Source organism: Rhodococcus daqingensis, assembly GCF_042665615.1.
Lineage (GTDB): Bacteria > Actinomycetota > Actinomycetes > Mycobacteriales > Mycobacteriaceae > Rhodococcus_G > Rhodococcus_G daqingensis.
On the sequence record NZ_JBHTCS010000014.1, the window covers coordinates 169,491 to 225,729 of the forward strand.

Sequence of the window (56,239 nt, forward strand, 5' to 3'; positions counted from 1 at the left end):
GATCACGCCGTGTTGGCGGCAAAAGCGGAGGGCGGCAATGCCATCGCGACGTTCAACGAGGACATGCGGGCGGAGTTCGAGAACCGCACCGTCATCGAGCTGAGTCTCCGGACGTCGATCAATGACGACTCCCTGTACCTGGTGTACCAACCGGAGGTCGACATGCGCAACGGCAAGGTGCTCGCGGTCGAAGCGCTGGTGCGATGGGACCACCCGGCACTCGGACTGTTGCTGCCGGCCTCGTTCATCGAGGTCGCGGAGTCGACGAATCTCGCTTCCGAGCTCGGCACCTGGGTGTTTCGAACCGCCTGCCGACAGTTTGCGCGGTGGCGAACCGAGATCGCCGACCTCGACCTGTGCTTGAGGGTCAATGTGTCCCCGGCACAACTGGTTGGCCTCGACTTCCTCGAAGGGACCGCTCAGGTCCTGGAGGAGTACCAGATCGCAGGCCAGAGCGTGTGCCTGGAGATCACCGAGAACGCGGTTGTGAGCGATCTCGATCGAACCCGGGTGACGCTGCGGGCGCTGTCCGACTTGGGGGTCCGGGTCGCGATCGACGACTTCGGCACCGGCTTCAGTGCGCTGGCGCAACTCAAGCAGCTCAAGGTCGATGTCCTCAAGATCGATCAGGAGTTCATCCGCGATCTCGGCCACAGTCGGGGCGATCTCGCGATCGTCAAATCGATTGTCAGCCTGGCGAAGTCGTTCGACCTCGACCTGGTGGCCGAGGGTGTGGAAACGGTGTCCGCCGCGCGAACCCTCCTGGAGCTCGGATGCTACCGAGCTCAGGGGTTCCTGTTCAGCCATCCGCTGCCGGCCGACCAGGCGGGTGACCTGCTCCGTGTGGGGGCGATCCAGCCGTGGTTGGCAGCGGTCACCGGCCCGGGGCAGAAATAGACCCGACACCCCCGATTTTGGTAGAAAAAAGGAACAGGTTCACCATTGCGAACGATAACGGACCTGCAGTATGTTTTTGAGGTCAGGTCAGCCAGTTGGGGAGTGAACGGCCTGACTCTCGAGTTTGGACCTGCCCATGTGCGACTGCGAAAGTGCCGTAGAAAGAGAGTTCGGATCTGCCCCGCCGGCGCAATCGGCGAACGTCCTGTGCGCCGAGTGCGCCCGAAGATCCAGACAGGCGGGCCAAGGCGGCCCTCTGATCGCAGCCCCGGTCCCGGTCCGCCCGGATTGGGAGCGCCGTTACGGCCGCGCTGCCCTGGCCTCCGACTGTCTGAGCCTTCTGGCTGCGGATGCGGTGGTCACGCTGATCTATCACAACGACTCGGTGCTGGCGTCGCCGTCCAATGTCGCTGTTGCACTGGTTGTTCCGCTGACGGCACTGATCGCGTTGGCGATGACACACGCGTGGGACCCGCGGGTGCTCGGCTCCGGGGCGGAGGAGTTCAGGCGGATCGGCTCCGCGTACGTGGTCGTGATCGCCGCGCTGTCGCTGGTCGGCTATGCGATGGGGACGGCGGCGGGCCAGTCATGGGTGTTCGGGGTGCTGCCCCTCGCCGCGGTCCTGTCCCTGTTCGGGCGGTATGTCCTGCGGATGTGGTTGCACAGCGGCAGGCGATCCGGCGCGTTCTTGCGCTCGGTGCTGGTCGCCGGGGACATCGACTCGGTTCAAGAACTCATCAAGCGGACCCGTCGAGCCGCCTACGCGGGCTGGGAGATCGAGGCCGTGTGCCTTGCCGATGTCGATCGCGCCACGTGTTTCCCGCTCGCGATCGAGGACGTGCCCGTCGTCGGAACCGACCGCGACATCGTCGGCCTGGTGGCCCTACACGGGTATGAGGCCGTGGCGATACTTCCGTCCACCGGTTGGTCGCCGATGCGTACCCAGCGGCTCGCCTGGGACCTGGAGGGGACGGGAGCGGATCTGCTCATTGCGCCTGCCCTGATGGACATCGTCGGGCCGCGGCTACACATTCGCCCTGTCTCCGGGATGCCGTTGTTGCAGTTGAGCGCGCCGAACTTCACCCGGCCCGCGTGGTTCGTCAAGACAGTGATGGACCGGGTGCTCGCGCTGGGGCTGCTGATCGTGATCGCCCCGGCGTTGGTCGCCATCGGGTGCGCGATCCGCCTGACGAGTCCGGGTCCTGCACTGTTCAAACAGACCCGCGTCGGCCGGGGAGGCACGCAGTTCGAGATGTTCAAGTTCCGCAGCATGGTGCGTGACGCCGAAGACAGGCTCGCCGACCTGGCCGAGGCCAACGAGGGTGCCGGTGTGCTGTTCAAGATCCGTGAGGACCCGAGGGTCACCCGGGTTGGTCACGTCATTCGGAGATACTCGCTCGACGAGCTGCCCCAACTGCTCAACGTGGTGGCGGGGCAGATGTCGCTGGTCGGACCCCGGCCACCACTCGTCTCCGAGTTCGAGAGATACGACGACGGCGGTGTTCGGCGCCGCATGTTCGTCAAACCCGGCCTGACCGGCCTGTGGCAGATCAACGGCCGCAGTGACCTGTCCTGGGAAGAGTCGGTGCGGATGGACCTGCGCTATGTCGAGAACTGGTCGATCGCACTGGACGTCATGATCCTGTGGAAGACGGCGGGGGCGGTACTGCGGCCGGATGGTGCTTACTGACGCCGTATGGCCAGGGCTGAGCGAGGACGCGCCCGCCGATCTGGATGATGGACGGGGTGAATCGAATCCGAAGCGCGTTCCTGGTCCCGGCGGCCGTGGCTGTGGCGTGCGCTGCCCTGGTGGCGGCGTGCAGCGGAGAGCCCCGGATCGCCATCCCCCAGGGCATCCCGCCGGGTCCCGGTTCGGCCGTGCCGCCGATCGACATCGAGGCGCTCGGCCGGAGCGCCGATCAGCTGCGGGACTGGGCCGCCGGCCAGTCTGACACCCTCGGTATCTCGGTCACCGCGCTCGAGGCCTACGGCTACGCGGCCGCGGTGATGACACAGTCCCGGCCCGAGTGCGGCATCGGATGGACGACGGTGGCGGGCATCGCGAGCGTCGAGAGCAGGCACGGCACCTACCGCGGTTCTTCCGTCGCGCCGACCGGCGACGTCAGCCCGCAGATCCGGGGGATACCGCTCGACGGGGGACCAGGGGTCGCCGAGATCGCGGACACCGATGGCGGCGAGATGGACGGCGACCCGGTGCACGACCGCGCGATGGGCCCGCTGCAGTTCATTCCCGAGACCTGGAAGCGGTGGGGCGTCGACGCAAACGGCGACGGAATCGCGGACCCCGACAACATCGACGATGCCGCGCTGACCGCGGCGCGGTATCTCTGCGCCCGCGGGGGCGACCTGTCGACCGCGGAGGGCTGGCAGCGGGCTCTGATGGCCTACAACCTGTCCGGCGAGTACCTCATGGACGTCCGCGACCGTGCGGCCGCCTACTCGGTGGGGACCCGGCCGTGACATGTGGCCGGGTCCGCTGTGACATGTGGCCGGGTCCGGCCGTGACCGCGCGGCGCGACGACATGGCCGGTTGCTGCCGTTAGGCTCAGACCTGGCACTATGTAGCGAAATTGTCTACTGGAAACGCCGCCAGAAGGAGAACCATCCGTGGCCATCATTGAGCAGGTCGGAGCTCGCGAGATCCTCGATTCCCGGGGAAACCCCACGGTGGAGGTCGAGGTGCTGCTCGACGACGGCAGCTTCGCGCGTGCCGCGGTGCCCTCGGGCGCCTCCACCGGCGAGCACGAGGCTGTGGAGCTGCGTGACGGCGGCGAGCGCTACGGCGGCAAGGGTGTCGAGAAGGCCGTCGAGGCCGTGCTCGGCGAGATCGCCCCGGCCATCATCGGCATCGACGCGACCGAGCAGCGCGTGGTCGACCAGGCCCTGCTGGACCTCGACGGCACCCCGGACAAGTCCCGCCTCGGCGCCAACGCGCTGCTGGGCGCGTCGCTGGCCGTCGCCCGCGCGGGCGCCGAGTCCTCCGGCCTCGAGCTGTTCCGCTACGTCGGCGGCCCGAACGCGCACGTCCTGCCCGTCCCGATGATGAACATCCTCAACGGTGGCGCGCACGCGGACACCGGCGTCGACGTCCAGGAGTTCATGGTCGCGCCCATCGGCGCCGCCACCTTCAAGGAGTCGCTGCGCTGGGGCACCGAGGTGTACCACTCGCTCAAGTCCGTGCTCAAGGCCAAGGGCCTGTCCACCGGCCTCGGTGACGAGGGCGGCTTCGCCCCCGACGTCGCGGGCACCAAGGAAGCGCTCGACCTGATCAGCGAGGCCATCGCGAAGACCGGCCTGAAGCTGGGCACCGACGTGGCCCTGGCGCTGGACGTCGCGGCGACCGAGTTCTACACCGACGGCACCGGCTACAAGTTCGAGGGCAAGAACCGCACCGCCGCCGAGATGGGTGCGTTCTACGCCGAGCTGCTGACCGCGTACCCGCTGGTGTCCATCGAGGACCCGCTCGACGAGGACGACTGGGAGGGCTGGGTCGCCCTCACCGATCAGATCGGTGACAAGCTGCAGCTCGTCGGCGACGACCTGTTCGTCACCAACCCGGACCGCCTCGAGGAGGGCATCGTCAAGGGCGCCGCGAACGCGCTGCTGGTGAAGGTGAACCAGATCGGCACGCTGACCGAGACCCTGGACGCCGTCGACCTCGCGCACCGCAACGGCTACAAGACGATGATGAGCCACCGCTCGGGCGAGACCGAGGACACCACCATCGCCGACCTCGCGGTCGCCGTCGGCAGCGGCCAGATCAAGACCGGCGCCCCCGCCCGCAGCGAGCGCGTCGCGAAGTACAACCAGCTCCTGCGCATCGAGGAGGCCCTCGGCGACGCGGCCCGGTACGCGGGCGAGCTCGCGTTCCCGCGCTTCTCCTTCGACAGCTCGGCGAGCTGAGAGCGGAAGCGGTACTGAGCCTGTGAGCCAACGCGGTAGGTCACGTCCGGGCGGCAGCCCGGCCGGTCGGGACCCCCGTCGCACCCGCGACGGGTCGGCCGCGCGACGTCCGTCGCGAGGCCGCACGACCGGACCTACGGCGTCGGCTCCCGGCAGCCCGGGACCCGTGGCGGGCGCGAAGCCCGCACCGGAGTTCGAGGCCGAGTCGGCCAGCGAGAAGCCTGTCGGCACACGGGGTTCGCGGGCCGGCTCCACCGGCGAGGAGAAGCCCGAACGGACCATCCTCGGGCTCTCCACCGGCAAGGCGGTGATGCTGGCGGTGGTGGTCTGCGCGCTCGCACTCACCCTGGCGGTCCCGCTGCGCAACTACCTCACCCAGCGCAGCGAGGCGGATCGCGTCGCCGCGCAGCAGGAGGAGCTCGAGAACGATCTCGAGCGGTTGACCCGTCAGAAGCAGCAGAACGACGATCCCGCGTACATCGCAGCCGAGGCCCGCGAGCGATTGCAGTACGTCAAGCCCGGCGAGACACCGTTCCAGGTGCAGCTGCCGGGCGAGGTGGCGACCAGGCCCGAGGAGGCCAGCGAGCGCAAGCGCACCGCGGACCCCTGGTATACCGACCTGTGGCGGCCCATCGTGGAACCGCAGCCGCAGCCGAGCGCCACACCGGCGCCCGCGCCGCCCGCCCCGGGTCCGCCGCCGCCCGCGCCCGATTCGACCGGTGCGGGATCGATGACCATTCCTCACGATCAAGGAGGGCCCGTCGGGTGACCGATCCGGCTGACAGCACTTCCCGCCCCGCGGTGTCCCAGGACGACCTGGCCGCGGTGGCCGCCCAACTCGGCCGCGATCCGCGCGGCGTGCTCGCCATCGCCTACCGGGCCCCGGACGGAACGCCCGGCGTGGTCAAGACCGCGCCCCGGCTGCCGGACGGCACGCCGTTCCCCACGCTGTACTACCTGACCGATCCCCGCCTCACCGCCGAGGCGAGTCGGCAGGAGTCGGCCGGGGTGATGCGCGAGATGACCGAGCGCCTGGATCGCGATCCGGAACTGGCGCAGGCATACCGCCGCGCGCATGAGTCGTACCTCGCCGAGCGGAACGAGATCGATTCTCTCGGAACGGATTTCACCGGCGGCGGCATGCCCGACCGGGTCAAGTGCCTGCACGTGCTGATGGCGCATTCGCTGGCGAAGGGGCCGGGCGTCAACCCGCTCGGCGACGAGTCCGTCGCGTTGGCAGCTCAGGGCAAGCTGCGCGGCACCGCGATCCCGGCCGACTGGCCGGAGTACGAGGGTCCCGCGCCGAGCGAGGACGAGGCGTGAGGCGGGTCGCCGCGATCGACTGCGGGACCAATTCGATCCGGCTGCTGATCGCCGACGCCGACGAGGCAGGCCGGCTGCACGACGTGCGCCGCGAGATGCGGGTCAACCGGCTGGGGCAGGGCGTCGACGCGACTGGTGCGTTCGCGCCCGAGGCGATCGAGCGCACCCGCGAAAGCCTGCAGGAGTATGCGGACATGATCCGCGAGACCGGTGCGAGCGCCGTGCGGATGGTCGCGACGTCGGCCACCCGGGATGCGAGCAACCGCGAGGACTTCTTCGGGATGACCCGGGAGGTGCTCGGCGCGGTGATCCCCGGGGCTGAGGCCGAGGTGATCACCGGGGACGAGGAGGCACGGCTGTCCTTCGCGGGCGCCGTCGGCGAACTCGATCCGGCCGCAGGGCCGTTCGTGGTGGTCGACCTCGGTGGCGGGTCCACCGAGGTGGTGCTCGGCGACGGCGACGGCGTGCACGCGGCGCACTCGACCGACATCGGTTGTGTGCGGATCACCGAGCGGTGCCTGCACGACGACCCACCGACGGCCGAGCAGGTCGCGCAGGCGCGCGAGGTGGCGCTCGCGAAGCTGACCGAGGCCTTCGACCGGGTGCCGGTCGAGCAGGCGCGCACCTGGGTGGGTGTCGCGGGGACGATGACCACGCTGGCCGCCGTCGCGCTGGAGCTGAAGGCGTACGACCCAGAGAAGGTGCATCTGTCGCGGATGTCGTTGCCGCGGCTGCACGAGGTGAACGAGCAGCTCACCCACATGACCCACGATCAGCGCGAGGCCCTGGGCCCGATCCACCCCGGCCGGGTGGACGTGATCGGTGGGGGAGCGATCGTCGCCGACGTGCTCGCCGTGGAGCTGGCGCGCCGGGCGGGTATCTCCGAGTTGGTGGTCAGCGAGCACGACATCCTCGACGGAATCGCACTCTCGATCCTGTAGCGCGGCCATTGCCTACGGGGCCGCGCAGCCTGTCGGGCCCCGGCCCCTTTACCCCAGTGTGGGGTTCTGGTGAAGAAGATCTTGATAAAGATTTCATTACAGTGTCCGAATTTGATGCAGTTTTGTTACCTTCGTCACGGGGGTCCGAGGGCACGCGTTACCGGAGCGGCCCAGCCAACGAAAAGAAGGTAGTGCTGTGGGAAATCACCACGGGACGGGCAATCGTTCGAACTTCATCATTGATTCACACCCCATGCATGGCCGGCACCGCTCGCCGGTTGGTAGCGGCCCCGTTGCAGGCGCCCCTCACGGCCGCCACCGCGCGCCAGCCGGTACGGGTCCGGTCAAGGTCGTCACGGTTGCCGCGGCGACCGGCGCGATCCTGGTCGGAGGCACCCAGCTCGGTGCGGCTACCGCGACGGCGGTTCCGATTCACCTCCCCGGATTGCCGCCGCTGGAGATTCCCGATGTGCTGTTGCCTGCGGGCGTCCAGCTCCCCGCGGTCAACCAGGCGCCCGCCGTCGTCCCCGTACCCCCGGCCTTCCAGGCGCCGCCGGCCGATGTGGTGCCACAGGTCGCCCCGGTGCCGAACCCGCTTGGTTCGCTCCAGTCGAACAATCCGATCCCGGCCCGAACCGTGCAGCCGGTATCGGGCACGCTGACGTCTCATTTCGGGCCGCGCTGGGGGACGCAGCACGGTGGTCTCGACATCGCGGCGCCGATCGGTACCCCGATTCAGGCAGCCACCGACGGCACCGTCATTTCCGCGGGTCCGGCCTCCGGATTCGGGCTGTGGGTGCGCGTACAGGATGACGATGGAACGACCACGGTGTACGGCCACATCAACGAGTTCCTGGTCGACGTCGGCCAGCAGGTGGCGGCCGGTCAGCAGATCGCAACCGTCGGGAATCGTGGTCAGTCGACCGGACCACACCTGCACTTCGAGGTGACGGATCCCAGCGGGCAGAAGATCGACCCCGCCCAGTGGCTCCAGGAGCGTGGAGTTTCGCCGACCTGGAACGGCGATTCTCATTAGCCTCGGTCCTTCGCGGGGCTGAGCTGCCGGCCGGGCTGGTGCACGCGGATTGCGCCGATCGGCGGGGTGGGCACGCTAGCATCCAGGTGTCCAGTTCGGCCGTCTCCTGTCGGACCGGTGGCGGCCGGTCCGGGTATCGGCGGTCGCGCCCCCATAGCCCAATTGGCAGAGGCAGCGGACTTAAAATCCGCCGAGTGTCGGTTCGAGTCCGACTGGGGGCACTGGCCAGGGGTGGGCAGGTTGGGGGAGTGGCCCACCCGGGGGCTTGCTACGCGCCCAACTCCTCGGCCGCGACGGCCAGAATGTCGTCCGCTGAACCGATGGCCACGAAATGTCCGGCGCCCTCGACCGAATGCCATACCGCGCCAGGCATACGGTCGGCCACCGCCTTGTTGATGGAATCCGCTACCAGCCGATCATCCGTCCCCTGCCACATGTGTACCGGGCGTTCGATCGTTGCGACGTCGAAAGCCCAACTCCGATAGAGGAGTTCACTGTCGCGAACGAGCCCGTCGGAACCATGCGCGAAGCATTCGGCGGACGCATCGCGGAAGGCGGTTTCGACATCCGCTTGAGTCAGGATCTGTCGGTCGTAGTCGTTGACGGTCCTCGACAACTGCTTGACGAAGGTCCCGCGGAAGTGTGTGGCAACCACGCCGAGGGTCGCGTACATCAGTCGGAAGCCGGGCGTGCACCGGAGTGCGAGGGTTCCGCCGAGTGCGTCGGCCTTCGAAAGCTGATCCGCTGCCCAGTTGTCCCCGAACGCTCCGTAGCTTCCACCCGCGATAGAGCTGACGTGGCGCAGTCGAGCGGGATCGACATAGGCCGCGGCCGCCAGCGCCCACGGCCCCCCTTCCGACCAGCCTGTGACGCCGAATTCGTGGTAGCCCAACTCGTCGGCGATGGTCACCAGGTCGTCTGCCCAGCCCGAGTAGCTGCGTGTTCGTTGGGGATCGGACTGTCCGATGCCGGGCCGATCGACGCAGATGAGCCGTAACCGATTCCTCGTAGCGGCGCCCGCGAACAGGCGTGCCTCGAGTCGACTGCTGGGTCCACCGTGATTGTGGATGACCAGGGGCCCGCGCGGATCTCCGACCTCGGCATAGGCGAGATTGCGACCGTCGTGAGTTGCGATCATCGTCGGTGATCAGCTTTCGGCTCATCCAGTGTTCTGTCCACGGTAGTACAAGCCTCGGGGATTCGAGGGCGATGCCGGTGCGGTGCGACAGAGCTCGCGCGACCCGAGCATGGGTGCCGAAGACTCGTGATCGACTGCCCGGACGCCGTGGTGGTCGGTGGCCCGCGCCGACGTGCACATAGCACCGACTCGGCCCCGTTTCGGCCGATTGACCAGCGCGATACAAGTGACGTCCGTCACACCTTGCCGCCGCCCGTTCGCGCCTCTGGCGCGCCGAACCTCGGGGGGTGTCGGCGTGGGTCGGGCGCAAAACCGGGCGGTTTGTTATCTCGTCGTGACTCAATCGGTCTCACGCCGGTTTCTGTGCCTGACCACCTGTTTACGGCCGATGGCTCCGGGGTGGCCCCTCGGCTTGCCGCAGGTCGGACGGCATGCCGGGGCCGGCGATCCCCGTGGCCGTTGGGGCGTGCGGGCCGGCGTCCGCGCCATCAAGATCATATTTAGATAAAGATTCGATCACGGTGGACGTGTCGATATCGTTTCGTTACCTTCGTTGTGGGGGTCCGAGGTTGCACGGCCCAAAAGGTGCGACCAGAAGCCAACGAAGATGAGGTTAAGACTGTGGGAAATCTCCGCAGGACGTTCAATCGTTCCAACTCGATCACCACCGCGCGTCGCCTGAAGGGTGCCACCGTCGCCGTCGCGACCGGCGCGATCCTGGTCGGGGGCATGCAGCTCGGATCCGCCACCGCGTCCGCCGCACCGATCGACCAGCCGGCCTTCGCCGCCGCACCCTTCCACCTCCCGCAGGAACTGCTCCCCCAGGGCGTTCCCGCGCCCGCCCCGATGCCCGACGTCACCGCGGCGCAGCAGTGGGTCAACGACCAGATTCGTGCGCTCAACCCCGGCGGCTCGGTCGCTCCGCTCAAGGCACGCGCCGTCCAGCCGGTCAACGGCACGCTGACGTCCAGCTACGGCCCGCGTTGGGGTACGCAGCACGGCGGCATCGACATCGGGGCCAGCATCGGCACCCCGGTTCTGTCGGCGGCAGACGGCACGATCATCTCCGCCGGTCCGGCCTCCGGGTTCGGGCTGTGGGTGCGCGTGAAGCACACCGACGGATCCATGTCCGTCTACGGCCACATCAACGAGCACCTCGTCAATGTCGGCCAGCCGGTCGCGGCCGGTCAGCAGATCGCGACCGTCGGCAACCGTGGTCAGTCCACCGGGCCGCACCTGCACTTCGAGGTGTATGACCCGGCCGGCAACCAGGTCGACCCGAACGTGTGGCTGCGGGATAACGGCGTTGGCGTGACCTGGGGCAGCGCCGCCTAGGCACTTGACGATCCACCGAGGTCAGATCCGCTGAGATCGACTTTCATGCGCGCGGGGCGCGGGCACGCTGTCGGACGACAGTGCTGCCCGCGCCCCGCGCGTTGGTCTGTCACAGGCCGGCGGCGGCCTCGAGTGCGTCCAACTCGGTGTCGAGGTGACCCAGGATCGCCTCGAGGTCCGGCAGCGCCCGCCGGCAGCCGGTCAGCCCGAACGCGATTGCGTCGTCGGAGCTGGTGCAGGTGATGTTCAGGGCCTGCCCGTCCTGCGGGAACGCGATCGGGTACAGCCCGTCGAGCCGGGCCCCATTCCAGTACAGCGGCGTGCGGGGGCCTGCGACATTGGAGATCACCACGTTGAACGGCGGGCGGACCGCCCCGCTGCTACCCGCGACCACGTGCAGCGCCGCCGGGACCATGCCGGCCGCGCTCATCGCGAGGATCTGCGAAGGACGCTTGCCGATCAGCGACTCCTTGCCCTCGAGCATCGACGTGCGCACGGTCTCGAGCCGTTGCGCCGGATCGGCGGAGTGGGTCGCGAGATTGCACATCAGCACGCCGAACGAGTTGCCTGCCTGGCTCTCGTCGGGGCCGCCGCGCAGCGACACCGGCACGGCGGCGATCAGTGGGACCTCGGGCAGGGCGTCCTGCGACTGCAGGAACGTGCGCAGGCCGCCGGAGCACATCGCGAGCACCACGTCGTTGACGGTGGCGTCGGCCGCCTTGGCGATCAGGCGGAGCCGCTCGATCGGCCAGGATCGCGCGGCGTAGCGCCGCGCCCCGGCGATGGGCACGTTCAGGATCGTGTTCGGGGCCGCGAAAGACAACGAGCCGCCCTGTTCGCGCAGGGCGCGGGCCACGGTGCCCGCCAGCGCCGAGCCCAGCCCGGCCGCCTCGCCCAGCAATGCCGCTGCCCCGCGGACCGCGGCGGCGGGCACTCCGAGGACGCCGCCGCTGTCGCCGGTCTCGGCGGCCGGCTCCTCCGGTGCGGGGCGCTCCGGCTCCGGGGCCGCCACGTCCCAGACGGCGGGCATCGCCCGGTCCGTAGGGTCCTCGCTCAGCGACCGGGCCAGCAATCGCATCGCCGAAACCCCGTCGGCGAACGCGTGGTGGAACTTCGTGTACACCGCGAATCGGCCGTCGTTTAGGCCCTCGATCAGGTGCATCTCCCACAGCGGACGGTGACGGTCCAGGGGTGCCGCGTGCAGTTGTGAGCACAGGTCGAGCAGTTCGCGCATGCCGCCGGGTTGCGGCAGGGCGTCGTGGCGCACGTGATATCCGAGGTCGAATCCGCGGTCCTCCTCCCATTCCCACTGTCCGAGCGAAGACCACGAGCGCGTCGCCCGCTGACGGAACCGTTGTGCCGCAGTGTCATTGGCCAGAGCCTCATCGAAAAGCGCCCGCACGTGGGCAGCGTCGGCGCCTTCCGGTGGCTCGAACAACTGCAGTCCACCGACGTGCATGGGGTGCTCGCGCGATTCCGCCAGCAGCCACATCGAGTCGGCAGGGGACATGGGCAGCGGCATGATTGATGCTCCTGTTCTCGACCGCTGCCCCGGCCGGATCGACACTGTTGAGCATTTTTTCTACCCGCTCGAGTGGCGGTCCGCTACTTGTCAAGTGTCCAATGCCGCGAGGCCGTTCGAGTGGTCACTCGTCCATGACGCGGCCCGGACCTGGGACACTTGACCGGTGTCGATCCCCGAAGAAGTCCTCTCCCGACTACGTCGGTTCCCCGACGTCGAGGCGCCGAACCTGTTCGCCGTCGACGGCGCGGACCGGCTGATCCTGGACGAGGCGGGTCCCGCGCTGCTCGACGCGGCGGACGGGACGGTCGCGGTGATCGGCGACCGCTACGGCGCCCTCACTCTCGGGGCTGCGGCGGGATTCGACGTCACCGGCATCCGGGTCCACCAGGATCCGATCACCGGCGAACTGGCGTTGTCGCACAACGCCTCACGGGTCGGGCTGCGCGAGGTCTACCGATCCTGCGGGCTCGGCGTGGACCTGCTCGCCGGCGCGCGGGTGGTACTGGTCCAGCTGCCCCGCAGCCTGTCCGCGCTCGCCGAGATCGCGGAGGCCGTCGCCCGGTACGCCGATCCCGAGGTGGTGATCTATGCGGGCGGCCGCGACAAGCACATCGCCCCCGCCATGAACGAGGTGCTCGCCCGCAGCTTCGGCGACGTCCACGCCACCCGCGGCAGGCAGAAGTCGAGGGTGCTCGTCGCGCGCGGCAGGCTGGATCCACCCGCCGAGCCGACCTACCCGCTGCGCGAGCACCTGGGCGAGCTCGACATGGAGGTGGTCGCGCATGGGGCCGCCTTCGCGGGCACCAAGCTCGACATCGGGACTCGATTCCTGCTCGACTACCTGCCCCGGATGAACCCGGGCGCCCGTTCGGCTGTCGACCTCGGTTGCGGCACAGGGATTCTCGCCGTCGCGTTGGCCCGATCCCGGGCCGACCTGCGGGTGGTCGCGACCGATCAGTCCGCGGCGGCAGTCGCGTCGACGGCGGCCACGGCGCAGGCGAACGGGGTCGGCGACCGGGTGATTGCCTTGCGCGACGACGTCATGTCCACGCTCGCCGACGCCACCGCCGACCTGATCGTCTGCAACCCGCCGTTTCACGTGGGTGCCGCCGTCCACACCGGGGCGGCGCTGTCGATGTTCCGCGCCGCGGGCCGGGTGCTCCGCGAGGGGGGCGAGCTCTGGACCGTCTACAACTCGCACCTGGGATATCGCGGCGCGCTGCGGGCCTCGGTCGGCCCCACCGAGCTGATCGGGCGGAACCCGAAGTTCACCGTCGCCCGGTCGGTCAAGGGGTCGTGACGGTTACCTGACCGGCCCGCCGTCGATCGGCTCCCCATCGACCTGGCCAAGGTTGAATCCGAGGTCCTCGACGATGACCCCATCCACGATCTCGGCCTCCACCGATTCGGCGTCGTCGGACTTCGGACGGGAGTCGTCTTCGAGCGGGATGTCCGGTTCCTCCTCGGCGAGCCTCTGGTCCAGGGTCTCGCCGCGGGCGGCCTCCGCCGCGGTGGTCCCGAAGCGGTCGGCCTCACTCCAATGTTCGGGCGCGTCCACGACATCGTCGCCGTCATCGTTGCGAACCTCGTCCGAATCGACCGACTCGCTGGCGCTGAGGGTCTGGTCCGGACCGTCCTCGGTGCTCATGAGTCAATGATGCCACCGTTGCCGGGGTGTCGTGCCAGGTGAACCTCGGTTTCACGCGATGCCGATGCGATCGGGGGACGGTAGAGTTCCCTCCAGTCCTGCGGTGCCTCGATTGGATCGAAGCGGCGGGAACTTACGCTCATGTGTGAGACGTTTTACCAACAGAACGGGATTTCCCGTTGCGGTCGGGCCACAGCGGCACGGCGAGGGTCCTCCGGACCCACCTAAAGAAGGGACACGCACGGTGCGTACCACCAGCAACCCGGTGTTCCGCAACCTCCCGAAGCAGGAGGGCAGCGGATACGCCTCGTTCGGTTCTGCCGCGGCAGGCGCGGGGCAGATGACTCAGCAGTTCGGTCAGCCGCAGTACACGCAGGCCGAGCCGTACACGACCGGCCCCGCGCAGCGGGCCATGACCATCGACGATGTCGTGACCAAGACGGGCATCACGCTCGGCGTGCTGTCGGTCGCCGCGATCATCTCCTACCTGCTCGTGAACTCGAACGCGGGCCTCGCGGCACCGTTCGTGATCGGCGGCGGCCTCATCGGTCTCGGCCTGGTCCTGGTTGCCACCTTCGGCCGGAAGATGGACAACCCGGCGATCGTGCTGGCCTACGCGGCCGCGGAAGGCGTCTTCCTCGGCGCGCTGTCGTTCATGTTCACCGACATCACCTTCGGCGGTGCCGGCGGCTCCACCCTCATCGCGCAGGCCGTGCTCGGCACGTTCGGCGTGTTCTTCGGCATGCTCGTGGTCTACAAGACCGGCGCCATTCGCGTCACCCCGCGGCTGACCCGAATGATCATCGGCGGCATGATCGGCGTCCTCGTCCTCGCGTTGGGCAACATGGTCGCCAGCTTCTTCACCCCGGGCGGGCTCGGCCTGCGCGACGGTGGCGGCCTCGCGATCATCTTCAGCCTCGTCTGCATCGGTCTCGCCGCGTTCAGCTTCCTGCTGGACTTCGACGCGGCCGACCAGCTGATCCGCGCCCAGGCGCCGGAGAAGGCCGCATGGGGCGTCGCGTTCGGCCTCACCGTGACCCTGGTGTGGCTGTACGTCGAGATCCTGCGACTGCTGAGCTACTTCAACAGCGACTAGTCACCGCACGCCTGACCACGAACGGGCGGTTACCGGAGCAAAGGCCGAGAGCCTCCCCGGTAACCGCCCGTTCGTCGGTGTGAACAACCGGAGAGTTGTCCACAACCGCGATTTTCGGTGACCCGGCGACGCTTCGGCCCGTGATGCTGACGCGGTGGGAATCTACGACGCGCCGTTTCGGGGATCGAGCGCGGTTGCGGCCGGGGCGTTGACCGACCACCAGCTCCGTCACGGCTTCACTCATCTCTACCGCGACGTCTACGTCGCCAGACGGGTCGAGGTCACGGCCGCGGTCTGGGCTCGCGCCGCGTGGGTCTATGCCGGACCGGACGCAGTGTTGACCGGGTACTCAGCTGCCGCGCTGCACGGTTCGAAGTGGATCGACGCGTCGGAGCCTGCCGAGGTGATCCGGGTCGGCCACTGTCGACCGCCAAAGCACCTGCTCGTGCACGACTACCGCCTCGAGCCGGGCGAGGCGACCGTCGTCGATGGGATGCGGGTGGCGACCCCGGCACGAGCCGCATTTGACCTCGGCCGTCGGTTGCCGCGCAAGGAGGCGATTGTCGCGCTCGACGCGCTGTGCAATGCGACGAAGGTGAAGCCCGAGGCGATTGCCGACATCGCGGATCGGCATCGGGGTGCACGCGGAATGACGGCGCTGCGCGCGATCCTGCCCGACGTCGACGGGGGTGCGGAGTCCCCGCCGGAGACCCACACCCGCCTCGTGATCGTCGCAGCCGGGCTACCGCGGCCCGAGACGCAGATCGTGCACGTCGGGGAGGACGGCTGGGAGTGGGCACGGTCGGACATGGGCTGGCGGGAGTGGCGGGTGCTGGTCGAGTACGACGGCGAACACCACTGGACGGATCGCAGGCAGCGGGCATGGGATATCGAGCGATCGGCGCGGATCGAGGCACTCGGCTGGACCGTCGTGCGCGTCGGCGCGGAGCTTCTCTACGACCGCCCGGGTGAACTGGTCCGCCGGGTACGCGCGAAACTCCGCGCGGTCGGCGCACCCGTCTGACGACGAACGGGCGGTTACCGGGACATCGGCCGAGAGGCCTGCCCGGAAACCGCCCGTTCGTGGACGCGAAGAACTAGCTCAGGCGCTCCAGCACCATCGCCATGCCCTGGCCGCCGCCGACGCACATGGTCTCGACGCCGAAGGTCTTGTCCTGCTCACGCAGGTTGTTGAGCAGGGTGTTGGTGATGCGGGCACCGGTCATGCCGAAGGGGTGACCGATCGCGATCGCGCCGCCCGAGACGTTGATCTTGTCCTCGTCGAGGTTCAGCGCGCGGGCCGAGCCCAGCACCTGCACCGCGAACGCCTCGTTGATCTCGTACAGGTCGATGTCGGAGGTCGACATCTTCGCGTAGCCGAGCGCCTTCTTGACCGCCTCGATCGGGCCCAGGCCCATGATCTCGGGGGACAGGCCGGTCGCGGCGGTGGAGACGACCCGCGCGAGCGGGGTCAGGCCCAGGGCCTTCGCCTTGGTGTCGCTCATGATGACCAGCGCGGCCGCGCCGTCGTTGAGCGGGCAGGCGTTGCCGGCGGTGACGGTGCCGTCGGGGCGGAAGACCGGCTTGAGGCCGGAGATGCCCTCGTAGGTGGTGCCGGCACGCGGGCCGTCATCGGTGGAGACGGTGGTGCCGTCGGCGAGGGTGACCGGGGTGATCTCGTTGGCGAAGAAGCCGCGCTTGATGGCCTCCTCCGCACGGTTCTGCGAGCGCACGCCCCAGCGGTCCTGGTCCTCGCGGCTGATGCCGGTCAGCGAGGCGACGTTCTCCGCGGTCTGGCCCATGGCGATGTAGATGTCCGGGACCAGGCCGTCCTCGCGGGGGTCCTTCCACGCGACGCCACCCTGCGCGGCCAGCTCGGTGCGGGCCTGGGCGTCGGCGTACGAGGCGTTCTTGGTGTTCGGCCAGCCGTCGGCGCTGCCGGTGGCGAAGCTGGAGACCGACTCGACGCCGGCGGAGATGAACACGTCGCCCTCGCCCGCGCGGATGGCGTGCATCGCCATCCTGGTGGTCTGCAGCGACGAGGAGCAGTAGCGGTTGACCGTGACGCCGGGCAGGAAGTCGTAGCCGAGCGTGGTGGCGACGACCTTGGCGATGTTGTAGCCGGACTGTCCGCCCGGCTGGCCGCAACCCATGATCAGGTCGTCGATCTCGGTCGGGTCGAGCTCCGGGACCTTCGCGAGGGCCGCGGCGACCATCTGGGCGGCGAGATCGTCCGGACGGATGTCCTTGAGCGAACCCTTTCCGGCGCGGCCGATGGGCGAGCGCACGGCGGAGACAATGACTGCCTCAGGCATGGAGAACTCCTTGTGTTTCGGTGCGTCGTGGTCGACGCGTGACTGGACGATTTGTCTCAGACGTTACGTGGCGCTCGCGGCGCGCTGACGACGCCGTCGGTCATCGACGAACTTGAGCACCCCCGAGGTCGGCTCCGGGGCCACCTGATCGGCCCCCGGCTCACCCCTGATGGCCCGGCGCTCGGAGTCGCGGCGCCACAGGAACCGGTTCGCGGCATCGGTGATCCGGGCGACGACCCGGCGCGACTCGGCGGCCTCGGAGACCTCGGGCAGTTCGGGCAGCGGACCGCCCTCCCATTCCCCGAGCGCCGTGGCCAGCACGGGCAGCAGCTGCCGGGCCGCCAGCTCGTACCCGGCCGCGGACGGATGGAAGTGGTCGGCGGAGAACATGGTGTCCGGGGCGGCCAGGAACTCCGGCGCGAGCAGGTCGGCGAGGGCGACGGGGTGACCCCCCGCCTCGAGCACCGCGGCGGTCTGCGCCCGGGCGAGCCGATGGCCCCAGTTCCGGACCACGGTGCGCAGCGGTTGGGGGATGGCGGTGACCACGCCGAGGTCGGGACAGGTGCCGACGACCACCACGCTGCCGTTGCGGCGCAGGCGTTCCACCGCGTCGCCGAGCCGCCGGGCCGACGCGTGGACCGAGTTCTTGGCGGTGACGTCGTTGGCGCCGACCAGGATCACCGCCGCGTCCGGAGGCGGACCCGCGATGAACATGGCATCGACCTGACCCTTGAGGCCCTTCGAGGTGGCGCCACCGATCGCCTTGGTGGACAACCAGATCCGCTTGCCCGTTTCCTCGGCGAGACCGCGCGCCAGCAGAACGCCCGGCACCTCGTCGGGGACCGCGCACCCGACCCCGGCCGCGGTCGAGTCGCCGAAGATCATCAGGTGGATGTCGAATTCGGCGCCCAGCCGCCAACGCTCGGGGGCTCGGCACCCGGCGGTGTAGATGCCGTCGGCCTCGGGTGGTTTGGCGACGTTGCGGCCGATCACCCCCCGCGCGGCGGTGGCCTGGCCCATCAGGTAGTTGTAGAGCGCCCACGATGCGGTGCCTGCCGAGGATCCCGCGACGACCGCGGCCGCGCTTGCTTTCGCGGCCGTTTTCCATCCGCTGGTGGGCACCGGATTCACCCCTCCGCTCGTCGCGAGTGCTACCGCTCCCAAATCTAGTGGGAAAGCTCGCGGGGCGCGGGTTCAGCGCGCCGGTGGCCGAACCCATCAAGATCGGAGCCGGCGGAGCGACCCTCGAGGAGGGACCTGATGTTGCCCCCGACGTGCGCTCTGGGACGATGGAGGCATGCGCATCGCGGATCACGTCGTCGACCTCATCGGAAATACTCCGCTGGTCAAGCTGAACTCGGTGAACCCGCCCGGCTCGGGTCTGGTGGCCGCCAAGATCGAATACCTCAACCCGGGCGGTAGCTCCAAGGACCGGATCGCCGTCAAGATGGTCGACGCCGCGGAGGCGTCGGGCGAGCTCAAGCCCGGCGGCACCATCGTCGAGCCGACCTCCGGCAACACCGGCATCGGTCTGGCGCTGGTCGCACAGAAGCGCGGCTACAAGTGCGTCTTCGTCTGCCCGGACAAGGTCAGCGAGGACAAGCGCAACGTCCTCAAGGCCTACGGCGCCGAGGTCGTGGTCTGCCCGACCGCCGTGCCGCCGGAGCACCCGGACAGCTACTACAACGTCTCCGACCGCCTGGTGAAGGAGATCCCCGGCGCCTGGAAGCCGAACCAGTACGCGAACCCGGGCGGCCCGGAGAGCCACTACGAGACCACGGGCCCGGAGATCTGGCGCGACACCGACGGCAAGGTCACCCACTTCGTGGCGGGTGTCGGCACCGGCGGCACCATCACCGGCACCGGCCGCTACCTCAAGGAGGTCTCCGGCGGCAAGGTCAAGGTCATCGGTGCCGACCCGGAGGGCTCGGTGTACTCGGGCGGCACCGGGCGTCCGTACCTGGTCGAGGGCGTGGGCGAGGACTTCTGGCCCACCGCCTACGACCCGTCGATCCCCGACGAGATCATCGCGGTCTCCGATGCCGACTCGTTCGAGATGACCCGGCGGCTCGCCCGCGAGGAGGGCCTGCTGGTCGGTGGTTCCTGCGGCATGGCCGTGGTGGCCGCGCTGCGGGTCGCCGAGCGTGAGCCCGATGCGGTGATCGTCGTGCTCCTGCCCGACGGCGGTCGCGGCTACCTGTCGAAGATCTTCAACGACAAGTGGATGGCCTCGTACGGCTTCCTGCGGACCCCGCTGGACGGCAAGGTCCACGAGCCGACCGTCGGCGACGTGCTGCGCGGGAAGTCGGGCGAGCTGCCGGACCTGGTGCACACCCATCCGTCGGAGACCCTGCGCGACGCGATCGAGATCCTGCGCGAGTACGGCGTCTCGCAGATGCCGGTCGTCGGCGCCGAGCCGCCGGTGATGGCGGGCGAGGTCGCGGGCAGCGTCACCGAGCGGGACCTGCTCTCGGCGGTGTTCGAGGGCCGGGCGCAGCTCGCGGATCCGGTCGCCAAGCACATGAGCCCGCCGTTCCCGCTGATCGGCTCGGGCGAGCCGGTGAGCGCCGCGACCAAGGCGCTCGGCGACTCCGACGCGCTGATGGTCGTCGACGACGGCAAGCCCGTCGGCGTCATCACCCGCCACGATCTGCTCGGGTTCCTCAGCGCCGGCGGATAGCTCGACGGGCCCCACCCCGCCGGTGCCGCTAGGATCCCCGCATGGGGGAGAAGCGATGGCGGGTGGGGGTTCTCGCCGCGACGGTCACCGTGCTGGTATCCGGATGCTCGACGCTGACGAGCGGCACCCCGGTTGCGGTGTCGGAGGATTCGGACGGCACCGCGGCGGTGTCGCTGCCCGCCGGGGAAGCGCCGGACTGCGAGGCGATGGCAGGCGCGCTGGGCGGCGCGGTCGCGGGGATGTCGCTGGCGAACCGAACGACGCTGCCCGGCAGCACCGACCCGCTCTGCCTGTGGTCCGAGGGGGACTTCACCGGGACCCAGCGCAATCTGTTCGTCAGCGTGAAGGGCAACGGGTTCACCGAGGCGATGCTCGAGGCCTCCAGGGGGAAGACGAGCCTCGGGGTGGTCGACGAGCCGCGGGCCGACGCCCTTGGCGGGCTCGTCATCAAGGTCAACGACACGGTGTACACGCTGACGATGGCCGGTCGCAGCGTCGACGCCGGTAGCCACGGCGGCCGGGGGTTCGCGGAATCGGAGTACATCGACGCGCTGGTCTCGGTTGCCCGATTACTGACGAATTAGCGGCTCGCTAGGCTTACCGGCATGAGCGAGCACAGCAACGCAGAGCAGGGATTCTCCACCAGGGCCGTCCACGCCGGGTACGAGCCGGATCCGCTGACCGGCGCGGTGAACGTGCCGATCTACGCCAGCTCGACCTTCGCCCAGGACGGTGTCGGCGGCATGCGGAGCGGGTTCGAGTACGCGCGCACCGGGAACCCGACCCGGCGCCCGCTCGAGGCCAACCTCGCGGCCCTCGAGTCCGGCACCTATGGGCGCGCCTTCGCGTCCGGCATGGCCGCCACGGACTGCCTGCTGCGCTCGGTCCTGCGTCCCGGCGATCACCTGGTGATCCCGAACGACGCCTACGGCGGCACCTTCCGGCTGATCGACAAGGTGTTCACCCAGTGGGGCATCGAGCACACGCCGGCCGCGGTGTCCGACGTGGACGCGGTCCGGGCCGCGATCCGCCCGAACACCAAGCTGGTGTGGGTGGAGACCCCGACCAACCCGCTCCTCAACATCGGCGACATCGAGGCGCTGGCCGGGGTCGCGCACGATGCCGGGGCAAAGCTGGTGGTGGACAACACCTTCGCGTCCCCCTACCTGCAGCAGCCGCTCGGCCTCGGCGCCGACATCGCGCTGCACTCGACCACCAAGTACATCGGCGGACACTCCGACGTCGTCGGCGGCGCGCTGGTCACCGACGACGAGGAACTCGACACCGCCTTCGCGTTCCTGCAGAACGGTGCGGGCGCGGTGCCTGGCCCCTTCGACGCGTACCTGACCATGCGCGGCATCAAGACCCTCGCGCTGCGGATGGAGCGGCACAGCGAGAACGCCGAGAAGATCGTCGACCTGCTCACCGGCCACGCCGCGGTCTCGCAGGTGATCTACCCGGGCCTCGAGTCGCACCCGGGCCACAAGGTCGCGGCCAAGCAGATGCGCCGCTTCGGCGGCATGATCTCGGTGCGCCTCAAGGGCGGCAAGCAGGCCGCCCTCGACTTCTGCTCACGCACCGAGATCTTCACCCTCGCCGAGTCCCTCGGCGGCGTCGAGTCGCTGATCGAGCATCCCGGCGCGATGACCCACGCGTCGACCGCCGGCTCCGCGCTCGAGGTGCCGGACGACCTGGTCCGGCTCTCGGTCGGCATCGAGGACGCCGCCGACCTGCTCGCCGATGTGGAGCAGGCACTGAAGTAAGGCGGCTCCGCCGCCCGTGCGCGGTTCGCGAGTCCTGAGACTCGTCAACCGCGCACGGGCGCCGCAGGCGCCTTACGCTGGCGCGATGGAACTCGTGACGAGGGACCAGATCGCGGCGGCGGACGAACTGCTCGCCCCGGTGATCCGCCGGACACCGATGCTCGCGTCCCGGGTGCTCTCGAAACGCTGCGGCCACGACGTGTGGCTCAAGTGCGAGAATCTCCAGCGCACAGGCTCTTTCAAGCCCCGTGGCGCCTACAACCGGATCGCGAACCTGACCGCGGAGCAGCGGGCGGGCGGCGTGGTCGCGGCCAGCGCCGGGAACCACGCGCAGGGCGTGGCCTGGGCGGCGACCGAGCTCGGTATCACCTCCACGGTCTTCATGCCGGTCGGGGCGCCGCTGCCCAAGCTGGTGGCGACCAGGGCGTACGGGGCAACGGTCCACCTGCACGGACACTCCGTCGACGACGCGCTGGTGGCCGCGCGCGAGTTCGCCGACGCCACGGGAGCCGTGCTCATCCACCCGTTCGACCACGCCGATGTCGTCGCGGGCCAGGCCACCGTCGGGCTGGAGATCCTCGAGCAGCTGCCGGAGGTCGGGACCATCGTCGTGCCCACCGGCGGCGGCGGGCTGCTCGCCGGGATCGCGGCCGCGGTCCGGGACTCCGGGCGGGCGGTGCGCCTCGTCGGCGTGCAGGCCGAGCAGGCGGCGGCCTGGCCGGGTTCGCTCGCGGCGGGGGAGCCGGTCGCCGCGCCCGCGCTGTCCACGATGGCCGACGGCATCGCGGTCGGGCTGCCCGGCCGGGTGCCGTTCGCGCATGTCACCGAGCTGGTGGACGAGGTCGTCACCGTCAGCGAGGACGCCCTGTCGCGCGCACTGTTGCTGTGTAGCGAGCGGGCCAAGCTGATCGTCGAGCCGGCGGGTGCGGCCGCGATCGCTGCCCTGATGAGCTGCCCGGCGGAGTCGCTGCGGCTCGAGGGACCGGTGTGCGCGGTGCTGTCCGGCGGCAACATCGACCCGCTGCTGCTCACCCATGTCATCACCCATGGGCTCCGGGCCGCCGGACGATACCTGGCCGTGCGCGTCACCATCCCGGATCGGCCAGGCGGGTTGGTGCGACTGCTGGGGGCGGTGAGCGCGATCGAGGCCAGCGTGGTGGACGTGGTGCACTCGCGGACCGCGCGCGATCTCGGACTGGACGAGGTAGAGGTGTTGCTGACCCTCGAGACGCGGGGGCCCGACCACCGCGACGAGGTGCTCGGCGCCCTCGAGGCGGCCGGATACGCGGTGCGGGTGCAGGAGTAGGCGCTTCGCGCCCGTGCGTGGTTGACGAGTGCAGAGACTCGCAAACCACGCACAGGCGGCGCAGCCGCCTAGAACGTCGCGTTGGCGACCGGCACGTCGAACACGCGACACCAGATGAGTACCGTGCTGGCGGAACCGATCTCCACCTCCGCGGGCACCTCGTAGTTCTGGTCGCCGCGGCTGCCCTTGAGTGCCCCCAGGCGGACGGGTTCGGGGGTCCGCACGTCGGCCCCGTCGATGAGGTGCACGAAGTAGTCGGGTCCGGCCTCGACCTCGAAGTCCTCGAAGCGCAGCACCCGGCGGCCGTCGCCCAGGTCCAGCAGCCGTGCGGAACCCGTTGCGTCGTGGTCGATTCCGACGAAGTCGGCGGCGCCGATCTCGTGCGCACCCGTCGGCTGCCCGTGGTCCCGTTGGGCCGTCGTCACCCCGGTCAGCGGATCGGACTCGTGAACCTCGGTACCGCGGAACGTCGGCACGACGACGAGCGCGATCACGGCCGCGGCGAGCAGGGCCTGCGCGAGGGCGCCGATCCACACTCGGCGGGTGAGTCGGTACAGGACCCATCCCGACGCCAGGAACAGCGCCAGGGCGGCCGCCCCGATCGCGAGCGTCCGGGGATGGGTGGAGGTGTTCGCGATGAGGTTCGGCGGGATCCCGTAGACCAGCGCGAGGGCCGCGACGACCAGGCCCGCGGCGATCAGGACGAGCAGCGATGCGGTCAGCCACCGACGGCGGCGGAGGGGGCCGATCTCGGGCCCGGATCGAATCGCCATACGTCAAGCGTATGCCCGGCACCCCACCGCGGCGGCGCTGTTCTCCCGTACGGAGTGCGGCCGGGATTCGTCGATCACGGCCAGCCGCAGAGCCGGGTGACCGAGAGGTCCCGGTCCACCAGTCGGGCGGGCATCCCCAGCTCGCCCAGCCAGGCGAGCGTCGCCTCGCCCCCGCGGACCGCGGCCCTGCTCACCGCGGCCGCGGCGTGGGCGGATCCGGCGACCACCGACACGGTGCGCCAGCGCGGCGGCTCGTCGGGGTCCGGGTGTAGCGGGCGCAGCGTGCTGGCGGTGGCGAGGCCGGCGCCGGACGGGATCGAGACCTGGCAGGAGGGGTCGCCGGGCAGGTCCTCCACCTTGATCTGCCAGCCGGTCGACGGTTCGGGACCGGCGGTGGCCACGTCGCCGCCGAGGCTGACCAGTACTCCGCAGTCGAGCAGTTCGGCGACGGCGGTGGCGCACCGGTCGGCCGTGACGGAACGGGCGGTCGCGGACAGGTCGAGGGTCAGGCCGGCGGGGAGGGTGATGTCGTGACCGCGGACCTCCACCGAGCGCCACTGGTTCGGGCGTGCGCCGCCGGTGGGGTCGAGCGCGCCGCCGGTGAGCTCGGCCGCCTCGAGGGCCCTGCTGACCTGCTCGGCGAGCAGGACGCTCACCCGGGTAGTGGTGCCCGCGGAACGGTTGAGCGCAGCGATCTCGGAGTCTTCCCTGGTGATGTTGGTCGCGACGTCGGCGGCGGCCAGGTGGCCGCGGACCATGTTCCAGGCGGAATCCAGGACGTCCGGCTCGGCGACGACCACCGTCGCGCGCACGCCCCACATCGACCAGCTTTGTGCGGCCTTGTCCGCCGCGGTCGTCACGACCCGCCCGAGATCACGTCGAACCGTCCGGCTCCCCGGGTGACGATCGGGGTGACGCCGTTCGAGCGGTTCGACTCGGCGGCCAGGACGGTCGCGGAATCCGTCGACGGGGCGTCCCCGAGCGAGAACGACGCTCCGGTGAAGGAACCGACACCGAGGGCGCCGACGATGCCGGAGGCGGCGACGGCGCGGCGCAACCGGGACGGTCGGTGCCGGGGTCCGTCCGCGGGCTCGACTCCGTGCTCGGTCGGTCGCTCACTCATGACGACCAGAATCCACCGCGAGCCTGAGAGGGACCTGAGGGTCTGCTGACAATTCCCGTTCTTGGCCCGGATTGTCGGGCGCGCGGGCATACGCTCCCTGAGTGTGCAGTTCCCCCCGTTCGCAGCGGGCCGATCCGCCGGCAGGTGCACTCTCGGCGGCGGTTAACGCCGGGCCGGCACGCGCCGATACAGGCGTCGTGTGGGTTCGGGAAACGCGGTTCGATCGAAGTGGTCGAAATCGCCCCGCCGCCGGGTCGGGGGACCTAGCGTTGGACATCGATTAGCCCGCTCGAAGTTTGGAGTTGCGAATGCCGGTTGATCCATCGGCGGTGATCGTGGCGATTGCCACTGCCCTCGGCGGTTTCGTGCAAGGTGCCGACATCCCATTACCGGTGAAAGATCAAGCAGCGCAAGCGATCCAGTCCTTTGAGGCATCGGCGCCTGCGGCCTCGCAGCAGATCAACGACATCATCGGGATGCTGCCCGAACAGGTTCAGGGCCAGGCGCAGCAGGCCGTGTCGGACGCGGCCGCCGCCGTGGAGAACTCGCTGCAGCCGTACCTGCCTCCCGCGCCGCCTGCCGCTCCGGCCGCACCCCCGGCCCCGCCCGCGTTGGCGGCCCCGGCCCCCGCCGCGCCCGCGGCGCCGCCCCGGTACTCAGCCCCACCAGCGCTGCAGGCGGGCCCGATCGGCGGCGACCCGAGTCGCACGCTGCCGGGCGCCTTGGCGGGTCTTCCCGAGCTGGCCATGGCCCCGATCGGCGCGATCGCCGTGTTCGTGCCCTGGCTGAAGAAGGCGGGCGAGATCTGCGAGGGCATCAAGCCGCCTGTCCTCGCCGCGCTCTATTCGGCGGAGAACGGATTCCGGTACGGCCCGACCGCGCCCGTGTCCCGGGACGGGGCCCGCGGGCCGGGCCAGTTCATGCCCGGTACCTGGGCAAAGTACGGCAAGGACGCCGACGGCGACGGCAAGGCGGACATCCTCGGCGTCGCGGACTCGGTGATGGCGTCGGGCCACCTGCTCTGCGACATGTACACCGAGATCGAGGGCTGGAAGAAGCAGGGCCTGGTCAAGGGGGACACCCTCGACCTGGCCATCGCCGGGTACAACGCGGGGGTCGGCGCCGTGCGGCGGTCGGGCGGGATGCCGTCCGGGCTGCCCGACTACGAGAACCAGACCAAACCGTATGTCGCGAAGATCCGGGCCACCGAGGCCCGATTCGCGGGCATTCTGACCCCGTTCGTCGGCAATTTCGGCGACAGTATCGGCGGAAAGATCGTCGAGGCCGCGCTGCGGTACCTGGGCCTGCCCTACGTCTGGGGTGGCGGCAACATCAACGGACCGTCCGGCGGCGGCTTCGACTGCTCCGGGCTGACGTCCTACGCGGTGTACGCCGCGACCGGCGATCTCCTGAAGCTGCCGCGGACCTCGGAAACCCAGTGGCACGTCGGCGAGGAGATCCCGCTGGCCGAGGCCAGGCCCGGTGACCTGCTCTTCGGCAACTGGCAGTCGGGCGGGCCGGGACACGTCGCGATCTACATGGGGAACGGGCAGATGGTGCACGCCCCGCAGAGAGGCGACGTGGTCCGGGTCGGGCCCGTGTTCGACGGGATGAAGGTCCGCCGGATGGTGTGACGGCGCCCGCCGCAGACAGAAGAACCCCGGTCCGAGTTGCTCGGACCGGGGTTCTTCTATGCGGGTGAGACCGCGGATCAGCTGTGGTACGGCTCCGCGCTGACGAGCGTGACCTCCATGGTGTTGCCGTTGGGGAGCGTGTACTTGCGGGTCTCGCCGACCTTCGCCTCGAGCAGCGCGCTGCCCAGCGGGGAGTTGGGGGAGTAGACCTCGAGCTTGTTGTCGCGGGCACCCTCTTCGCGGGTGGCGATCAGGAAGGTCTCGGTGTCGGACTTGTCGCCGTCGTAGTAGACCTTGACCACGGAACCGGGCAGTGCCACACCGGACTGGGTCGGCGCCTCGCCGACCTTCGCGCTGTTGAGCAGCTCCTGGAGCTGGCGGATGCGGGCCTCCTGCTGGCCCTGCTCCTCGCGTGCCGCGTGGTAGCCGCCGTTCTCCTTGAGATCGCCTTCCTCGCGTCGCTCGTTGATCTCGGCCGCGATGACCGGGCGGTTGGCAATGAGCTGGTCGAGTTCGCTCTTGAGCCGGTCGTGTGACTCCTGGGTAAGCCAGGTCACCTGGGTCTCGGTCATGCTCGATCACTCCTCGTAGTCGGGACCCATCCGCGGGTCCCCTGGGCGGGCCACTGAACTCCAGTGGCCTTCGGCGACGAGAGCGCGCCTACCCCCGGTGGTTGGATCCCCCCGGTTCGCTCAGTCACGTGAGCGGTGCACCCTGCCGCTATGCATCTATACGCAAATGCAGCAATACACGGTTCCAAAGCCGGAACCGTGTACCCGAGGATTCTAGCACGAGCTGGGATTTCTCCACGAAGATCGAGATCGCGCGGGCCGGAGCGGCAGCGCCGGGTCAGCCGGTGGTCAGGTACTCCGGCACGGTGGTCCCGCAGCCGTAGATGTCGGCGATGGCGGGTCGTTGAGAGGTTCTGATCAGCGTGGTCACGTCGACCGTCCCGCTGTCGGACGGCCCCAGATACACCTCGCGGCGGCCGGTCTCGGAGCCGTCCCTCGACCTGGCCCGCACGATGCAGACCGCGGGATCGGAGGGGTCCTCGCGGGTCACGGTGAAGCGGATGCTGATCGTCGAGTCGTCCACCAGGCTGTACGAGATCGACTGGCCCTCGACGTCGTCGCCGGCGAACTTGTTGTACGCGAAGAAGGCGAGGGCGAGCCCGAGGAGCACGACGCCGATGCTCAGGATGATCGCCACCACCCGGGAACCGCGCAGATCGCGCGTGGGCGTCGGGTAGCGGTCGGCGGGAGGCGTCTCGGTCATATCGCTCAGCTCTCGTACAGCGGCACCGGGCCTGTGGCGGCCCGGTCGGTGTACTCCGCGTGCTGCTGGGGCGGGGCCACGGCTGACGGCGGAAGTACCGGGTGGAACTATAGGGGAAGGACAACGGTGCGTTGTCGGCGGACGTCGGCGTCGGACCACCCGTCGGCGGGCCGACAGCGGATGCCGTCGGCGGGCCGACAATGGGTACCGTGGCGGGCCGACAATGGACACCGCGGCAGCCGACAATGTTGGCTACAGGCGAAGCTGAGGTGAAGGAGCACTGTGAGCGGATTGCGTCTCATGGCCGTGCACGCCCATCCCGACGACGAGTCGAGCAAGGGTGCCGCCACCACGGCCCGGTACTCGGCCGAGGGCAACGAGGTCCTCGTGGTGACGCTGACCGGTGGCGAGCGCGGCGACATCCTCAACCCCGCCATGGACGTGCCCGGCGTGCGCGACCGGATCAGCGAGGTGCGCAAGGAGGAGATGGCGGAGGCCGCCCGCATCCTCGGCGTCCAGCAGATCTGGCTCGGCTTCGTCGACTCCGGGCTACCCGAGGGGGACCCGCTGCCGCCGCTGCCCGAGGGCTGCTTCGCGCTGGTGCCGCTGGAGGAGTCCACCGAGGCACTGGTCAGGGTGATCCGCGAGTTCCGTCCGCACGTCATCACCACCTACGACGAGAACGGCGGATACCCGCACCCCGACCACATCCGCTGCCACGAGGTGTCGATGGCCGCGTACGAGGCCGCGGGCGACCCCGAGCGTTTTCCCGGGGTGGGGGAGCCGTGGGAGCCGCTCAAGCTCTACTACTCGCACGGCTTCATCCGCAAGCGTCTGCTGCTGTTCCAGGAGGAGTATGACCGCCGCGGCGAGGAGTTCCCGATGGCGGAGTGGCTGAAGAAGTGGAAGACCGAACAGGGCGACCTGATGGCCCGGGTGACCACCCAGATCATCTGCGGTGACTACTTCCCGCAGCGCGACGACGCCCTGCGCGCGCACGCCACCCAGATCGACCCCAACGGCTCGTTCTTCGCGGTGCCGCTGGACATTCAGCAGAAGATCTGGCCGACCGAGGAGTTCGAGCTCGCGAAGACGAGGGTGCGCACCGCGATCCCCGAGTCCGATCTGTTCGCAGGCATCGACCACGTCGGCTACGGCCACCCCGAGGAGAAGAAGTGATCTTGGCAAGCACGGCCGGCTGGCTGGCGCAGACCCCCAGCAACCCGGTCGGGCCGGAGTTCGGTAAGGCCTCACCGATCGGGTTCGTCATCATCGTGGCGCTGCTCGTCGGCACGGTGCTGCTGGTTCGATCGATGAACAAGCAGCTCCGCAAGCTGCCCGACACGTTCGAGCCGGAGCACCCCGAGCCCGACCAGGCCGCGGACGAGGGCACCGATCGGGGTGCGGCGGGTGGGCTGCCCCCGAAGGGGAAGAACTCCGAACCGCCGACCGGCGGAACGGGTTAGGACCGCAATGACCTCGGGTCGTCCCGCCGGCAGGTCAGCGCTCGCCCGAAACACCCTCGGCGGGGCGACGAGCCCCTACCTGCGTCAGCACGCCGACAACCCGGTGCACTGGCAGCAGTGGGGGCCGGAGGCTCTGGAATGGGCGCGGCTGCGGGACGTGCCGATCCTGCTGTCCGTCGGCTATTCCGCCTGTCACTGGTGCCACGTGATGGCCCACGAGTCCTTCGAGGACGAGGCGACGGCGGCCCTGATGAACGAGAACTTCGTCTGCATCAAGGTGGACCGCGAGGAGCGGCCGGACCTCGACGCGGTCTACATGAACGCCACCGTCGCGACGACCGGCCAGGGCGGCTGGCCGATGACCTGCTTCCTGACGCCCACGGCCGAGCCGTTCTACTGCGGCACCTACTACCCGACGGTGCCGCGCGGCGGGATGCCGTCCTTCACCCAGCTGCTCGAGGCCATCGCGGACACCTGGCGGGGCAGGCGCGGCGAGGTCGAGGAGGCGTCCGCCGCCATCACGGCGCAGCTGACCGCCAATTCAGCGGGTGTGCCGGGCGGCCAGGTGGTGCTCGACGCGGAGCTCCTCGATGCCGCGATCCACGCCGCGCTGCACGACGAGGACCAGACCAGGGGCGGATTCGGCCTGGCGCCGAAATTTCCCCCGTCCGCGCTGCTGGAGGGGCTGCTGCGCGGCTACGAGCGCACCGGCGACCCGCGAATGATCGCGGCGGTGGAACGCACCGCTCAGGCGATGGCTCGCGGCGGCATCTACGACCAGCTGGGCGGTGGGTTCGCGCGCTACTCGGTGGACGCGGACTGGGTGGTCCCGCACTTCGAGAAGATGCTCTACGACAACGCCCAGCTGCTGCGGGCCTATGCCCACCTGGGCAGGCGGACGGATTCGGCGCTGGCGATCCGGGTCGCGGAGGAGACCGTCGAGTTCCTGCTGCGGGACCTGCGCACCGTCACCGGGTGCTTCGCCTCTGCGCTGGACGCCGACACCGACGGCATCGAGGGCCTGACCTACGCGTGGACGCCTGACGAGCTGCTCGCGGCGCTCGGTTTCGAGGACGGGGTGTGGGCGGCCGGGCTGCTCGCCGTTAGCTCGGCGGGCAGCTTCGAGGCGGGCACCTCAGTGCTGCAGCTGCCGGAGGATCCCGACGACCGCGCGCGCTGGGACGCCGTGCGGTCGAGGCTGTTCGAGGCGCGATCGCACCGACCGCAGCCGGGGCGCGACGACAAGGTCGTCACCGCGTGGAACGGGCTGGCCATCACGGCGCTGGCCGAGGCCGGCGCCGGGCTCGGCCGCCCCGACTGGGTAGACGCCGCGGCGCACTGCGCCCGGGCGCTCCTCGACGAGCACCTGGTCGAGGGTCGACTGCGGCGGGCCTCGCTCGGTGGGGTGGTCGGCGAGGCGGCGGCGGTGCTCGACGACCACGGTGCGCTGGCGGTCGGGCTGTTGGTCCTGCACCAGGCGACCGGCGACCTCGAATGGCTCACCCGGGCAGAGGAACTCATCGACCTGGCGATCGAGCACTTCGCCGATCCCGCGGAGCCGGGCAGCTGGTTCGACACCGCGGATGACGCCGAGGTGCTGATCACCCGGCCACGCGACCCCTTCGACGGCGCCACGCCGTCGGGGGCGTCTCTGATGGCGGAGGCTCTTCTCGTCGCGGCGGCGCTGACCGGCCCGGAGCGCTCGTCCCGGTACGCCGCGGCCGCCGCGGCCACCCTGGACCGGGGGGCGCTGTTGCTGGCTCGCGCGGCCCGGTCCGCGGGGCACTGGCTGGCCGTGGCCGAGGCGTCGGTGCGCGGACCGATTCAGGTGGCGGTGTCGATGACGGGCGACGGCGCCGAGCTGCTCGACGCGGCCCGCCGCGAGGCACCGGGCGGCGCGGTGGTGATCGGCGGTGCGCCGGACACCGCGCCCCTGCTCACCGACCGGCCGCTGGTCGACGGGGAACCGGCCGCCTACGTGTGCCGAGGGTTCGTCTGTGACCGGCCGGCGGTGACCGTCGATGAGCTGAGGGCGGCGCTGGCACGCTAGCGGCTCGAGGTCGGAATCCGATCGTGCGCCGCGGACGAGGAGTCGTCCGCGGCGCACGATCTTCCGGGTCATCCGGGATCAGCGATCCTCGTTACGGCATCAGCGATCCGAAGATCATCTCCAGGCTGCCCTGTCCGGGAGGGCCCTCGGGTCCTTCGGGTCCTTCCGGCCCGGCGGGGCCTGCCGGTCCGGGGGCTCCGTCGGCGCCAGGGGCTCCGGGGGCTCCGTCGGCTCCGGGTGCTCCGGGTGCTCCGGGTGCTCCGGGTGCTCCGGGTGCTCCGGGGGCTCCGTCGGCGCCAGGGGGGCCCTGCGGGCCGGCGAGGTTCCACTCGACCGGGGTGGTGCCCACCGGGCACGCGGGCGGGGTTTCGTACGTGATCAACGTGACGAGTCCGATCATGTTATCTGCGCATCCGTAGAACGTCTGTGGCGCAGCATTCGATGTGCCAGCCGTGCCGAGCATGGCTCCAATGACGAATCCGCCGGCGATCGCGACCCGGCCGGTGGTTTTGAGCATTCGCATACAAATCCCTTTCGGTGGGGAGCGACGCATTGTCCGCACGCGTTGGGCGCGAGGATCATCGCTCAGCCTCGGAGCATTCAGGTCGCTTCCGGACCGCCATTGAAATACCGACCATTCGTTACGTAACCGTTGTCGATTCATTCTGGCGAATTCGGCATTCTCATCGGGGTCTGGAGATCCGCATATCGGCCCCGAAATCTGCAGCTGGTGCACGAATCTGGGTGTCGAATTCGTGTGTCGAATGGGATGTGCGAATCCCGCTATTCGGCCGCTTTGTTTCTTATTGACGCGAATTACTTCGGACCGTCACCTGAGGACGACGAGCCATACCGCGATGTAGTGGCACAGCGCCGCGATCACGGTGCCGGCGTGGAAGAACTCGTGATGGCCGAAGGTGGCGGGCCAGGGGTTCGGCCACTTGGTGGCGTAGAGGACGGCGCCGACGCTGTAGAGCACGCCGCCGACCGCGAGCAGGATCAGCGGCAGCCAGCCGACCTCGTCGACGAGCTGTCCCGCGACCGGCACGATCGCCCACCCGAGGATCAGGTAGAGCGGGACGCCGACCCAGCGCGGGGCGGTGGGCCACAGCATCTTCAGCGCCACCCCGGCCAGCGCGCCGGCCCACACCACGGCCAGCAGCGTCCGGCCGGTCCCGCTCGGCAGCGCGAGCAGCGCGAACGGCGTGTAGCTGCCGGCGATGAACAGGAAGATCATCGAATGGTCGGCGCGCTTCATCCAGATCCGGCTGCGCACCGTCGGCCAGTGCACCCGGTGGTACGTGGCACTCACGCCGAACACCCCGCACACCGTCACGGAGTAGATCGCCGTCGCGACGGCGGCCCGACCGGATTCCTGCGCGGCGACGGCGACCAGCACGGCGCACGCGATCGTCGCGACGGCGAATGCCCACAGGTGGATCCAGCCCCGCATCCGCGGCTTCACCGGCGGCGCTGCGAGGTCGAGTTCGGACATTGCTGCTCCCGGGCGGTCGTGAACCTACGGTTGCGTAGGTTCGGGCGTCGGTGGCCACTGTAGCGGCCACCGGAACCGCCCGAAACGGGGTGAGACGACGATTACAGCGGCGGCCGTCGGGGCCGCACCCGAGCCGCGTAATGTGGGCTCTCGTGGTGATGTCCAGGTGAAGGTCCCGAACCTGCTGTACAGCATCTACGAGCGACGCCTGTGCCGTCAGCTCGAGGGGCTCCAGCACCCGCGACACGTCGCGGTGATGTGCGATGGCAACCGTCGATGGGCCAGGGAGAACGGTTTCACCGACGTCAGCCACGGCCACCGGATGGGCGCGCTGAAGATCGCCGAGATGCTCGGCTGGTGCGACCAGGCCGGCATCGAGATGGCCACGATCTACCTGCTCTCCACCGAGAACCTGCGGCGCGAACCGGAGGAGCTCGACACCCTCCTCGAGATCATCACCGATGTGGTGGAAGAGATCTCGGGCCCGGGACAGAACTGGAGCGTCAAGATAGTCGGCACCCTGGACCTGCTCCCGGAGGACCAGGCCCGGCGCCTGCGCGAGGCCGCCGAGCGCACCGCGGGTCGCACGGGCACCCACGTCAACGTCGCCGTCGGGTACGGCGGTCGGCAGGAGATCGCGGACGCCGTGCAGTCGCTGCTGCGCGAGAAGGTGCACGAGGGACTGTCCGGCGATGCACTGGTCCGGGCCATGTCCGTCGAGGGGATAGACGGGCACCTCTACACCTCCGGGCAGCCTGATCCCGACCTGGTGATCCGGACCTCGGGGGAGCAGCGACTGTCCGGTTTCCTGCTCTGGCAGAGCGCATACTCCGAGATCTGGTTCACCGAGGCGTACTGGCCGGAGTTCCGGCACGTCGACTTCCTGCGCGCGCTGCGCGACTACGCGGCCCGGCACCGCCGGTTCGGCGCATAGGCGCTCCGCGCCGGTGCGTGGTTGACGAGTCCTGAGACTCGTCAACCGCGCACGGGCGGCGCAGCCGCCTACAGCTTGCGCAGGCGCAGCCGGTTGATGGAGTGGTCGGCGTCCTTGCGCAGCACCAGCGTGGCGCGGGGGCGGGTCGGCAGGATGTTCTCGACCAGGTTGGGCCGGTTGATCGAGTTCCAGATGTCGTCCGCGGCCAGGGTGGCGTGCTCGTCGGACAGCCCGGAGTAGTGGTGGAAGTGCGACGTCGGGTCCGCGAACGACGTCTTGCGCAGTGCCAGGAACCGCTTGATGTACCAGCGCTCGATGTCCTCGATCCGCGCGTCCACGTAGATGGAGAAGTCGAACAGGTCCGAGACCATCAGCCGCGGACCGGTCTGCAGGACGTTGAGACCCTCGATGATCAGGATGTCCGGCTGGCGAATCAGGTGGTACTGGCCGGGCAGGATGTCGTACGAGACGTGTGAGTACACCGGCGCCGCCACCTCTTCCGCGCCGGACTTGACCTCGGTGACGAAGCGCAGCAGCTTGCGGCGGTCGTAGCTCTCGGGAAAACCCTTGCGGTGCATGAGGCCCCGGCGCGTCAGCTCGGCCGTCGAGTAGAGGAAGCCGTCGGTGGTGACCAGATCGACGCGCGGGTGGTGGTCCCAGCGCGCGAGCAGGGCCTGCAGCACGCGAGCGGTGGTGGACTTGCCCACCGCGACGCTGCCCGCCACTCCGATCACGAAGGGCACCTGCCGATCCGGGTGCTTCTCGCCGAGGAACGTCGCGGTCGCGGCGAACAGTCGCTGCCGCGCGGCCACCTGGAGGTGGATGAGTCGGGAGAGCGGCAGGTAGACCTCGGCGACCTCGTCGAGGTCGATCTGTTCGCCGAGGCCGCGCAGGCCGAGGAGCTCCTCCTCGGTGAGCACGAGCGGTGTCGACTTACGCAGGGTTCGCCATTGCTTGCGGTCGAACTCGACGTAGGGGCTGCTCTCGCTCACTCGTGCCATGCGCGCACCTGGACCTCGCTCTGCATAGTCGGATTGTGCTCGACACCACTGCGCGCGGCGGCGGCGGGTCGGACAACCCGTCGATGGCTAGTGTGGACGACCATGGATCCCGTCGCACTCGTCCGCGAATACCTGCTGCTCGGACTCGGTTTCGACCGACTGGAGGAGGGCTTCGTCGACGCCTTCACCGGTGACCAGGCGCTGCGGAGGCAGGTGGAGAACGCGCCGGCGCCGGATCCGCGCCAGCTCGCGCGCCGCGCCGCGGAGCTGCGCGACGAGGTCGCCACCGCCGGCCTGTCGGAGGAGCGTGCCGCGTTCCTCGACGTGCACCTGCGCGCGCTGGAGTGCTCCGCGCGCAAGTTCGCGGGCGAGCAGATCGGCTTCGTCGACGAGGTGCAGGCCTACTTCGACGTACACATCGAGCCGGGTGCCGAGGACGACTACCGGGCGGCACACCGCGCGATGGACGAGGTGCTGCCGGGCAGCGGGCCGCTGGCCGAGCGGCTGCACGCACACCGGGCCGCCGACGAGATCCCGCCGGAGCGACTGGCGGAGTGCGTCGAGGCCTTCTCCAGCGCGCTGCGGGACCGGGTGCGGGCGGAGTACATGCTGCCCGAGACCGAGCGGGTCGAGTACGAGGTCGTCGGGGACAAGCCCTGGTCGGGGTTCAACTACTACCTCGGTGACTACCGGTCGAAGGTGGCGATCAACTCCGACCTCAAGCAGCACATGGCGAACCTGCCGCACCTGATCGCGCACGAGTCGTACCCCGGCCACCACACCGAACACTGCCGCAAGGAGGCGGGGCTCGTCGGCGCCGGGCAGGCCGAACAGACGCTGTTCCTGGTCAACACCCCGCAGTGCCTGATGGCGGAGGGCCTGGCGGACCACGCGCTCGGCTCGATCGTGGGGTGGCGGGGAGACGGCGGAACGCCCGTGGGCACGGGCTGGGGGCGGTGGGCCCAGGAGATCTACGCCGACCTGGGGCTGCGCTTCGACGGCGAGCGCGCCGAGCGGCTGGCGAACGCGTCGGCATCGCTGCTCGGCGTCCGGCAGGACGCGGCCCTGCTGCTGCACGACCGCGGCCGCAGCCACGACGACGTCGCCGCGTTCCTGCAGCGCTGGATGCTGTCGACGCCGGAGCGGGCCCGGCAGACCCTGCGCTTCCTGTCCGACCCGCTGTGGCGCGCCTACATCAGCACCTACGTCGAGGGCTACCGCCTGCTCGGCACCTGGCTCGATCGAGGGCGGGACGCCGCCGACCGGTCCGAGCTGTTCCGGCGGCTGCTGGACGAGCCGCTGATCCCGTCTGCGCTGCGCTGACCCCGGCTCGTCAGCCGCGCGGCGACCAGCCGGCCGGTCCGGGACCGAGCGCCTCGAACGACCCGACGTGGGCGCGGTTGACCTTCACCCGACGATCGAGCAGCCACGCATCGCCGCGCCGGACCCACCGGTCGTGGTAGTCGCCGAGGGTCCGGAACGTCAGGTGCGCCCGTTCGCCTGCGCCGACGTGCATGTCGGAGACGTAGGCCCGGCTGGTCGCGGTATCGCCGGTGACCTCGACCAGCACGTTGCCGAGCAGGTGCTGCGTCGGACCGCACTCGTCGAGGAAGGAGCGGATGCTGGTGACCAGCTCCGCCCGGCCGGTCAGCTCGCCGGTACCCAGGTCGGCGGTCACCTCGGGCAGGACCAACTCGTCGAGACCCGCCCAGTCCCGTTCGTCCATCGCTCGCGCGATCCGGATCAGGGCGCGGGTGACACCGCGCTCGGCGAGAAGGTCTTCGAGGTTCATCGGGGGTCTCCCTGCGGCCGCGGTGAGTGATCGGGATCGGACGCTAGCCGCGGCGGATCCCCGCGGTGGTCGGAATTCCCGATCGCCGGGATGCGACGCAGGTCTCGTTGCCGGGCACCCGTGGTCGGAGGCCACTGACCTGGTTCTAGACTGAAGCCTGCCCCTGCCCGGCCTTCCGCTTGGAGATCCCTCGATGACCGCTGTGCCCAGCACCGACGTCAACAACGCTTCGCTCGCCGAACTCGACCCCGAGGTCGCCGCGGCGATGAACGGTGAGCTGGCCCGTCAGCGCGACACCCTCGAGATGATCGCGTCCGAGAACTTCGTGCCGCGCGCGGTGCTGCAGGCACAGGGCAGCGTGCTGACCAACAAGTACGCCGAGGGTTACCCGGGCCGCCGCTACTACGGCGGCTGCGAGCACGTCGACGTCATCGAGGACCTGGCCCGCAACCGCGCCAAGGAGCTCTTCGGCGCCGAGTTCGCGAACGTGCAGCCGCACTCCGGCGCGCAGGCGAACGCCGCCGTGCTGATGGCGCTGATGAACCCCGGCGAGAAGCTGCTCGGCCTCGACCTGGCGCACGGCGGTCACCTCACGCACGGGATGAAGCTCAACTTCTCCGGCAAGCTGTACGACGTCGCGTCCTACGGGGTCAGCAAGGAAGACCACCGCATCGACATGGACGAGGTCCGCAAGATCGCCGTGGCCGAGAAGCCGAAGGTGATCGTCGCCGGCTGGTCCGCGTACCCGCGCCACGAGGACTTCGCGGCGTTCCGGTCCATTGCGGACGAGGTCGGCGCCTACCTGTGGGTCGACATGGCGCACTTCGCCGGGCTCGTCGCGGCCGGCCTGCACCCGTCGCCGGTGCCGTACGCCGACGTCGTGTCCACCACCGTGCACAAGACCCTCGGCGGCCCGCGTTCCGGCCTGATCCTGGCCAAGCAGGAGTGGGCCAAGAAGATCAACTCCGCGGTGTTCCCCGGTCAGCAGGGCGGGCCCCTCATGCACGCCATCGCCGCCAAGGCCGTCTCGCTGAAGATCGCGGGCACGGAGGAGTTCAAGGACCGTCAGGCCCGCACCCTGTCCGGCGCCCGGATCCTGGCCGAGCGCCTCACCGGCGCCGACGTCGCGGACAAGGGCATCTCCGTGCTCACCGGCGGCACCGACGTGCACCTGGTCCTGGTGGACCTGCGCAACTCGGCGCTCGACGGTCAGCAGGGCGAGGATCTGCTGCACGAGGTCGGCATCACGGTCAACCGCAACGCGGTGCCCTTCGACCCGCGTCCGCCGATGGTCACCTCCGGCCTGCGCATCGGCACCGCCGCCCTGGCCACCCGCGGATTCGGGGACGCCGAGTTCACCGAGGTCGCGGACGTCATCGCCACCGCGCTTGCACAGGGCTCGGACGCCGACTTCGCGGCGCTGCGCGCCCGGGTCTCGAAGCTGGCACTGGACCTGCCGCTGTACGAGGGACTCGAGGACTGGGGCCTGCTCTCCAAGTCGGTCTAGCGCGCGAGCTGGAGTTAACGACGCGTTCATCGGCGCCCTGCGTGTTGCGAGTGCAGCAGGGCGCCGTTCGCAGTAGCGTCCCCGGTAACAGGCAGCGGACAAGCTGCCTGTCCGGGAGGTTCTGATCGTGGCTGGATATTTCAGTGCGAGGGGGCCGGCGCCCGGCCCTCGTGCGGATTGACGCACCAGGGACGGACCGGCCCAGCGAACTGAAGTTTGCGCGGGCGCCGCGCAGACGTAGGAGCCTCACGTGACCGCAACTCGCTCCGTATCTGCCCACACCGGACATGCCGGGAACTCCCCGAGGTCCGCATCCACGAAGTCTCCCGAACAGTCAGTTCGCACCTACGTACTCGACACCTCGGTCCTGCTCTCGGATCCGTGGGCCGTCACGCGTTTTGCCGAGCACGAGGTGGTCCTGCCGCTGGTGGTGATCGGGGAACTGGAGGGCAAACGCCACCATCACGAGTTGGGATGGTTTGCCCGCGAGGCACTTCGGATGCTCGACGATCTGCGGATCGAGCACGGACGACTGGATCAGCCGGTTCCGATCGGCTCCGACGACGGCACGCTCCAGGTAGAGCTCAACCACACCGACCCGGCGGTCCTCCCCGTCGGATTCCGAACCGACTCAAACGATTCCAGGATCCTCGCCTGTGCCCTCAACCTCGCGGCCGAGGGCAAGGAGGTGGTCCTGGTCAGCAAGGACATCCCCCTGCGGGTCAAGGCGGGCGCGGTGGGTCTGCCCGCCGACGAGTACCACGCGCACGACGTGGTCCCGTCGGGATGGACGGGGATGACCGAGCTCGACGTGGCCAGGGCCCGGATCGACGAGTTGTTCTCGGAGGGAGTGATCGACCTCGACGAGGCGCGAGAGCTGCCCTGTCACACCGGGATCCGGATGATCGGCGGGAGTTCCAGCGCGCTGGGGCGGGTGACTCCGGACAAGCGGGTGCAGCTGGTCCGCGGCGAGCGAGAGGCCTTCGGTCTGCACGGCCGCTCGGCCGAACAACGGATCGCCCTCGACCTCCTGCTGGACGAGAGCATCGGCATCATCTCGCTCGGCGGCAAGGCCGGCACCGGCAAGTCGGCGCTCGCCCTGACCGCCGGACTGGAGGCGGTGCTCGAGCGTCGCACGCACCGGAAGGTGGTCGTGTTCAGGCCGCTGTACGCGGTCGGTGGCCAGGAGCTCGGCTATCTGCCCGGCAGCGAGAGCGAGAAGATGGGGCCGTGGGCGCAGGCGGTGTTCGACACCCTCGACGGCCTGGCCAGTCCCGAGGTGATGGACGAGGTGATCAGCCGCGGGATGCTGGAAGTGTTGCCGCTCACCCACATTCGCGGTCGGTCGCTACACGATTCCTTTGTGATCGTGGACGAGGCCCAGTCTCTCGAGCGCAACGTGCTGCTCACGGTGCTGTCGAGGCTGGGGACCGGGTCGAGGGTGGTGCTCACCCACGACGTCGCCCAGCGCGACAACCTGCGGGTCGGCAGGCACGACGGTGTCGCGGCGGTGATCGAGAAGCTCAAGGGGCACCCGCTCTTCGCCCACGTCACGCTCACCCGTAGTGAGCGCTCACCGATCGCCGCGCTGGTGACGGAAATGCTCGAGGAGTTCGGCCCCACCTCCTGAGCAGCCGGGTGGGGAGGCCCCGCTCGGGCCTCCCCACCCGCCGCCAGAGCCGCCCGATCGACAACCGTCAATGTCGGCATCAACACACGTCATCGCGTGTTTTCGGAGCCCTCTCGCGTGGCGCGGATGGTGCCGGCTTCCGTACCCTCGGCGGACGTGGTGGACGGTGTAGCGAAGACGGACGACGGCGCGGGGGACTGGGATGGTCCCGGCGCGTTGCAGGCGACGTACCTCCCCGAACACGGGGCGATCGGCTGGTGGGGCATCGCGGATGTGGCGGGCGGTCTCGGGTCACTCGGTATCCCCGCCGGTCGCGACGCGACGTTCCGGCTCGCGGTTCCGGTCGACGGGCTCGAGGTGGCGCCGCGGACCGTGGCAGGGCATCTGGTCGATCTGGTGGACGTACTGCCCGCACTGCGCGCGATGGACCGTGGGGCGGCCGTGGGGAGATCCGTCCGGGCGTGGTGTGAGGCCGCGGGCCTGGCGCGCGGCGACCGGTCGGAGTGCGGGGATGCGCTCGACGAGCTCGCCGCACGCATGCCTGCCGCGGCCCACTCGGTGCCGAGCGACGACGAGTCCGCGATACACACCGCCACCGGCCTGCTGGGCAGGTTCATCTCGGCGGCGCGGACCACCGACGACCTGGCGGCGGCACACATCCGGGCCACCCTGCGGCCGTACCAGGTCCAGGGCGTCGCGTGGCTCGGGGCGCTCGACGAGGCGGGCGGCGGCATCCTCGCCGACGAGATGGGCCTCGGCAAGACGCTGCAGGCGATCTGCGTGCTCGCCACCCGAAACGAGCTGGGTCCGCACCTCGTGGTGTGCCCGACCTCGGTGGTCGGCAACTGGCGCCGCGAGCTCGCGCGGTTCGCCCCCGACGTCCCGGTCATCGTCCATCACGGCGCCAGGCGCGCGCTCCCCGCGGGCGTGAGCCCGGGGACCGTGGTGCTGACCAGCTACAGCGTGCTGCGCTCGGACATCGGCCGGTTGATGGAAATACCCTGGGATGCAGTGGTATTCGACGAGGCACAGCAGATCAAGAACCCCGATTCACTCGCCGCCAGGGCGGCGGCGCGACTGTCCGCGCGGATCCGGGTCGCCATGACCGGTACCCCCGTCGAGAACCGGCTCGACGAGCTGTGGTCGATCTTCCACGCCGCCAACCCGGAGCTGTTGGGCACCAGGGTGCGGTTCCGTCAGCGGTTCGCGGTGCCGATCGAGTCCCGTCGATCGGCCACGGCCGCGGCCAGGCTCAGCGCCCTCATCGCCCCGCACGTGCTGCGGCGAACCAAGGCCGAGGTCGCCGCCGAGCTGCCGAGCAAGCAGTACTCGACGATCGCGTGCACCCTGTCGGACGAGCAGTCGCGGCTCTACCGCGATACGGTGGACCGCGCGTTCGACGCGGGGCTCGGCAGCGGAATCGCCCGGCGCGGCAACGTACTCGCCCTGCTGACCACCCTCAAACAGGTGTGCAACCATCCCGAGCAGCTCCTCGGCGACGGAGGCCTGTTGCCCGGTAGGTCGGGCAAGTTCGACCGGGCCACCGAAATGCTCTCGGAGATAGTCGACGACGGCGACCGGGCGCTGGTGTTCACCCAGTACCGCGCGATGGGGGAGCTGCTGTCGACGCACCTGACCGCCGAGCTCGGGGTGGGCGAGATCCCCTTCCTGCACGGTGGTCTGAGCGCGCAGTCGCGTGATCGGATGGTCGAGGATTTCCAGGATGATCCGGGCGCGGCCCCCGTCCTCATCCTGAGTCTGCGCGCGGCGGGGTTCGGACTGAACCTGACCCGAGCCAGCCACGTCATGCACTACGACCGGTGGTGGAACCCCGCGGTCGAGGACCAGGCCACGGACCGGGCCCACCGGATCGGTCAGCGCCGAACGGTGAACGTGTACACCCTCGTGACCGGCGGCACCATCGAAGACCACATCGCCTCGATGCACGAATCGAAACGAGCTCTGGCGGAATCTATTTCAGAGAACTCGGAGGCCGCCCTGGCCGATCTGGCGGATGACGAGCTGCGCTCGCTGCTCGACCTCGACGCGGTGGGGGCTCGATGATGGCAGCGGAGTTCGGCGCAACGGCGTGGGGGCGGGCCTGGCTTCGCACGATCGAGTCGACGGCGGCCGCCGCGCCGAATACACAGCTGCCCCAGGCGAGGAGCCTGGCACGGGGCGGCGCGGTGACGTTCACCGATGTGTCCGCCGGCCGGATCGGCGCGGAGGTGGTCGCGAGGCAGAACACCTACGCGGTCGCCATCGCGGTGCCGCGCTGGGACGACGCCACCCGGGCGCGCGTGCGGGCGTTGCTCGACGCGGCGGGCCGCGTGGGTGGCGCCGCGTCGGGCGATCTCCCGGATGCGGTGGTGGCGGAGCTGCTGAGCGCCGGCATCGCGGTCGCGGCGCAACCGGCGGAGTGCGGGGTGAGCTGTACCTGCACGGGCCGCCGGTCGCCGTGCCTGCACCACCTGGCGACCGTCTACGCCCTCGTCCAGCAGATCGACGAGGAGCCGGCGTTGGCGGTACGGCTGCGGTCCGACGATTCCCACGCCGGCGGCTCCGCGGATCCCGGCGCCCCGGGGCGACAGGACTGGGTGCCACTGTCCGAGGTGGACCCGGCGACGTTCTACGGCTGAGGGGAGAACCTGACGTCGCCTCAGGTGCGGGTGAGCCGGTACGCCTCCGCCTCTGAGGCCAGCCGGCGCAGCGCGGACATCAGCTGGTCGCCGACCATCGTCCACACCACCACTGCCTCGCTCATCGACTCGCGGTCGCCGAGCGCGAGCATGGCCTCGACATCCGTGGTCGCGACCTCGGCCGCCGCCTTCGCATAGGTGTCGATGCGCTCGAGCAGTCGCTCCTGTCCCATCCGTCGCAGCGTCGCGATGGCGGCCGCGGCGGTCTCGCGCGCGGGATTGCCCTCCTTCACCTGCCAGCCCCACCGCGTCAGCAGCCGGTCGACCTCGTCCAGGGACTCCGGGGGTGCCGCGGGCGCAGGTGCGGGCGCCGCGGGGGTCATCGCGTACTGGGCCTTGCCGACGGCCTCGAAGGTGCCGCGTTCGGGGGAGTTGATCAGGTCCACGACCGTGCGGGTGTCGGCGACGGAGAGTCCGCCGACCTCGATCAGCGCGCGCACCAGCTTGAGTCTGTGCAGGTGGTCCTCGCCGTAGGCCACCTGGTTCGGCCCGGACCTCTCGCCCGGATGCAGCAGGCCCTCGCGGACGTAGTACTTGATCGTGGGTGTCGAGATCCCCGACCGCGCACTGAGTTCGCCGATTCGCACGGTGTCCTCCTCTGTGATCGTGCCTCTTGCATACCCGAACGGATACCGATAGTTTCACTACCGATAGTACAACTATCGATAGTCTCGGAGGATGGAGGCCCGCCCGTGGTCGGAGTCCCGAGCGTCGACGCGTTCGTCGGTCTGTGTGCACCCGCGTTGCTGGCGTGCGCGGGCCTGTTGCTCGCGGTGGAGGCCGGACTGCTGATCGGCCTGCTGATACCGGCGGGAACCCTCGTGCTCGGACTGGGGTTCCTGGTCGGGATCGGTGAACTGCCCGTGGCCCCCACCGTTGTCACGGTCGCGGCCGCATCCACAGCGGGCGCACAGCTCGGCTTCCTGCGCGCCCGCAGGCGAGGGCCGGGCTCGCTGCGGTTGCCGGTCCGGGTGAGCCGCCGGATCTCCACGGTCGCCGAGCCGCTGCGCACCACCTTTCGACGGTGGCCCACCGCACTGGCCGGGGTCGGCCACTTCTTCGGTGGGGCGCGGACACTGTCCCCGCGGCTGGCCGCGGCCACCGGGGTGTCGTACCGCCGCTTCGCGGTGACGAGTGTCGGTGCCTCCCTGGTCTGGTCGGCCGCGTTGGTGTTGACCGGGCGGCTCGCCGGGATGGATTCGACCGTGCGTGAGCTGTTCTCGACGTTGGCGTTGCCCGTGCTGGCCACGGTGCTGCTGGCGCAGTGGGTGATCGGGCGCCGGGCCGGCCGCGAGCGGGTCGGCTCAGTCGCCGAGCTCGGCGACCAACGTCTTCCAGAACGGCCGCCAGTGTTCCACGGCGTCGGCCGATTCGAGCTTCTCGTGCCCGATGCCGAGGGTGGCCCGGTCCGGTGACTTCTGGTGGATCGTGACGCCGACCCGGGTCCCGTCCTCGAGCGTGCAGCGCCAGTACCGCCACTTCTCGGTGGCGCTCACGGCGGCGTCACCGAAGATCGCGACGTCGGAGAACTCGGTGCGCCCGCCGACCAGGGTCACCCAGCTGGACAGCGCCTCGTCCATGGTCCCGGTCAGGGTCTTGCTCACCGACACCGAGAATTCGCCGTTGCAGTCCTGGCCGGGGACCCGTCGTCCGATCTGCTGCTCGTAGGCCACCGTCACCGACTGGGCCCACCATCCCGTGGTTCCCCACTCATCCTGGATGAGGCGGGCAATCTCGTTGTGGGGGAGGCCTTTTGCGCCAGCCGAATCGAGCAGGTCGATCCACTCCGACCAGTCGCGGCCGGTGCCCTTCTCGATGGCGTCCGTGTTGCTCGGGCGGGTCATGCGGCGACGATACCGAAATCCCGAACGGCGCAGGTGCTTGACCGCGCAGGCCCCGCGGGACACCATGTGGTGTGCGCAAATTGGCGAGCGCGATCCTCTCGACCGTCATCGCAACGGTGCTGGCGCTGCTGTGTGCGCCGCACGCTCTGGCTCAGGGGCCCTGGTTCGGCGGGGCCGTCGGCGGGGCCACCCAGGTCATTGCTGTCCGTGGTTCGGGCGGCTCGGACGCCACCCTGGAGGCCTGGCAGCGCTCGCCGCTCGGCTGGCACCGGATCTCCCCGACCCTGCCCGCGAAGGTCGGGGCGGACGGGTTCACGGAGGCCGCCACGGACGGCGTGCCCGCGACCCCGGAGGGCGTGTTCAGCCTGGACGCGGCGTTCGGTACCGCCGGGAACCCGGGTGGTGGCCTCCCGTACCGGCAGGTGGGGCCCGACGACTGGTGGGACGGCGACCCGGACAGCGCGACCTACAACACGCATCAGGTCTGCGCCCCGGGGTCCTGCGCCTTCGACGAGTCGGTCAGCGAGCAGCTGGAGATCCCCGCCTACCGCTATGCGGTGGTGATGGGCGTCAACAAGGAGCGGGTGCCGGGCGGTGGCGGCGCCTTCTTCCTGCACGTCGCCAACGGCGAGCCCACCCTGGGCTGCGTCGCGGTGAGCGAGGGCGCGCTGGTCTGGCTGATCCGCTGGCTGCAACCGGGAGCGGTCATCGCCATCGAGGCCTGAGGAGGGCCCATGAACAGTGATCCATCCGCTGGCTCCGCGGACGCGAAGTCGGTCGCGGTGCAGAGCATCGAGTTCGTGGCCGCGGGCAGTCGCGACGACTTCGACGCCGTCATCCATCCGGACGCCTACAACCACGAGACCAGGACCGAGCCGCCGCACACCCGCACCCGTGGACCCGCCTCCTGGTACGCGACCGCGTTGTGGCTTCGCCGGGCGTTCGCGGACCTGGACTTCGAGATCCGGCACGCCGTGGCGGACGGGGACCTCGTTGCCGTCGAGGTGACCATGAGCGGTCGCCACGTGGGGCAGTTCGTGAACTACGACGAGAGTGGCGCCGTCGATCAGGCCTTTCCGCCGACCGGGCGGAGTTTTGCTGTCGCCCAATCGCATTGGGTTCGAATCCGGGACGGCCAGGTGATCGAGCACTGGGCGGACCGCGATGATCTGGGCATGGCGCAGCAACTCGGGTGGACGCCGCCCGGCCCGGCGTACCTGGCGCGGATGGTGTGGGCCACGCGACGGGCACGGAAGACCCCGCCGGATTGACCGGCGGGCTTCCGCTACTTCTCGACCTTCGCCATGGCGAGGACGTCGAGGCGACGGTCGAGTTCGGCTTCGGACAGGTTCTCACCGATCAGCCCGCGATCGATCACCGTCTGCCGGATGGTCTTGCGCTCCTTGAGCGCCTCCTTCGCGACGGCCGCGGCCTCCTCGTATCCGATTGCGGAGTTGAGGGGAGTCACGATGGACGGCGACGACTCCGCCAGCGTCTTGAGGTGCTCGGTGTTGGCCACGAGTCCGGCGACGCACTTGTCGGCGAACAGTCGAGAAACGTTGGCGAGCAACCGGAATGACTCGAGAAGGTTGCGGGCCATCATCGGGATGTACACGTTCAGCTCGAAGGCCCCCGCCGCCCCGCCCCACGCGACGGCCGCGTCGTTGCCGACGACCTGTGCGGCGACCTGCGTGACCGCCTCCGGGAGAACGGGATTCACCTTGCCGGGCATGATCGACGAACCGGGCTGCAGATCGGGGAGCCGGATCTCGCCGAGCCCCGTCAGTGGGCCGGACCCCATCCAGCGGATGTCGTTGGCGATCTTGGTCAGCGATACCGCGATGGTCCTCAGTGCGCCCGACGCCTCGACCAGTCCGTCGCGGGCAGCCTGGGCCTCGAAGCTGTTGCGCGCCGGGGAGAGTGCGTCGATCCCTGTGGCGCTGACGAGTTCGGCGACCACCATCGGGCCGAACCCGTCGGGGGCGTTGAGCCCGGTGCCGACCGCGGTGCCACCGATCGGCAGCTCGCCGAGCCGGGGGAGGGCTGACATGATCCGCTCGATGCCCGCCTCTACCTGCCGGGCGTAGCCGCCGAACTCCTGCCCGAGGGTAACCGGTACGGCGTCCATCAGGTGGGTTCGGCCGGACTTGACGACCGACTTCCATTCGGCGGCCTTGTCGAACAGCGCCAGGCGCAGGTGGTCGAGTGCCGGGATCAGCGACTTCACCGCGGATTCGGTGGCCGCGAGATGGGTGGCCGTCGGGAAGGTGTCGTTCGAGGACTGCGACATGTTGACGTCGTCGTTGGGATGCACCTCGACGCCGCGCGCCTTCGCGATCGACGCGATCACCTCGTTGGCGTTCATGTTGGAGCTGGTGCCCGAGCCGGTCTGGAACACGTCGATCGGGAACTGGTCGTCGTGCCTGCCGTCCGCGATCTCCCGTGCGGCCGCGATGATCGCATCGGCCTTGACGGCGTCGAGCAGGCCGAGATCTTTGTTGACCTGCGCGCAGGCGGCCTTGAGCAGGCCCATCGCCCGGATCTGCGCGCGCTCGAGGCCGCGGCCGCTGATCGGGAAGTTCTCCACCGCGCGCTGGGTCTGCGCGCGCCACAGCGCGTCGATCGGGACGCGGACCTCGCCCATGGTGTCGTGCTCGATGCGGAACTGGGATTCGGCGTTCTCAGTCATACCTAGCAGCTTGCCACTGATGCGGCTGCGCCGCCTGTGAGTCCTTCTGGCCCCTACCCGGACCAAAAGGACTCACAGGCGCGGAGCGACTACGGCATGGGGAACTGGGCGTCCGGGTCGCCGTCGAAGTCGACGGAGGAGTACTCGCGGAGCTTGGACAGGCGGTGGTACGCATCGATCATCCGCACCGTGCCGGACTTGCTGCGCATCACGATCGACTGGGTGTGCGCCCCGCCGCCGCTGTAGCGGACCCCGCGCAGCAGGTCACCGTCGGTGACGCCGGTCGCGGTGAAGAAGACGTTCTCGCCGGAGACCAGGTCCTCGGTGAGCAGCACCCGATCCAGGTCGTGGCCGGCGTCGATGGCCTTCTGGCGCTCGGCGTCGTCGGTCGGGGCGAGCCTGCCCTGCAGGGCGCCGCCCATGCAGCGCATCGCGGCCGCGGCGATGATGCCCTCGGGGGTGCCGCCGATACCCATCAGCATGTCGGTGCCGGAGTCCGGGCGCGCGGCGGCGATGGCGCCCGCGACGTCGCCGTCGGAGATCAGCCGGATCCGGGCGCCGGTCGCGCGGACGTCGGCGATCAGCTGCGCGTGCCGGGGACGGTCCAGGATGCAGACGGTGACGTCGGAGACCGAGGACTTGCGGACCTTCGCGATCCGCTTGACGTTCTCGGCGACCGGGGCGGTGATGTCGATGACGTCGGCGGCGTCGGGACCGACGGCGATCTTCTCCATGTAGAACACGGCGGACGGGTCGAACATGGCGCCACGCTCGGCGACCGCGAGCACGGAGATCGCGTTCGGCATGCCCTTCGACATCAGGGTGGTGCCGTCGACGGGGTCGACCGCGAAGTCGCAGTCGGGGCCGTCACCGTTGCCGACCTCTTCGCCGTTGTAGAGCATCGGCGCCTCGTCCTTCTCGCCCTCACCGATGACCACGACGCCGCGCATGGAGACGCTGCTCACCAGCTGACGCATGGCGTCGACGGCGGCGCCGTCGCCACCCTCCTTGTCGCCCTTGCCGACCCAGCGGCCCGCGGCCAGCGCGCCTGCCTCGGTGACGCGGACCAGCTCCATCGCCAGGTTGCGGTCCGGCGCCTCGCGGCGACTCGATGGGGTGCTGGCGGTCATGGGAGGTGCCTCCTCGTGGTCGACGCGCGCGGCGTCACCCTAGATTCCGTCGGGGGGAGTCGGTGTCGACTCGAGCGTGATTGTCTCATCACCCATCGGGCGTGGGTGATGCTGGGCTACGGCTGCCGCTCGAGCGACCAGCCGGTGCTCAGGTCGCGGAGGAGATCGGGGGCGCGGTGCAGTGCGCGCTGCTGGTCGGCGAACTGCCGGAACGGTTGGGCGAGCAGCGCGCGGGCCACGCCCGGCCGATCCTCGGCGAGTCGTTGATAGGCGACCGCGATGTCGCCCGCGATGTACGTCCACCGCGGTCCGCGGTCGGCCCAGTTGAAATCGGGCAGCGGCGCCCGCATCAGGTAGGTCGCGCCGTCGACCTCTCCGGTGACCGACACCGGGTCGAACACCCCCGGTGCCAGCGAGCCCGGGACCGACGGCTTGGCCGCGATGGTGGTCACGTAGGTCAGGGCCCGGCCGACCCCGCTCCGGGCCCCCGACGTGGCATCCCACTGGTCGGCGACGACCTGGTTCTGCTCCCGGTCCGCCATCCGGACCATCGCGTCGGCGTAGCCGGCGCGGGTACCGGAGTAGATACCCGCCCACGCGGCCGCCGCGTTGTCGTCGAGCAGTCCGGCCGCGTCGAGTTCGTCGACGGCGGCCCGGCCACCGGCGAGGTAGGCCTCGTGCATCGGGACCATGTCGAAGAAGATGTGCTTCTGCATGATCAGCAGGCGCTTCTGGTACCAGTCGAGGTCCTCGGCCGTCACGGTCGGGCCGACCGTGGCCAGGGCGCGGACATCGGAGGGCAGGATGGCCGTCGCGGATGGGGGCAGCACGCGGGTGGCCGTGGACACCACGTCGGCGATCCCCCGGACGGCGTCGACGCCGAGCGCGGTGCGGCCCATGTCGAGATCCCAGAAGCCTCCGGTGAAGGAGGCGCCCGCCATCCCCGCCATCCCGGCCCAGTACAGCTCGACCCGCTCGCGCTGGTACCGGCCGTAGTTCTCGTAGACCCGGTCGACCAGCGCGGCGTTCGCGGCGAGGCCGGTGTCGGGGTCCCAGGTGGCCAGGTCGATGCCCGCCGCCTCGCTGCCGCGGGCGAGCCAGTACTGGTGCAGCAGCGCGGAATAGCGGCTCGCCGGTACGCCCGCCGCGCGGGCGTCGCCGAGCGCGGCGCCGAGGACCTCGGGATCGGTTGGCAGCCGCGGGTCCAGCCCGCCCGCCTGTTCGGCGTTCCCGTTGGCGGGTGCGATGTCGAGCAGCGCGAGGTATCCGGAGGGCTGGGCGAGGGCCGCCGACGGGGTGGCCGAGGCGGCGACGGCGAGTCCGAGCGCGAGGAGAACCCCGCGGATCGCGGAGGCGCGCAGTGACGGCGGGCGGATGGTGCTCCTCGGACGCATCCCGACATCTAACAACATATATTTGATTTCAGAGATCGGATTGGCCGCCGGTGTGGGAACCGCCCGACCTCGGGAGATGCGCGACTGGGATACTAGCTGCGTGGTCGAAAAGAAACCCCGGATCCTGCAGAACAACCGCGACATGATGTGGTCCATCATCCCGCTGGTGCTGTTGTGCCTGATCGTCGCGGGAGTCGCGAGCCGGTGCTCGTTCAGCCCGGGCGGCCCGACCTCCGGACCGGTCCCGCAGTTCGACGTCGACGCCTCGCTGAAGTACGACGCCGGTGTGCTCGGGTTCCCGGTCCGAAACCCCGCCGTGCCGGAGGACTGGCAGCCGAACTCGGGGAGCCGCGGCGTCGCGGGCGGTGACGGCGGGGGCGATGTGACCACGGTCGGGTACATCACCCCGAAGGGCCGCTACCTCCAGCTGAGTCAGAGCGAGGCGACCGAGGAGGTGCTGGTGCCCTGGGTCGCAGGCGACCTGCGCAGCCCCACCGGGGTCGCCCCCGTCGCCGGTGAGCGGTGGGTGGAGTACGCCGAGGAGGGCAGCGAGCCGATCTGGGTGACCGATCTCGATGGCGTCCGGGTCCTCGTCACCGGCAGCGGCACGACGGAGGAGTTCACCGAGCTCGCCACGGCGGTCGACGCGGCCGAGCCGCTGACGCCCTGACGGAGCGTTCGCGCCGGTCCGCTAGATGGCCGAGCCGTCGAGCCCGCAGAAGCTGTGGCAGACCCGGTCGCGGACGATGACGTCCGGGCATTCCGGGTCGAACCACCGGTCGACATACGCCCAGTGCACCGGGTGCGCGAGGTAGGGACCCATCAACCCGTCCAGGTCGGTGAACTCCTGTTCCCAGACGTGGGTCCACGCGGAGGCGCCCTCGGCCTTCAGCACCCGGCTGAGCTGCCAGGCGCGGATCGCGGGTACATGGCGAGGCATCCGGAGCAGCTCGTCCTCGAACCGCTCCACCGTGGCATCCGTTGCGTCGGGGCTCACCCGCAGCAGCAGGGTCCGGTACACCCCACCCTCGGACCCGGCCCCGACCCGCCCGCGCGGTTCGCCGCGGTACTCGACGCCGTCGACATGTCGGACGATCGTGGGATCGATCAGCGCATCGACCGCCGGTTCGGCGCGGCGCCACCGCTCCTCCGAGTCGAACTGGAAATGCGCAAGCAGGTCGCCGCCGTTGCGGACCCCGGTCAGCGTCGGCCGGATCAGCGAACGGTGCGCGCCCGCCACATCGGCGGCCCGCCGCAGGTCGCCGGCGAGCTGCTCGCGCTGTCGATCGTCGGCCGCCTCGTGCCAGTGGATCAGCTTGGTGATCTTAAACATTGGTCAACCCGTCCACATCCGCCGCCGCGGAGGCCATCGTGCGGGTGCGCTCGACCACCAGCTCGTCCATTCGCGTCCACCACTGCCCGAGGGTGGGGTCCGGGCGCCCCTGCCAGGTCATCCGCCACCAGCCCTCCGCGCCCTCGAGGGCCCAGGTGGCGGTGATCGTGTTGGATTCGTCGTCGAACCAGATCGGCGGGCTCACCAGGACGTGCTCGAGGGCCATGCCTCGCTCGCGGGCGCCGGGGGCGTACTCGGCGAGATACGCATCGACGAATTCTCGTGCGCGCCCGGGTTTGGTGACGACACGGTCGATCACGAACACCTTTTCGCCTGCCATGCGCCGAGGTTAGGGAGTCGGCGGTGGACGGGTCAGCGGGCGGTCCCGCTCATCGGGATGCGGTCAGCGCACCACCGGCACGACGACCGGGTTGTCCGGGAACAGTGCCCGGCTGACGTCCCGGAGCAGCACGTTCACCGGGGGTTCGCCGTCGATGCTCTCGTCACCGTTGATCAGCGTCACGATGGTCGCGTCGAGCGTCGGGTTGTAGACCGCGTAGGACATGTACCCGGGGATGGCCCCGTTGTGGCCGATCCAGCCGGTGTTCTCCTCCAGGCCGAAGGTGTAGTGCCACTCGTCGGTGTTGTCGCCGAGCCGTTGCCACTGCATCCGCTCCTGCTGCAGTTCGGGGCTGACCAGCGCCCCGCTGCCGACGAGTCGCGCCCAGGTGGTGAGATCGCCTGCGGTGGAGGTCATCTGGCCTGCCGAGTACGCCTGGCTCGGGCTCCATGTGGTCGAGTCGGTGACCTCGGCCCCGGGGAAGAGGGCGGTGTAGCCCGAGACGTGTTCCTCGGAGAAGCCATCGCCGTCGGGCCATTCGGTGTGGACGAGCTGCTGTGGCCGAAGGATCTTCTCGGTGAGCACCTCTCCGAACGGCCGGGACTCGACGTTCTCGACGACCAGGCCGAGCAGCACGGTGTTCGCGTTCGAGTAGGCCGAATCGGTGCCGGGCGGGAACTGCGGGCCCAGCGCGTACGAGGCGTCCAACAGTTCCTGCGGCTTCCAGACGCGGTGCGGGTCGGCGAAGAACGCCGCACGGAACTCGGGGTTCGCGAGGTACTCGGACAGTCCGGAGGTCATGGTTCCGAGCATCCGGATGGTGATCTGGTCGCCGCCGGGAACGCCGTCGACGAACCGGGAGACGGGGTCGTCGAGCCCGAGCTTGCCCTCGTCCACCAGCTGCAGGATCAGGGTGGTGGTGAAGGTCTTGGTGATGCTCCCGATGCGGTGCTGCAGCGGCGGCGACATCGGGGTGGCCGGCGAGGTCGAGGCGTCGCCCGCCGTGTGGGACCACGTGCCCTCCGGCGTGCTGACCTCGATGATCGCGCCCGGGGCGTGCCCGTCGGCGACGAACCGCTCGACTACCGCGGTCGCGGCATCGGCCGACGCACGCGGCAGCCCGGCCGGGTCGGCGGGCGACTCGGAGCAGCCGGCCATCGCGCTGGTGAGCAGCGACAGGCCCAGCGCGAGGCCGAGCACGCGCGTCCGGACTGGGTTCCTGCGGTGCGGTCGTGGACCGCGCGGGTCGGCCATGGTCCGACGGTATCCGAGGCAGGGGCCGAGATACTCGGAAACGGGTCGGACTGAGCTCACACTCTGGGCGTAATTCGACAGGTTTCGCGCATCGACGCCGCAGACTGTGAGAGAAGTCCGGAAGCGCTCACATCCTTCGGAGGCGACATGGACCTGATCTTCACCAACGGAACCATTGTCACGATGGATGACGCGCGGGCGGAAGCGCTCGCGGTGCGGGACGGGCGGATCGCGGCGCTCGGGACGGCGGAGGAGATCCTCGCGCAGCGGACCGCCCACACGGAGGTCGTCGACCTCGGCGGGCGGGCGCTGCTTCCCGGCTTCATCGAGGCACACGGCCACCCCACCATGGACAGGACCCGTTACGCCGACACCGTCGTCGACATCCGACCGGTCATCGTCCCGGCAGCGGATGACGTGATCGCCCTCATACGGGATGCCGTGGCGACCGCCCCCGCCGCCGCGCCTCTCATCTTCAGCGGACTCGACCCGTTGCTCCAGTCCGGGTTCCCGGAACCGACGAGGGCGTGGCTCGACGACCTCGCGGGAGACCGGCCCGTTCTGGTGATGCACAACTCGGGGCACCTCGCCTGGGCGAACACGGCGGCGCTGAGGCTGTCGAGGCTGCCCGGGGACGCACCGGATCCGACCGGCGCACATTTCGACCGTGACTCCGACGGGGAACTCACCGGCAAGGCCTACGAGGTTCCCGCGATCCTCGCCATCGCCGGCCCCATGCAGGACCCCGACCTCGACGTGGCGACCCTGTGGCGCGCCGAGTTGGCGGGTCTGGCCGCACGTGGCATCACGACGATCGCGGACCTCGCCTTCTCACCGCACCACCTGCCGCTGATGCGCGATCACTACGCGGGCGATCATCCGCGCGTGCGGATGCGGGGTCGGCAACATCGCCACCTCGTTCCCGTATCTCAACACCGACGCGACCCTCGAGGTGATCGGCCTCGGCCGCGACCACCGCGGCGAGGCCAACTACACGGCCGGACAACTCTCCGCGATCGTCGACGCCTACTTCCCGCTCGGGTGGCAGATGGCCTGCCACGTCCTCGGCGACGTGGGCGTCGACTCGATCCTCGACGTGTACGAGGCCGCGTTGACGGAGCACCCGCGAGCCGATCACCGGCTGCGGCTGGAACATTGCGGGGCGATGACCGCGGCTCAGTTCCAGCGGGCCGCCCGGCTCGGCGTGACCTGCAGCCTGCTCATCGACCACCTCGACTACTGGGGTGACGTGCTCGTCGACGGATTGTTCGGCGAGGAGATCGGCTCGCACTGGATGCGGGCGCGGTCCGCCATCGATGCCGGTGTGCGCATCTCCCTGCACAACGATTCTCCCGTCACCCCCGTCGAGCCGCTGCGCAACATCTCCGTCGCGGCCACCCGGACCAGCCGCACCGGACGGGTGCTCGCGCCCGAGGAACGCGTCACCGTCGACGAGGCGCTGCGCGCCCAGACCATCTGGGCTGCGCACCAGCTCTTCGCCGACGACATCATCGGAACGCTCACCCCCGGCAAGTACGCCGACCTCGTCCTGTTGTCCGCGGACCCCCGCGCGGTCGACCCGGCCGCGATCGCCGACCTCACCGTCGAGGCCACCTATCTGGCCGGCCGCGCGACCCACCGGGCGAGCGGCTGAAATGGGTCCGCGCTACCGCGGGTCGCCCTCGTCCTCGGCGTGGGAGAGCGCCTTCTCCACCCGCGCCCTGGCCCCGGCCAGGTGCTCCTCGCAGCGCTTGGCCAGCTCCTCACCGCGTTCCCACAGCGCGAGGGAGTGGTCGAGGTCGAGTCCGCCCTGTTCGAGCATCTTGACCACCTCGGCCAGCTGATCGCGGGCGGCCTCGTAGCCGAGCTCCGCCACCGGTTCGTTCACTTCGCATCTCCTGACTTTTCCCTGCCCATGACGGCGGCGACGACCGCACCGTCGGCGACCCGTACCCGCAGCTGGGTGCCGGGCGGGGCGTCCTCCACCGAGCGCAGCACCTCCGGGTCCGATCCGGGAACCACCTTCTGCACCACCGCGTACCCGCGGGCCAGGGTGGCCGCCGGGCCGAGCGTGGTCAGCCGGGCCGCGAGGTGCTCGACGACGGTGACCTGGCCGGCAACCAACCGTGTCACGTCGCGCCGGCCCGCCTCTCGCAGCCGGGTGATCTCCTCGGCCCGCCGGTCGACGGCGGCCAGCGGATCGGCGAGCACCGGCCTGCTGCGCAGATCGGCCAGCGACCGTGCCTCGCGCGCCACCCAGTTCCGCAGCGCGGCGGCGCCGCGGGCCCGGAACTCGGCGACCAGCGCCTGTTCGGCGACCGCGTCCGGGACCACTCGCTTGGCGGCGTCGGTCGGCGTCGCGGCGCGCACGTCCGCGACGTGGTCGCACAGCGGGTTGTCGGGTTCGTGGCCGATCGCGCTGACCACCGGGGTGGTGCACGCGGCGATGGCGCGGCACAGCGTCTCATCCGAGAACGGCAGCAGGTCCTCGACGCTGCCGCCGCCGCGGGCCAGCACGATCACCTCCACGGCCGGGTCCGCGTCGAGTTCGGCCAGCGCCGCGACGATCTGCGCTGTCGCCGTCGGACCCTGCACCGCCGTGTTGCGAATCTCGAACCGAACTGCGGGCCAACGCTTTCCCGCGACGCTGAGCACGTCGCGTTCGGCCGCACTGGCCCGGCCGGTGATCAGGCCGACGGTGCGCGGCAGAAACGGCAGCGGGCGCTTGAGCCTCGGATCGAACAGGCCCTCCGCCGCGAGCAGCGCGCGCAGTCGCTCGATCCGGGCCAGCAGTTCACCGATGCCGACCGCGCGGATCTCGGTGACGCGCAGCGACACCGTTCCTCGGCCCGTGTAGAAGGCCAGCTTGCCGAACATCACGACCCGGCTGCCCTCGGTGAGGGGCACCGGGGAATCGCGGATCAGCGCGGGGGAGCAGGTCACCGACAGGGACATGTCGACCGAGGTGTCCCGCAGCACCAGGAACGCGGTGCGGGTGCCGGGGCGGACGTTGATCTGGGTGATCTGTCCCTCGACCCAGATGCTGCCGAGCCGATCGATCCACTGCGAGACCTTGGTCGCGACGGAGCGGACCGGCCACGGGTGTTCGGGCGAGTTCGAGGTCGGCGCGCCCGCTCGGCTCGGCTGGGCGGAGCTCACTTGGCCTTGGCGCTGGTGATCCGGTTACCGAGCATGGTCTGGAACGGGGCGCGGGCTCGGGCGGCGTTCTCGTAGGTCAGCAACGCGTCGAGCTCCTCGACCGACAGCGTCCGCAGCCGCGCCCGGAGTTGGGCGAGCGTCAGGTTGTCGTAGTCGAGATACTCGGCGATCTCGGGCCGCGCCGCGGCGGGGCCGGCGGGCACCGACGCGAGCTTGCCGTCGGTGGGCTTCGTCGTCGCCGTCTTCTTCTTCGCTGCGGCGGTCTTGGTGGCCGCCTTGGTGGCGGTGGGCGCCTGCATGGGCGCATCCGGCTCGGACTCCGGCTGCATCGAGTACAGCGCGAACCGGCCCTGGTTCGCGGGCTTGGGCTCGGCCCCGTCACCGCCTGACGGCGCGGGCGCGGTGTCCTCGTCGAAGACCGCCCACTCCGGCTGTTCCTCGTCCGCGTGGAAGAACATTGAGAAGGCCTGATCGCCCTTGATCGCGAGCGCTGTCATGGACTGCTGGACGCGCATCGTCGTCTGGAGCATGTGGCTGATGGTGGTCATGGGGAGCGCGACCGCCGTATTCGGCAGCTTCTGCACCTCTTCGACCACCGTGACGGCGATCCCGGCGGCGACCCGCGCAGCGAAAGGGGGACGAATCATGGCCCTAAGACTGCCTGACGAATGCACCTTTTGGTAGCTGGGCGCTCGGTGTGCCTGATCGGGCGGCCCGTCGTGGCTGCCCGTACCCTGGTGTCATGTCTTCCGCCGTCCCCCTGAACCTGGGCATCGCCCGTTCCAGCACG

55 protein-coding genes, 1 tRNA gene and 1 pseudogene (2 of these 57 only partly in view) are annotated in these 56,239 nt (G+C 69.9%); 33 read left to right on the forward strand and 24 right to left on the reverse strand.

What is annotated here, in order from left to right:
* From ACFQS9_RS12970 to ACFQS9_RS13010, 9 genes are all read left to right on the forward strand, one after another.
* Positions 1-897, forward strand: partial view of a putative bifunctional diguanylate cyclase/phosphodiesterase gene (locus ACFQS9_RS12970; protein WP_378405233.1) — the 3' portion only. Its footprint begins 963 nt before the window's first position; the window shows 897 of its 1,860 coding nt (coding positions 964-1,860); its start codon lies off the left edge, out of view; its stop codon occupies positions 895-897.
* 340 nt (positions 898-1,237) lie between these two features.
* A complete protein-coding gene (locus ACFQS9_RS12975; protein WP_378405377.1) occupies positions 1,238-2,587 on the forward strand; it encodes a sugar transferase in 1,350 nt (449 codons plus the stop codon).
* A 56-nt stretch (positions 2,588-2,643) separates the two neighbouring features.
* Complete coding sequence (locus ACFQS9_RS12980; protein ID WP_378405235.1) at positions 2,644-3,378, forward strand: lytic transglycosylase domain-containing protein; 735 nt, start codon at positions 2,644-2,646, stop codon at positions 3,376-3,378.
* Positions 3,379-3,525: 147 nt separating this feature from the next.
* Positions 3,526-4,821, forward strand: a complete 1,296-nt coding sequence (gene eno / locus ACFQS9_RS12985; protein WP_378405237.1) for a phosphopyruvate hydratase — start codon at positions 3,526-3,528, stop codon at positions 4,819-4,821.
* Positions 4,822-4,987: 166 nt separating this feature from the next.
* Entirely contained in the window at positions 4,988-5,590 is a 603-nt protein-coding gene (locus ACFQS9_RS12990) for an FtsB family cell division protein (RefSeq protein ID WP_378405239.1), read from the forward strand.
* On the forward strand, positions 5,587-6,144 hold the full coding sequence (locus ACFQS9_RS12995) for a DUF501 domain-containing protein (RefSeq protein ID WP_378405242.1): 558 nt from the start codon (positions 5,587-5,589) through the stop codon (positions 6,142-6,144). Before ACFQS9_RS12990 ends, ACFQS9_RS12995 begins: the two co-directional genes overlap by 4 nt.
* Entirely contained in the window at positions 6,141-7,085 is a 945-nt protein-coding gene (locus ACFQS9_RS13000; RefSeq protein ID WP_378405244.1) for a Ppx/GppA phosphatase family protein, read from the forward strand. Before ACFQS9_RS12995 ends, ACFQS9_RS13000 begins: the two co-directional genes overlap by 4 nt.
* Before the next feature lie 196 nt (positions 7,086-7,281).
* Positions 7,282-8,121, forward strand: coding sequence for a M23 family metallopeptidase (locus tag ACFQS9_RS13005; protein WP_378405246.1), 840 nt, complete (start codon positions 7,282-7,284; stop codon positions 8,119-8,121).
* 147 nt (positions 8,122-8,268) lie between these two features.
* A tRNA-Leu gene (locus tag ACFQS9_RS13010) sits at positions 8,269-8,342 on the forward strand.
* A 47-nt stretch (positions 8,343-8,389) separates the two neighbouring features.
* Here ACFQS9_RS13010 and ACFQS9_RS13015 read toward each other — a convergent pair.
* Positions 8,390-9,259, reverse strand: a complete 870-nt coding sequence (locus ACFQS9_RS13015; protein ID WP_378405248.1) for an alpha/beta fold hydrolase — start codon at positions 9,257-9,259, stop codon at positions 8,390-8,392.
* Positions 9,260-9,988: 729 nt separating this feature from the next.
* Between ACFQS9_RS13015 and ACFQS9_RS13020 the strand changes: the two genes are divergently transcribed.
* Complete coding sequence (locus ACFQS9_RS13020; RefSeq protein ID WP_378405379.1) at positions 9,989-10,594, forward strand: M23 family metallopeptidase; 606 nt, start codon at positions 9,989-9,991, stop codon at positions 10,592-10,594.
* Positions 10,595-10,703: 109 nt separating this feature from the next.
* Here ACFQS9_RS13020 and ACFQS9_RS13025 read toward each other — a convergent pair whose 3' ends face one another.
* Positions 10,704-12,116, reverse strand: coding sequence for a WS/DGAT/MGAT family O-acyltransferase (locus tag ACFQS9_RS13025; protein WP_378405250.1), 1,413 nt, complete (start codon positions 12,114-12,116; stop codon positions 10,704-10,706).
* A 166-nt stretch (positions 12,117-12,282) separates the two neighbouring features.
* Between ACFQS9_RS13025 and ACFQS9_RS13030 the strand changes: the two genes are divergently transcribed.
* Positions 12,283-13,419, forward strand: a complete 1,137-nt coding sequence (locus tag ACFQS9_RS13030; protein ID WP_378405252.1) for a class I SAM-dependent methyltransferase — start codon at positions 12,283-12,285, stop codon at positions 13,417-13,419.
* Positions 13,420-13,422: 3 nt separating this feature from the next.
* Here the strand turns inward: ACFQS9_RS13030 and ACFQS9_RS13035 are convergent, their stop codons facing one another.
* A complete protein-coding gene (locus ACFQS9_RS13035; RefSeq protein ID WP_378405254.1) occupies positions 13,423-13,767 on the reverse strand; it encodes a hypothetical protein in 345 nt (114 codons plus the stop codon).
* Between the two features lie 244 nt (positions 13,768-14,011).
* On the opposite strand from ACFQS9_RS13035, the gene ACFQS9_RS13040 reads away from it, so the two are divergent.
* A complete protein-coding gene (locus ACFQS9_RS13040) occupies positions 14,012-14,863 on the forward strand; it encodes a Bax inhibitor-1/YccA family protein (protein ID WP_378405256.1) in 852 nt (283 codons plus the stop codon).
* A 154-nt stretch (positions 14,864-15,017) separates the two neighbouring features.
* Complete coding sequence (locus ACFQS9_RS13045) at positions 15,018-15,887, forward strand: DUF559 domain-containing protein (protein ID WP_378405258.1); 870 nt, start codon at positions 15,018-15,020, stop codon at positions 15,885-15,887.
* A gap of 73 nt (positions 15,888-15,960) precedes the next feature.
* On the opposite strand, the gene ACFQS9_RS13050 is transcribed toward ACFQS9_RS13045, so the two are convergent.
* Together ACFQS9_RS13050 and ACFQS9_RS13055 are read right to left on the reverse strand one after the other, a co-directional pair.
* On the reverse strand, positions 15,961-17,178 hold the full coding sequence (locus ACFQS9_RS13050; RefSeq protein WP_378405260.1) for an acetyl-CoA C-acetyltransferase: 1,218 nt from the start codon (positions 17,176-17,178) through the stop codon (positions 15,961-15,963).
* A 63-nt stretch (positions 17,179-17,241) separates the two neighbouring features.
* On the reverse strand, positions 17,242-18,300 hold the full coding sequence (locus tag ACFQS9_RS13055) for an SGNH/GDSL hydrolase family protein (protein ID WP_378405261.1): 1,059 nt from the start codon (positions 18,298-18,300) through the stop codon (positions 17,242-17,244).
* 175 nt (positions 18,301-18,475) lie between these two features.
* Here ACFQS9_RS13055 and ACFQS9_RS13060 point away from each other — a divergent pair, with 175 nt between their 5' ends.
* The 4 genes from ACFQS9_RS13060 to ilvA all read left to right on the forward strand — a co-directional run bounded on the left by ACFQS9_RS13060 (position 18,476) and on the right by ilvA (position 22,927).
* Complete coding sequence (locus ACFQS9_RS13060) at positions 18,476-19,858, forward strand: cystathionine beta-synthase (protein WP_378405263.1); 1,383 nt, start codon at positions 18,476-18,478, stop codon at positions 19,856-19,858.
* Between the two features lie 41 nt (positions 19,859-19,899).
* Positions 19,900-20,442, forward strand: a complete 543-nt coding sequence (locus ACFQS9_RS13065; RefSeq protein WP_378405265.1) for a hypothetical protein — start codon at positions 19,900-19,902, stop codon at positions 20,440-20,442.
* Positions 20,443-20,463: 21 nt separating this feature from the next.
* The gene (locus ACFQS9_RS13070; RefSeq protein WP_378405267.1) at positions 20,464-21,621 is read left to right on the forward strand and encodes a cystathionine gamma-synthase; all 1,158 of its coding nucleotides are present in this window, start codon (positions 20,464-20,466) and stop codon (positions 21,619-21,621) included.
* Between the two features lie 85 nt (positions 21,622-21,706).
* A complete protein-coding gene (ilvA, locus tag ACFQS9_RS13075; protein WP_378405269.1) occupies positions 21,707-22,927 on the forward strand; it encodes a threonine ammonia-lyase in 1,221 nt (406 codons plus the stop codon).
* 68 nt (positions 22,928-22,995) lie between these two features.
* Here the strand turns inward: ilvA and ACFQS9_RS13080 are convergent, their stop codons facing one another.
* The 3 genes from ACFQS9_RS13080 to ACFQS9_RS13090 all read right to left on the reverse strand — a co-directional run bounded on the left by ACFQS9_RS13080 (position 22,996) and on the right by ACFQS9_RS13090 (position 24,823).
* Entirely contained in the window at positions 22,996-23,700 is a 705-nt protein-coding gene (locus ACFQS9_RS13080) for a DM13 domain-containing protein (protein WP_378405271.1), read from the reverse strand.
* A gap of 74 nt (positions 23,701-23,774) precedes the next feature.
* On the reverse strand, positions 23,775-24,560 hold the full coding sequence (locus ACFQS9_RS13085) for an FAD:protein FMN transferase (RefSeq protein WP_378405272.1): 786 nt from the start codon (positions 24,558-24,560) through the stop codon (positions 23,775-23,777).
* Complete coding sequence (locus ACFQS9_RS13090; protein ID WP_378405274.1) at positions 24,557-24,823, reverse strand: hypothetical protein; 267 nt, start codon at positions 24,821-24,823, stop codon at positions 24,557-24,559. The genes ACFQS9_RS13085 and ACFQS9_RS13090 overlap by 4 nt, the downstream gene beginning before the upstream one ends.
* Before the next feature lie 308 nt (positions 24,824-25,131).
* On the opposite strand from ACFQS9_RS13090, the gene ACFQS9_RS13095 reads away from it, so the two are divergent.
* A complete protein-coding gene (locus tag ACFQS9_RS13095; RefSeq protein ID WP_378405276.1) occupies positions 25,132-26,457 on the forward strand; it encodes a C40 family peptidase in 1,326 nt (441 codons plus the stop codon).
* A 77-nt stretch (positions 26,458-26,534) separates the two neighbouring features.
* On the opposite strand, the gene greA is transcribed toward ACFQS9_RS13095, so the two are convergent.
* Positions 26,535-27,029: a transcription elongation factor GreA gene (greA, locus tag ACFQS9_RS13100; protein ID WP_378405278.1), complete on the reverse strand. Its 495-nt coding sequence runs from the start codon at positions 27,027-27,029 to the stop codon at positions 26,535-26,537.
* A 277-nt stretch (positions 27,030-27,306) separates the two neighbouring features.
* Complete coding sequence (locus ACFQS9_RS13105) at positions 27,307-27,732, reverse strand: DUF4307 domain-containing protein (protein ID WP_378405280.1); 426 nt, start codon at positions 27,730-27,732, stop codon at positions 27,307-27,309.
* A 282-nt stretch (positions 27,733-28,014) separates the two neighbouring features.
* Between ACFQS9_RS13105 and mca the strand changes: the two genes are divergently transcribed.
* Genes mca through ACFQS9_RS13120 form a run of 3 tightly spaced genes read left to right on the forward strand, consistent with a single transcriptional unit; the run spans position 28,015 to position 31,248 of the window.
* The gene (mca, locus tag ACFQS9_RS13110) at positions 28,015-28,911 is read left to right on the forward strand and encodes a mycothiol conjugate amidase Mca (RefSeq protein WP_378405282.1); all 897 of its coding nucleotides are present in this window, start codon (positions 28,015-28,017) and stop codon (positions 28,909-28,911) included.
* Positions 28,908-29,198: a hypothetical protein gene (locus ACFQS9_RS13115; RefSeq protein ID WP_378405283.1), complete on the forward strand. Its 291-nt coding sequence runs from the start codon at positions 28,908-28,910 to the stop codon at positions 29,196-29,198. The genes mca and ACFQS9_RS13115 overlap by 4 nt, the downstream gene beginning before the upstream one ends.
* Before the next feature lie 7 nt (positions 29,199-29,205).
* Positions 29,206-31,248 (forward strand): thioredoxin domain-containing protein, encoded by a 2,043-nt coding sequence (locus ACFQS9_RS13120; RefSeq protein ID WP_378405285.1) that lies wholly within the window; start codon positions 29,206-29,208, stop codon positions 31,246-31,248.
* Between the two features lie 829 nt (positions 31,249-32,077).
* On the opposite strand, the gene trhA is transcribed toward ACFQS9_RS13120, so the two are convergent.
* Positions 32,078-32,743, reverse strand: a complete 666-nt coding sequence (gene trhA / locus ACFQS9_RS13125; protein ID WP_378405287.1) for a PAQR family membrane homeostasis protein TrhA — start codon at positions 32,741-32,743, stop codon at positions 32,078-32,080.
* A 166-nt stretch (positions 32,744-32,909) separates the two neighbouring features.
* Here trhA and ACFQS9_RS13130 point away from each other — a divergent pair, with 166 nt between their 5' ends.
* Positions 32,910-33,677, forward strand: a complete 768-nt coding sequence (locus tag ACFQS9_RS13130) for an isoprenyl transferase (protein WP_378405289.1) — start codon at positions 32,910-32,912, stop codon at positions 33,675-33,677.
* Positions 33,678-33,745: 68 nt separating this feature from the next.
* Here ACFQS9_RS13130 and coaA read toward each other — a convergent pair whose 3' ends face one another.
* A complete protein-coding gene (coaA, locus tag ACFQS9_RS13135) occupies positions 33,746-34,678 on the reverse strand; it encodes a type I pantothenate kinase (RefSeq protein WP_378405291.1) in 933 nt (310 codons plus the stop codon).
* Between the two features lie 102 nt (positions 34,679-34,780).
* Here coaA and ACFQS9_RS13140 point away from each other — a divergent pair, with 102 nt between their 5' ends.
* Positions 34,781-36,001: a DUF885 domain-containing protein gene (locus tag ACFQS9_RS13140; protein ID WP_378405292.1), complete on the forward strand. Its 1,221-nt coding sequence runs from the start codon at positions 34,781-34,783 to the stop codon at positions 35,999-36,001.
* Between the two features lie 10 nt (positions 36,002-36,011).
* Here the strand turns inward: ACFQS9_RS13140 and ACFQS9_RS13145 are convergent, their stop codons facing one another.
* Positions 36,012-36,470 carry a nuclear transport factor 2 family protein gene (locus tag ACFQS9_RS13145; protein WP_378405294.1) on the reverse strand — a complete coding sequence of 153 codons (459 nt, stop codon included), beginning with the start codon at positions 36,468-36,470 and terminating at the stop codon, positions 36,012-36,014.
* A 193-nt stretch (positions 36,471-36,663) separates the two neighbouring features.
* Between ACFQS9_RS13145 and glyA the strand changes: the two genes are divergently transcribed.
* From glyA to ACFQS9_RS13165, 4 genes are all read left to right on the forward strand, one after another.
* Positions 36,664-37,977, forward strand: coding sequence for a serine hydroxymethyltransferase (gene glyA, locus ACFQS9_RS13150; protein ID WP_378405296.1), 1,314 nt, complete (start codon positions 36,664-36,666; stop codon positions 37,975-37,977).
* Between the two features lie 250 nt (positions 37,978-38,227).
* Entirely contained in the window at positions 38,228-39,607 is a 1,380-nt protein-coding gene (locus ACFQS9_RS13155) for a PhoH family protein (protein ID WP_378405298.1), read from the forward strand.
* A 156-nt stretch (positions 39,608-39,763) separates the two neighbouring features.
* On the forward strand, positions 39,764-41,671 hold the full coding sequence (locus ACFQS9_RS13160; protein ID WP_378405300.1) for a DEAD/DEAH box helicase: 1,908 nt from the start codon (positions 39,764-39,766) through the stop codon (positions 41,669-41,671).
* Positions 41,668-42,246 (forward strand): hypothetical protein, encoded by a 579-nt coding sequence (locus ACFQS9_RS13165; RefSeq protein WP_378405301.1) that lies wholly within the window; start codon positions 41,668-41,670, stop codon positions 42,244-42,246. The genes ACFQS9_RS13160 and ACFQS9_RS13165 overlap by 4 nt, the downstream gene beginning before the upstream one ends.
* A gap of 20 nt (positions 42,247-42,266) precedes the next feature.
* On the opposite strand, the gene ACFQS9_RS13170 is transcribed toward ACFQS9_RS13165, so the two are convergent.
* Positions 42,267-42,893, reverse strand: coding sequence for a MerR family transcriptional regulator (locus tag ACFQS9_RS13170; RefSeq protein WP_378405303.1), 627 nt, complete (start codon positions 42,891-42,893; stop codon positions 42,267-42,269).
* A 105-nt stretch (positions 42,894-42,998) separates the two neighbouring features.
* On the opposite strand from ACFQS9_RS13170, the gene ACFQS9_RS13175 reads away from it, so the two are divergent.
* Positions 42,999-43,721 carry a DedA family protein gene (locus ACFQS9_RS13175; protein ID WP_378405305.1) on the forward strand — a complete coding sequence of 241 codons (723 nt, stop codon included), beginning with the start codon at positions 42,999-43,001 and terminating at the stop codon, positions 43,719-43,721.
* Here ACFQS9_RS13175 and ACFQS9_RS13180 read toward each other — a convergent pair.
* The gene (locus ACFQS9_RS13180; RefSeq protein WP_378405307.1) at positions 43,611-44,150 is read right to left on the reverse strand and encodes a hypothetical protein; all 540 of its coding nucleotides are present in this window, start codon (positions 44,148-44,150) and stop codon (positions 43,611-43,613) included. The two genes, ACFQS9_RS13175 and ACFQS9_RS13180, sit on opposite strands and share 111 nt — an antisense overlap.
* A gap of 71 nt (positions 44,151-44,221) precedes the next feature.
* On the opposite strand from ACFQS9_RS13180, the gene ACFQS9_RS13185 reads away from it, so the two are divergent.
* Both ACFQS9_RS13185 and ACFQS9_RS13190 read left to right on the forward strand, forming a co-directional pair.
* Entirely contained in the window at positions 44,222-44,875 is a 654-nt protein-coding gene (locus tag ACFQS9_RS13185; RefSeq protein WP_378405308.1) for a L,D-transpeptidase family protein, read from the forward strand.
* Between the two features lie 9 nt (positions 44,876-44,884).
* Positions 44,885-45,421, forward strand: a complete 537-nt coding sequence (locus tag ACFQS9_RS13190) for an ester cyclase (RefSeq protein WP_378405310.1) — start codon at positions 44,885-44,887, stop codon at positions 45,419-45,421.
* A gap of 14 nt (positions 45,422-45,435) precedes the next feature.
* Here the strand turns inward: ACFQS9_RS13190 and ACFQS9_RS13195 are convergent, their stop codons facing one another.
* From ACFQS9_RS13195 to ACFQS9_RS13205, 3 genes are all read right to left on the reverse strand, one after another.
* Entirely contained in the window at positions 45,436-46,839 is a 1,404-nt protein-coding gene (locus ACFQS9_RS13195) for a class II fumarate hydratase (protein ID WP_378405311.1), read from the reverse strand.
* 89 nt (positions 46,840-46,928) lie between these two features.
* Complete coding sequence (gene glpX, locus ACFQS9_RS13200) at positions 46,929-47,969, reverse strand: class II fructose-bisphosphatase (protein ID WP_378405313.1); 1,041 nt, start codon at positions 47,967-47,969, stop codon at positions 46,929-46,931.
* A gap of 116 nt (positions 47,970-48,085) precedes the next feature.
* The gene (locus tag ACFQS9_RS13205; protein ID WP_378405315.1) at positions 48,086-49,363 is read right to left on the reverse strand and encodes a hypothetical protein; all 1,278 of its coding nucleotides are present in this window, start codon (positions 49,361-49,363) and stop codon (positions 48,086-48,088) included.
* A gap of 100 nt (positions 49,364-49,463) precedes the next feature.
* Here ACFQS9_RS13205 and ACFQS9_RS13210 point away from each other — a divergent pair, with 100 nt between their 5' ends.
* Positions 49,464-50,033, forward strand: a complete 570-nt coding sequence (locus tag ACFQS9_RS13210; protein WP_378405317.1) for a DUF4245 domain-containing protein — start codon at positions 49,464-49,466, stop codon at positions 50,031-50,033.
* Positions 50,034-50,054: 21 nt separating this feature from the next.
* Here the strand turns inward: ACFQS9_RS13210 and ACFQS9_RS13215 are convergent, their stop codons facing one another.
* The 3 genes from ACFQS9_RS13215 to ACFQS9_RS13225 form a co-directional block, all read right to left on the reverse strand.
* Positions 50,055-50,696, reverse strand: coding sequence for a Dabb family protein (locus ACFQS9_RS13215; protein ID WP_378405318.1), 642 nt, complete (start codon positions 50,694-50,696; stop codon positions 50,055-50,057).
* The gene (locus ACFQS9_RS13220; protein WP_378405320.1) at positions 50,689-51,036 is read right to left on the reverse strand and encodes a hypothetical protein; all 348 of its coding nucleotides are present in this window, start codon (positions 51,034-51,036) and stop codon (positions 50,689-50,691) included. Before ACFQS9_RS13220 ends, ACFQS9_RS13215 begins: the two co-directional genes overlap by 8 nt.
* 63 nt (positions 51,037-51,099) lie before the next feature.
* Positions 51,100-52,290, reverse strand: coding sequence for a serine hydrolase domain-containing protein (locus ACFQS9_RS13225; RefSeq protein WP_378405322.1), 1,191 nt, complete (start codon positions 52,288-52,290; stop codon positions 51,100-51,102).
* Positions 52,291-52,437: 147 nt separating this feature from the next.
* On the opposite strand from ACFQS9_RS13225, the pseudogene ACFQS9_RS26455 reads away from it, so the two are divergent.
* Positions 52,438-53,944: pseudogene (locus tag ACFQS9_RS26455) on the forward strand (amidohydrolase).
* A gap of 12 nt (positions 53,945-53,956) precedes the next feature.
* On the opposite strand, the gene ACFQS9_RS13240 reads toward ACFQS9_RS26455, so the two are convergent.
* Genes ACFQS9_RS13240 through ACFQS9_RS13250 form a run of 3 tightly spaced genes read right to left on the reverse strand, consistent with a single transcriptional unit; the run spans position 53,957 to position 56,096 of the window.
* Positions 53,957-54,178: an exodeoxyribonuclease VII small subunit gene (locus tag ACFQS9_RS13240; RefSeq protein ID WP_378405325.1), complete on the reverse strand. Its 222-nt coding sequence runs from the start codon at positions 54,176-54,178 to the stop codon at positions 53,957-53,959.
* Positions 54,175-55,449 carry an exodeoxyribonuclease VII large subunit gene (gene xseA / locus ACFQS9_RS13245; RefSeq protein ID WP_378405327.1) on the reverse strand — a complete coding sequence of 425 codons (1,275 nt, stop codon included), beginning with the start codon at positions 55,447-55,449 and terminating at the stop codon, positions 54,175-54,177. Before xseA ends, ACFQS9_RS13240 begins: the two co-directional genes overlap by 4 nt.
* Entirely contained in the window at positions 55,446-56,096 is a 651-nt protein-coding gene (locus ACFQS9_RS13250; RefSeq protein WP_378405330.1) for a lipid droplet-associated protein, read from the reverse strand. The genes xseA and ACFQS9_RS13250 overlap by 4 nt, the downstream gene beginning before the upstream one ends.
* Positions 56,097-56,191: 95 nt before the next feature.
* Here ACFQS9_RS13250 and ACFQS9_RS13255 point away from each other — a divergent pair, with 95 nt between their 5' ends.
* On the forward strand, positions 56,192-56,239 hold the start of the coding sequence (locus ACFQS9_RS13255; protein ID WP_378405332.1) for a 4-hydroxy-3-methylbut-2-enyl diphosphate reductase. 966 nt of this gene lie beyond the right edge of the window; the window shows 48 of its 1,014 coding nt (coding positions 1-48); it begins with the start codon at positions 56,192-56,194; its stop codon lies off the right edge, out of view.

Coding starts and splice junctions, on each gene's coding strand:
- ACFQS9_RS13015 (WP_378405248.1), bottom strand. CDS start 9,259: ATGATCGCAACTCACGACGGTCGCAATCTCGCCTATGCCGAGGTCGGA.
- ACFQS9_RS13020 (WP_378405379.1), top strand. CDS start 9,989: ATGCAGCTCGGATCCGCCACCGCGTCCGCCGCACCGATCGACCAGCCG.
- ACFQS9_RS13025 (WP_378405250.1), bottom strand. CDS start 12,116: ATGCCGCTGCCCATGTCCCCTGCCGACTCGATGTGGCTGCTGGCGGAA.
- ACFQS9_RS13035 (WP_378405254.1), bottom strand. CDS start 13,767: ATGAGCACCGAGGACGGTCCGGACCAGACCCTCAGCGCCAGCGAGTCG.
- ACFQS9_RS13050 (WP_378405260.1), bottom strand. CDS start 17,178: ATGCCTGAGGCAGTCATTGTCTCCGCCGTGCGCTCGCCCATCGGCCGC.
- ACFQS9_RS13060 (WP_378405263.1), top strand. CDS start 18,476: ATGCGCATCGCGGATCACGTCGTCGACCTCATCGGAAATACTCCGCTG.
- ACFQS9_RS13065 (WP_378405265.1), top strand. CDS start 19,900: ATGGGGGAGAAGCGATGGCGGGTGGGGGTTCTCGCCGCGACGGTCACC.
- ACFQS9_RS13070 (WP_378405267.1), top strand. CDS start 20,464: ATGAGCGAGCACAGCAACGCAGAGCAGGGATTCTCCACCAGGGCCGTC.
- ilvA (WP_378405269.1), top strand. CDS start 21,707: ATGGAACTCGTGACGAGGGACCAGATCGCGGCGGCGGACGAACTGCTC.
- ACFQS9_RS13080 (WP_378405271.1), bottom strand. CDS start 23,700: ATGGCGATTCGATCCGGGCCCGAGATCGGCCCCCTCCGCCGCCGTCGG.
- ACFQS9_RS13090 (WP_378405274.1), bottom strand. CDS start 24,823: ATGAGTGAGCGACCGACCGAGCACGGAGTCGAGCCCGCGGACGGACCC.
- ACFQS9_RS13095 (WP_378405276.1), top strand. CDS start 25,132: ATGCCGGTTGATCCATCGGCGGTGATCGTGGCGATTGCCACTGCCCTC.
- greA (WP_378405278.1), bottom strand. CDS start 27,029: ATGACCGAGACCCAGGTGACCTGGCTTACCCAGGAGTCACACGACCGG.
- ACFQS9_RS13105 (WP_378405280.1), bottom strand. CDS start 27,732: ATGACCGAGACGCCTCCCGCCGACCGCTACCCGACGCCCACGCGCGAT.
- ACFQS9_RS13120 (WP_378405285.1), top strand. CDS start 29,206: ATGACCTCGGGTCGTCCCGCCGGCAGGTCAGCGCTCGCCCGAAACACC.
- trhA (WP_378405287.1), bottom strand. CDS start 32,743: ATGTCCGAACTCGACCTCGCAGCGCCGCCGGTGAAGCCGCGGATGCGG.
- coaA (WP_378405291.1), bottom strand. CDS start 34,678: ATGGCACGAGTGAGCGAGAGCAGCCCCTACGTCGAGTTCGACCGCAAG.
- ACFQS9_RS13140 (WP_378405292.1), top strand. CDS start 34,781: ATGGATCCCGTCGCACTCGTCCGCGAATACCTGCTGCTCGGACTCGGT.
- ACFQS9_RS13145 (WP_378405294.1), bottom strand. CDS start 36,470: ATGAACCTCGAAGACCTTCTCGCCGAGCGCGGTGTCACCCGCGCCCTG.
- glyA (WP_378405296.1), top strand. CDS start 36,664: ATGACCGCTGTGCCCAGCACCGACGTCAACAACGCTTCGCTCGCCGAA.
- ACFQS9_RS13165 (WP_378405301.1), top strand. CDS start 41,668: ATGATGGCAGCGGAGTTCGGCGCAACGGCGTGGGGGCGGGCCTGGCTT.
- ACFQS9_RS13180 (WP_378405307.1), bottom strand. CDS start 44,150: ATGACCCGCCCGAGCAACACGGACGCCATCGAGAAGGGCACCGGCCGC.
- ACFQS9_RS13190 (WP_378405310.1), top strand. CDS start 44,885: ATGAACAGTGATCCATCCGCTGGCTCCGCGGACGCGAAGTCGGTCGCG.
- ACFQS9_RS13195 (WP_378405311.1), bottom strand. CDS start 46,839: ATGACTGAGAACGCCGAATCCCAGTTCCGCATCGAGCACGACACCATG.
- glpX (WP_378405313.1), bottom strand. CDS start 47,969: ATGACCGCCAGCACCCCATCGAGTCGCCGCGAGGCGCCGGACCGCAAC.
- ACFQS9_RS13205 (WP_378405315.1), bottom strand. CDS start 49,363: ATGCGTCCGAGGAGCACCATCCGCCCGCCGTCACTGCGCGCCTCCGCG.
- ACFQS9_RS13215 (WP_378405318.1), bottom strand. CDS start 50,696: ATGTTTAAGATCACCAAGCTGATCCACTGGCACGAGGCGGCCGACGAT.
- ACFQS9_RS13220 (WP_378405320.1), bottom strand. CDS start 51,036: ATGGCAGGCGAAAAGGTGTTCGTGATCGACCGTGTCGTCACCAAACCC.
- ACFQS9_RS13225 (WP_378405322.1), bottom strand. CDS start 52,290: ATGGCCGACCCGCGCGGTCCACGACCGCACCGCAGGAACCCAGTCCGG.
- ACFQS9_RS13250 (WP_378405330.1), bottom strand. CDS start 56,096: ATGATTCGTCCCCCTTTCGCTGCGCGGGTCGCCGCCGGGATCGCCGTC.